Origin of the sequence: Candidatus Frankia alpina (assembly GCF_902806485.1) — a bacterium.
Taxonomy (GTDB): domain Bacteria; phylum Actinomycetota; class Actinomycetes; order Frankiales; family Frankiaceae; genus Frankia; species Frankia alpina.
This window is the reverse complement of sequence record NZ_CADCWT010000008.1, coordinates 1-54290: the sequence shown is the minus strand read 5'-3', so window position 1 is coordinate 54290 and position 54290 is coordinate 1. Positions and strand designations below refer to the sequence as shown.

42 protein-coding genes and 2 pseudogenes are annotated in these 54290 nt (G+C 72.7%); 39 read left to right on the top strand and 5 right to left on the bottom strand.

All coding sequences use genetic code 11. From position 1 onward, the window contains the following. Window positions 1-23: 23 nt before the first annotated feature. Both G6R25_RS02485 and G6R25_RS02480 read right to left on the bottom strand, forming a co-directional pair. The gene (locus tag G6R25_RS02485; RefSeq protein ID WP_205446802.1) at window positions 24-563 is read right to left on the bottom strand and encodes a DUF4439 domain-containing protein; all 540 of its coding nucleotides are present in this window, start codon (window positions 561-563) and stop codon (window positions 24-26) included. Further along, window positions 560-1168 carry a hypothetical protein gene (locus G6R25_RS02480; RefSeq protein ID WP_235947179.1) on the bottom strand — a complete coding sequence of 203 codons (609 nt, stop codon included), beginning with the start codon at window positions 1166-1168 and terminating at the stop codon, window positions 560-562. The genes G6R25_RS02485 and G6R25_RS02480 overlap by 4 nt, the downstream gene beginning before the upstream one ends. Before the next feature lie 417 nt (window positions 1169-1585). Here G6R25_RS02480 and rimP point away from each other — a divergent pair, with 417 nt between their 5' ends. The 36 genes and pseudogenes from rimP to G6R25_RS02300 all read left to right on the top strand — a co-directional run bounded on the left by rimP (window position 1586) and on the right by G6R25_RS02300 (window position 45383). Beyond that, window positions 1586-2383, top strand: a complete 798-nt coding sequence (rimP, locus tag G6R25_RS02475) for a ribosome maturation factor RimP (RefSeq protein WP_419469295.1) — start codon at window positions 1586-1588, stop codon at window positions 2381-2383. Next, complete coding sequence (gene nusA / locus G6R25_RS02470) at window positions 2380-3477, top strand: transcription termination factor NusA (RefSeq protein ID WP_163551493.1); 1098 nt, start codon at window positions 2380-2382, stop codon at window positions 3475-3477. Before rimP ends, nusA begins: the two co-directional genes overlap by 4 nt. Window positions 3478-3481: 4 nt before the next feature. After that, complete coding sequence (locus G6R25_RS02465) at window positions 3482-3814, top strand: YlxR family protein (protein WP_336500380.1); 333 nt, start codon at window positions 3482-3484, stop codon at window positions 3812-3814. A 221-nt stretch (window positions 3815-4035) separates the two neighbouring features. Then, window positions 4036-7035 carry a translation initiation factor IF-2 gene (gene infB / locus G6R25_RS02460; protein WP_163551491.1) on the top strand — a complete coding sequence of 1000 codons (3000 nt, stop codon included), beginning with the start codon at window positions 4036-4038 and terminating at the stop codon, window positions 7033-7035. Window positions 7036-7121: 86 nt separating this feature from the next. Then, window positions 7122-7454 (top strand): annotated as a pseudogene (locus G6R25_RS02455) (DUF503 domain-containing protein). Between the two features lie 156 nt (window positions 7455-7610). Continuing rightward, a complete protein-coding gene (gene rbfA / locus G6R25_RS02450) occupies window positions 7611-8207 on the top strand; it encodes a 30S ribosome-binding factor RbfA (RefSeq protein WP_163551490.1) in 597 nt (198 codons plus the stop codon). A gap of 36 nt (window positions 8208-8243) precedes the next feature. Further along, a complete protein-coding gene (locus tag G6R25_RS02445) occupies window positions 8244-9170 on the top strand; it encodes a DHH family phosphoesterase (RefSeq protein WP_235947175.1) in 927 nt (308 codons plus the stop codon). Between the two features lie 206 nt (window positions 9171-9376). Next, window positions 9377-10300: a tRNA pseudouridine(55) synthase TruB gene (gene truB, locus G6R25_RS02440; RefSeq protein ID WP_163551506.1), complete on the top strand. Its 924-nt coding sequence runs from the start codon at window positions 9377-9379 to the stop codon at window positions 10298-10300. A gap of 67 nt (window positions 10301-10367) precedes the next feature. Further along, the gene (locus G6R25_RS02435; protein WP_163551489.1) at window positions 10368-11297 is read left to right on the top strand and encodes a bifunctional riboflavin kinase/FAD synthetase; all 930 of its coding nucleotides are present in this window, start codon (window positions 10368-10370) and stop codon (window positions 11295-11297) included. Between the two features lie 219 nt (window positions 11298-11516). Beyond that, complete coding sequence (gene rpsO, locus G6R25_RS02430) at window positions 11517-11786, top strand: 30S ribosomal protein S15 (RefSeq protein WP_136447918.1); 270 nt, start codon at window positions 11517-11519, stop codon at window positions 11784-11786. A gap of 278 nt (window positions 11787-12064) precedes the next feature. Further along, window positions 12065-14254 (top strand): polyribonucleotide nucleotidyltransferase, encoded by a 2190-nt coding sequence (locus tag G6R25_RS02425; protein WP_163551488.1) that lies wholly within the window; start codon window positions 12065-12067, stop codon window positions 14252-14254. Between the two features lie 9 nt (window positions 14255-14263). Continuing rightward, on the top strand, window positions 14264-15691 hold the full coding sequence (locus G6R25_RS02420; protein ID WP_163551487.1) for a M16 family metallopeptidase: 1428 nt from the start codon (window positions 14264-14266) through the stop codon (window positions 15689-15691). A gap of 102 nt (window positions 15692-15793) precedes the next feature. Further along, the gene (gene dapB / locus G6R25_RS02415) at window positions 15794-16546 is read left to right on the top strand and encodes a 4-hydroxy-tetrahydrodipicolinate reductase (RefSeq protein WP_205446800.1); all 753 of its coding nucleotides are present in this window, start codon (window positions 15794-15796) and stop codon (window positions 16544-16546) included. 50 nt (window positions 16547-16596) lie between these two features. Continuing rightward, a complete protein-coding gene (locus tag G6R25_RS02410) occupies window positions 16597-18468 on the top strand; it encodes an Hsp70 family protein (protein WP_163551486.1) in 1872 nt (623 codons plus the stop codon). Between the two features lie 13 nt (window positions 18469-18481). Continuing rightward, entirely contained in the window at window positions 18482-19687 is a 1206-nt protein-coding gene (locus tag G6R25_RS29395) for a hypothetical protein (protein WP_336500374.1), read from the top strand. Continuing rightward, on the top strand, window positions 19570-20580 hold the full coding sequence (locus G6R25_RS29390; protein ID WP_336500372.1) for a hypothetical protein: 1011 nt from the start codon (window positions 19570-19572) through the stop codon (window positions 20578-20580). Before G6R25_RS29395 ends, G6R25_RS29390 begins: the two co-directional genes overlap by 118 nt. Beyond that, window positions 20577-21062, top strand: coding sequence for a hypothetical protein (locus G6R25_RS02400; RefSeq protein WP_163551485.1), 486 nt, complete (start codon window positions 20577-20579; stop codon window positions 21060-21062). Before G6R25_RS29390 ends, G6R25_RS02400 begins: the two co-directional genes overlap by 4 nt. A gap of 577 nt (window positions 21063-21639) precedes the next feature. Beyond that, window positions 21640-22590 carry a UDP-glucuronic acid decarboxylase family protein gene (locus tag G6R25_RS02395; RefSeq protein WP_163551484.1) on the top strand — a complete coding sequence of 317 codons (951 nt, stop codon included), beginning with the start codon at window positions 21640-21642 and terminating at the stop codon, window positions 22588-22590. A gap of 360 nt (window positions 22591-22950) precedes the next feature. Beyond that, on the top strand, window positions 22951-24018 hold the full coding sequence (gene galE / locus G6R25_RS02390) for a UDP-glucose 4-epimerase GalE (protein WP_205446798.1): 1068 nt from the start codon (window positions 22951-22953) through the stop codon (window positions 24016-24018). Beyond that, complete coding sequence (locus G6R25_RS02385) at window positions 23996-25543, top strand: UDP-glucose dehydrogenase family protein (protein ID WP_163551483.1); 1548 nt, start codon at window positions 23996-23998, stop codon at window positions 25541-25543. Before galE ends, G6R25_RS02385 begins: the two co-directional genes overlap by 23 nt. Window positions 25544-25674: 131 nt before the next feature. Further along, window positions 25675-26997 carry a histidine--tRNA ligase gene (gene hisS / locus G6R25_RS02380; protein ID WP_163551482.1) on the top strand — a complete coding sequence of 441 codons (1323 nt, stop codon included), beginning with the start codon at window positions 25675-25677 and terminating at the stop codon, window positions 26995-26997. A 619-nt stretch (window positions 26998-27616) separates the two neighbouring features. Further along, window positions 27617-28351 carry an FAD-dependent thymidylate synthase gene (gene thyX, locus G6R25_RS02375; protein WP_136447680.1) on the top strand — a complete coding sequence of 245 codons (735 nt, stop codon included), beginning with the start codon at window positions 27617-27619 and terminating at the stop codon, window positions 28349-28351. Window positions 28352-28460: 109 nt separating this feature from the next. Beyond that, window positions 28461-29600: an acetate/propionate family kinase gene (locus G6R25_RS02370; protein ID WP_163551481.1), complete on the top strand. Its 1140-nt coding sequence runs from the start codon at window positions 28461-28463 to the stop codon at window positions 29598-29600. An 862-nt stretch (window positions 29601-30462) separates the two neighbouring features. After that, on the top strand, window positions 30463-31458 hold the full coding sequence (gene dapA / locus G6R25_RS02365; RefSeq protein ID WP_163551501.1) for a 4-hydroxy-tetrahydrodipicolinate synthase: 996 nt from the start codon (window positions 30463-30465) through the stop codon (window positions 31456-31458). Then, window positions 31455-33140, top strand: a complete 1686-nt coding sequence (locus tag G6R25_RS02360; RefSeq protein WP_163551480.1) for a ribonuclease J — start codon at window positions 31455-31457, stop codon at window positions 33138-33140. The genes dapA and G6R25_RS02360 overlap by 4 nt, the downstream gene beginning before the upstream one ends. Before the next feature lie 360 nt (window positions 33141-33500). Continuing rightward, window positions 33501-36194: an FtsK/SpoIIIE family DNA translocase gene (locus G6R25_RS02355; protein ID WP_235947172.1), complete on the top strand. Its 2694-nt coding sequence runs from the start codon at window positions 33501-33503 to the stop codon at window positions 36192-36194. Window positions 36195-36299: 105 nt separating this feature from the next. Further along, window positions 36300-37184 (top strand): helix-turn-helix domain-containing protein, encoded by an 885-nt coding sequence (locus G6R25_RS02350; protein ID WP_136447563.1) that lies wholly within the window; start codon window positions 36300-36302, stop codon window positions 37182-37184. A gap of 88 nt (window positions 37185-37272) precedes the next feature. Next, a complete protein-coding gene (locus G6R25_RS02345) occupies window positions 37273-38889 on the top strand; it encodes a MiaB/RimO family radical SAM methylthiotransferase (protein ID WP_163551479.1) in 1617 nt (538 codons plus the stop codon). Next, window positions 38886-39560 carry a CDP-alcohol phosphatidyltransferase family protein gene (locus tag G6R25_RS02340; protein WP_419469294.1) on the top strand — a complete coding sequence of 225 codons (675 nt, stop codon included), beginning with the start codon at window positions 38886-38888 and terminating at the stop codon, window positions 39558-39560. The genes G6R25_RS02345 and G6R25_RS02340 overlap by 4 nt, the downstream gene beginning before the upstream one ends. Continuing rightward, a complete protein-coding gene (locus tag G6R25_RS02335) occupies window positions 39550-40863 on the top strand; it encodes a competence/damage-inducible protein A (RefSeq protein ID WP_163551478.1) in 1314 nt (437 codons plus the stop codon). The genes G6R25_RS02340 and G6R25_RS02335 overlap by 11 nt, the downstream gene beginning before the upstream one ends. A 108-nt stretch (window positions 40864-40971) precedes the next feature. Continuing rightward, complete coding sequence (locus G6R25_RS02330; protein WP_163551477.1) at window positions 40972-41283, top strand: helix-turn-helix domain-containing protein; 312 nt, start codon at window positions 40972-40974, stop codon at window positions 41281-41283. A gap of 190 nt (window positions 41284-41473) precedes the next feature. Beyond that, complete coding sequence (locus G6R25_RS02325; protein WP_163551476.1) at window positions 41474-41941, top strand: Dps family protein; 468 nt, start codon at window positions 41474-41476, stop codon at window positions 41939-41941. 175 nt (window positions 41942-42116) lie between these two features. Beyond that, on the top strand, window positions 42117-42311 hold the full coding sequence (locus G6R25_RS02320; protein WP_136447558.1) for a hypothetical protein: 195 nt from the start codon (window positions 42117-42119) through the stop codon (window positions 42309-42311). A gap of 70 nt (window positions 42312-42381) precedes the next feature. After that, complete coding sequence (locus G6R25_RS02315; RefSeq protein WP_163551475.1) at window positions 42382-43314, top strand: PspA/IM30 family protein; 933 nt, start codon at window positions 42382-42384, stop codon at window positions 43312-43314. A gap of 228 nt (window positions 43315-43542) precedes the next feature. Continuing rightward, window positions 43543-44298: a phage shock envelope stress response protein PspM gene (gene pspM, locus G6R25_RS25960; protein ID WP_163551474.1), complete on the top strand. Its 756-nt coding sequence runs from the start codon at window positions 43543-43545 to the stop codon at window positions 44296-44298. A gap of 587 nt (window positions 44299-44885) precedes the next feature. Continuing rightward, window positions 44886-45383: an RNA polymerase sigma factor gene (locus G6R25_RS02300; protein ID WP_235947168.1), complete on the top strand. Its 498-nt coding sequence runs from the start codon at window positions 44886-44888 to the stop codon at window positions 45381-45383. Window positions 45384-45996: 613 nt separating this feature from the next. Here G6R25_RS02300 and G6R25_RS29385 read toward each other — a convergent pair. From G6R25_RS29385 to G6R25_RS02285, 3 genes and pseudogenes are all read right to left on the bottom strand, one after another. Next, a complete protein-coding gene (locus G6R25_RS29385; protein ID WP_336500365.1) occupies window positions 45997-46284 on the bottom strand; it encodes a hypothetical protein in 288 nt (95 codons plus the stop codon). Next, window positions 46247-47209, bottom strand: coding sequence for an MFS transporter (locus tag G6R25_RS02290; RefSeq protein WP_336500364.1), 963 nt, complete (start codon window positions 47207-47209; stop codon window positions 46247-46249). The genes G6R25_RS29385 and G6R25_RS02290 overlap by 38 nt, the downstream gene beginning before the upstream one ends. After that, a pseudogene (locus G6R25_RS02285) lies at window positions 47206-51960 on the bottom strand (ATP-dependent helicase). Before G6R25_RS02285 ends, G6R25_RS02290 begins: the two are co-directional and overlap by 4 nt. Window positions 51961-52121: 161 nt before the next feature. Here G6R25_RS02285 and G6R25_RS02280 point away from each other — a divergent pair. The 3 genes from G6R25_RS02280 to recX all read left to right on the top strand — a co-directional run bounded on the left by G6R25_RS02280 (window position 52122) and on the right by recX (window position 54143). Continuing rightward, window positions 52122-52316 carry a DUF3046 domain-containing protein gene (locus tag G6R25_RS02280; protein WP_163551497.1) on the top strand — a complete coding sequence of 65 codons (195 nt, stop codon included), beginning with the start codon at window positions 52122-52124 and terminating at the stop codon, window positions 52314-52316. 168 nt (window positions 52317-52484) lie between these two features. Then, window positions 52485-53525 (top strand): recombinase RecA, encoded by a 1041-nt coding sequence (recA, locus tag G6R25_RS02275; protein WP_163551472.1) that lies wholly within the window; start codon window positions 52485-52487, stop codon window positions 53523-53525. Between the two features lie 3 nt (window positions 53526-53528). After that, window positions 53529-54143 carry a recombination regulator RecX gene (gene recX / locus G6R25_RS02270; protein ID WP_163551471.1) on the top strand — a complete coding sequence of 205 codons (615 nt, stop codon included), beginning with the start codon at window positions 53529-53531 and terminating at the stop codon, window positions 54141-54143. The last annotated feature ends 147 nt before the right edge of the window (window positions 54144-54290 follow it).

Here is a 54290-nt window from a genome sequence, read left to right as displayed (position 1 = left end):
GCACGGGCGGGCGCTCGCGGCGCTCACGACGCTCCCGGCAGCGCACGGGTGGCCGTCGCGGGCGGCAGGCCGGCCGCGAGACGCGCCCGCTGGGCACGTACGGCCGCCCCGCTCAGGGCGTCGATGGCGAGCTCCCGAGCGTCGGCGCCGAGGACGGCGGTGGCGTCATGGGCTGCCGCGGCGCAGGCGTCCTCGATCTGGGCCAGCAGGGCCAGCGAGGCGGCGACGCTGACCGGCGTCGCGGGGATCCGGTAGGCGGGCAGCGCCGGAGGGGCCTGACCGCCCCGGGCGCCGATCACGGCGACGAGATCGTCGCGCAGCGCCTGATGGGCGACCCAGCTCAGCCGGGCCAGCTCGCGGGCGCCGGCGGCCGCGGGGCCCAGCGGCGCGAGCACCCCGCCCGCGGCCGCGGCAGCGTAGATCGCGGCGTGGGTGGCCGTGAGCATCGTGTTCAGGGCGTCGACGACGGCCGCCTGACCGGGAGCCGACGGGTTCTGCCGGGCCGCCCGAGTCTCGGCGGGGGCGGCCGCGACGACCCGTCGGCCCCGCCTGCCCGGGGTCACCCGACGCTCCCGGCGGTCGCGGCCGGCCGGCCGGAGTTGACCTGCGTGAGGTAGAGGTCGAGCAGTTCCACCTGCGCGACACCGGCGGCGTGCAGGCTGGCCAGCGACGGCGCGAGCAGGCCGCTTACGCGCAGGCTGTCCGTGCGCGCCGCGGCCGACGCTCTGCTCTCGGTGGCACGTAGCGATGCCAGCGTCGCCGCACGGGCCGTGGGCGACTCGTCGACCCCGCCGGCTGTGGCCGCCACTCCGGCCGGCGCGGACGCCGTCGGGTTCGATCCGGCCGTCCCGGCCGGCGGGCTGGTCGCCACCGCGGCTGGGACCTGTGCTCCCAGCGCCGACATGGCGACCTCGTGATGGGCACGCAGCGGGTCGAACAGGAAGCGCAGGGACGGATGCCGTCCCGCCGCGGTCCGGTACGCGGCAGCTAGCGCCGTGGCGCGGACGACCGCGTCCCGGGCCGCGGCCGTGTCGCCCGCTGGGAGCCCGCCGCTCGTCTCGGTCGGGGGCGAGACTGTCGTGGCGCAGCCGGCCACCCCGATCGTGTCGGCGAGAGCAAGCCCGCCGATCCCCAGCAGGATCCGTCGCCGCGAGACGGGTGTGCGCAACGCCGGGTCCACGGTCCCGAGCTTCGCACATCCCGTGGACCGGGCCGACCGCCGTCCGGACCCTGCGCGGATGATCGGTGCGCGGGCCGCGGCCAACGGGCGCTGCGGCGGACGTAGGCTATGGATCTCATCTCGTCCGCCACCGCTGTGGTCCGGTGGGCTCGTGGGCGGTGGTCCGTCGGCGGGAGTTGCCGTGCGTCGTCGTCGTTCAACCCGCAGGTAAGTCCGTAATGTCCGGCCGAACCTGGGTATCGCCTCCGGTAGCCGGTAGCCGGTAGCCGGTAGCCGGTAGCCGGTAGTCGGTAGTCGGTAGCCGGTAGCCGGTAGCCGGTAGCCGGTAGCCGGTAGCCGCCGGTGTGACGGCCTGTGGCGGTGGGTGGGCGGCAGTGGGCGGTGAGACGATCGGGGCAGGCGCGAATGTGGGAAGGGACGGACCAGGTGTCAGGGGCGGGGGAGTCCGGTCACGGACGGGGCCGAGGCTCATCCGGGGCGACTCGGCGGGCGGGTACTGTCCGGCCGGCGTTGCGCGACCGGTTGACGTCCGGCCTGGCCGGGGTCGGTCTCGATCTCGAGGACGTGACGGTGAGCCGGGCCGGTTCCCGCAGCCTGGTTCGGGTCGCGGTGGACCGCGACGGCGGTATCGACCTGGACGCGGTGGCGGAGGCCGCCAGAGTGGTCTCGGATCTGCTCGACGCGGCGGAGGCGGCTGGTGAGGGGCCCACCGCAGGCCCGTACGTCCTGGAGGTCACCTCCCCGGGGGTCGACCGGCCGCTGACCGTTGCGCGGCACTGGCGCCGAGCCGTCGGGAGGCTCGTAACCGTGCGTGACAGTGCCGGGGACGTCCTGTCCGGCCGGATGCTGTCCGCCGACGAGGACGGGGCCGATCTGGCCGTCGCCACGGGTCCGGCCCGGCGCGGGCGGCCGCAGCGGCGCCGTGTTGCGCGGGTCACCTATGCGCAGGTCGAGCGAGCGACGGTGGAGGTCGAGTTCTCGACCGAGGGGAATGATGATCTTTCCGATGAGTCGCTGTCGCAACCGTCGGCTGGTGCGCCGCAATCCCCGGTTTCCGACGTGAGCGCCGATGCGCCGCGGGCGCATGCCGCCCGTGACGGCGCGGTGCAGGACGATCTCCCGGCGTCGCCGGGGCCGGTATCCAACGACGAGGGCCGCCAGGTCGACGCCCAGGGCGCGGCCGGTGAGGAGATGACCCGGTGAAGCTCGACGTGGCCGCGTTGCGCGGTATCGAGCGGGAGAAGGACATCGCCTTCGACACCCTGGTGCAGGCGATGGAAACGGCTCTGCTGACGGCGTATCACCACACCGCGGGATCGGCCCCCGATGCCCGGGTGGTCATCGACCGGACGACGGGGGAGGTGTCCGTTCTCGCCCGCGAGCAGGGTCCCGACGGGACCAGTCGGGAGTATGACGACACGCCGGCCGACTTTGGCCGAATTGCGACCATGACGGCGAAGCAAGTGATCATGCAGCGGCTGCGCGAGGCGCAGCAGGAGGTTACCTACGGGCAGTATGCCGATCGTGAGCACGAGGTCGTCTCCGGCGTGGTGCAGCATCACGAGCAGCGGGCCGGTTCCAAGGTGGTGCTGGTCGATCTGGGCACGATCGAGGGTGTCCTGCCGCCAGCCGAGCAGGTCCCCGGCGAGCGGCTCGAGCATGGCGACCGGATCAAGTGCTATGTGGTGCACGTCGCCCGTGGGCCGCACGGCCCCACCGTGACCCTGTCGCGAACCCACCCCGAGCTGCTCAAGGGCCTGTTCCGGCTGGAGGTGCCCGAGGTCGCCGACGGCACCGTGGAGCTCGCCGCGATCGCCCGTGAGGCGGGCCACCGCAGCAAGATCGCCGTCCGCTCGAAGGTGGCCGGGGTCAACCCCAAGGGCGCCTGCATCGGGCCGATGGGCAGCCGGGTGCGCGCCGTCATGGCGGAGTTGCACGGCGAGAAGATCGATATCGTCGACTGGTCGGCGGACCCGGCGTCCTTCGTCGGCAGCGCCCTGTCGCCGGCCCGGGTGGCCCGGGTCGAAGTGACGGATCTGGCGAGCCGGTCGGCGCGGGTCGTCGTCCCCGACTACCAGCTGTCGCTGGCGATCGGCCGGGAGGGGCAGAACGCGAGGCTGGCGGCGCGGCTGACCGGATGGCGCATCGACATCCACTCCGACACGGAGGATCGGGCCGGCGAGCCGCCGGCCACCGCCGAGCCGCCGCCCGCGGGAGTGCCGCGGGGGTCCGGGCCATCCGGGGGCCCGCGCCGCTCTCCCGCCGCGGGTGGTCACTCCCGGGGTCGGGCGGGATAGACTCATGATGGCGTGTCGTGTGGAGCCCGTCCGTACCTGTATCGGATGTCGAAGCCGCGCGCCGAGTTCCGACCTACTGCGTATCGTCGTGGACAGCGGCGAGCTCCTGCCGGATGCTCGTCGCCGCATGCGTGGTCGGGGTGCGTACGTGCATCCGGATCACACCTGTCTCGATCTCGCGGAGCGGCGAAAGGCGTTCCCGCGGGCCCTGCGGGTATCGGGTCCGCTCGAGTTGGGGCAGGTCAGGCGCTACCTGGAGCGGCTCCGTCCCACGGCGGCCGGACGTTCGCGGGATTGGACCGCCGCGACGGTTCCGGATGGGACGGAAGTCGGGTAAAGGTAAAGAGGTAACGGGTGGTCCGCGGCAGCGGAGCGCCCGGGGCAGACGGGACGGACGCCGCCACCTACGGCGCCCGGTCCGGGAGGCGGCGCCACATGACGTCGACAGGGAAGCAGGTCGAGACAGCGATGATCGCTCAATGAGCACCCGGCCATGATCACGACCGGCAGGTAACGAGGTCACGCGGGCACGGACCGCGGGCCGATCGAAGGAGCACCGTGGCAGGAAAGGCCCGCGTACACGAGCTCGCCAAGGAGCTTGGTGTCGACAGCAAGACCGTGCTCGCCAAGCTGAAGGACCTGGGCGAGTTCGTGAAGTCCGCTTCGTCCACCGTCGAAGCCCCCGTCGTCCGCAAGCTGAAGGAAGCCTTCCCCACCGAGGGCGGGTCCGCCTCGGGCGGGCGTCCCGGTGGTCGGCCGGTGCCCGGCAACGGCGCCCGTCCGGCCCCGCCGCGCCCCGGCCTCGCGCCCCGGCCTGGCCCCCGGCCAGTCCCGGGTCGTCCCGGCGCTGCCGGCCGTCCCGGTCCGGCCGCGCCGCAGGCGCCAAGCGCGCCGGCAGCTCAGCCGCGGCCCGCCGCGGCGAGCGCGGCTGCGCCGCCGTCCGCCCCGCCGGAGTCGACCCCATCGGTGTCGTCCGCGCCGGCGTCGTCCCCGACAGCTCAGTCGGGCCTCCGGCCCGGTCCGCGCACCGCTGGCCCCGCGGCCCCCGGTCGCGGGCGTCCCGGCGCATCGGTGCCGCCGGCCGGCGGCAGCGCTCCCAGCGGTCCGGCCGCCGGTGGCCCGCGCCCCGGTCCGCGCCCCGGCCCCCGGCCGTCCGCGCCCGGCAACAACCCGTACACGACGCCGTCCGCCGGGCCTCGCCAGTCGGCCGGTCAGTCCGGTTCGGGTCCGGCCTCCCCGCCGCGACCGGGTGCGCCTCGCCCGGGTCCCCGCCCCGGTGGCCCGCGTCCCGGTGCCCCCGGCGCCGGCGGTCCTCGGTCCGCGCCGGGCGGGATGCCGCCTCGCCCGGGCTCGCGTCCTGGCTCCGGCTCTGGCGGGATGCCGCCGCGGCCGGGCGGTAGCGGCGGGCCGCGGCCCAACGCGAACATGTTCCAGCCCCGTCCCGCAGGCGGTGCGCCGGGTCGTCCCGGTGGCGGCGGCCCGCGTCCCGGCGGTTTCGCCGGTCGCGGCGGTGCTCCCGGCCGTCCCGGCGGCGGTGGTGGCGGCGCTGGTGCCGGTGCGCCGGGTCGTCCCGGTGGTGGTGGTGGCGGTCGTCCCGCGGCGGGTGGTCGCGGACGTGGCGGAACCACGGCGGGCGCGTTCGGCCCGGGTGGCCGCGGTCGTCCCGGCCGTCAGCGCAAGTCCAAGCGGGCGAAGCGGCAGGAGTGGGAGAGCGGCCTGGAGGCGCCGCGGATGGGCGCGATGGTCCCCCGTGGCAACGGGCAGGCCATCCGTCTACCGCGGGGCGCCTCGCTGGCCGACTTCGCGGACAAGATCGACGCGAACCCCGGCGCGCTGGTCCAGGTCGTCTTCACCCAGCTCGGTGAGATGGTGACCGCGACGCAGTCCTGCACCGACGAGACGCTGCAGTTGCTCGGCGTGACTCTCGGTTACGAAGTGCAGATCGTCAGCCCGGAGGACGAGGACAAGGAGCTGCTGGAAAGCTTCGACCTTTCCTTCGGCGGCGCGTACGGCGACGATGTCGAGCTCAGCATCCGGCCGCCGGTCGTGACCGTCATGGGCCACGTCGACCACGGTAAGACGAAGCTGCTCGACGCCATCCGCTTCACCGACGTGGTCGGCGGCGAGGCCGGCGGCATCACCCAGCACATCGGTGCCTACCAGGTGCGGGCCGTGGTCGACGGCGACGAGCGGCCGATCACCTTCATCGACACCCCGGGTCACGAGACCTTCACCGCCATGCGTGCCCGTGGTGCCCAGGTCACCGACATCGTGGTCCTCGTGGTCGCGGCCGACGACGGGGTGAAGCCCCAGACCATCGAGGCGCTCAACCACGCCCAGGCGGCCGGGGTGCCGGTCGTCGTGGCCGTCAACAAGGTCGACAAGGAGGGCGCCGACCCGGCGAAGGTGCGGGGTCAGCTCACCGAGTACGGCCTGCTCGCCGAGGAGTACGGCGGCGAGACGATGTTCGTCGACGTCTCCGCTCGGAACAAGACGAACATCGACGGGCTGCTCGAGGCCATCATCCTGACGGCCGACGCGTCGCTGGACCTGCGGGCCCCGACGGGCACCGAGGCCCAGGGCGTCGCGATCGAAGGCCGGCTCGACCGCGGCCGTGGCCCAGTGGCGACCGTGCTGGTTCAGCGCGGCACGCTGCGGGTCGGCGACTCGGTGGTCGCCGGTGAGGCGTTCGGCCGGGTCCGCGCGATGCTCGACGAGCACGGTGACCAGGTGACCGAGGCGGGCCCGGCCCGTCCGGTGCAGGTGCTCGGTTTCACCAGCGTCCCCGACGCTGGTGACAACTTCCTGGTGGTCCCCGAGGACCGGGTGGCTCGCCAGATCGCCGAGCGCCGGCAGGCCCGCGAGCGCAACGCCGAGCTCGCCCTCAGCCGTGGCCGTCCGACGCTGGAGACCATCCTCGAGCGGATGAAGGAGGGCGAGAAGACCCAGCTCAACCTCATCCTCAAGGGCGACGTCTCCGGTTCGGTCGAGGCTCTCGAAGACGCCCTGCTCAAGATCGATGTCGGCGACGAGGTCGGTTTGCGGATCATCGACCGTGGGGTCGGTGCGATCACCGAGACCAACGTCATGCTGGCGTCGGCGTCGGACGCGGTCATCATCGGCTTCAACGTCCGCCCGCAGGGCAAGGCGACGGAGCTGGCTGACCGCGAGGGCGTCGAGGTCCGGTACTACTCGGTGATCTACCAGGCCATCGAGGACATCGAGAATGCTCTCAAGGGCATGCTCAAGCCGGTCTACGAGGAGGCGCAGCTCGGTACCGCCGAGGTGCGAGAGGTCTTCCGGGTGCCGCGGATCGGAAATGTCGCGGGTTCGCTGGTCCGCTCCGGCATCATCCGCCGCAACACCAAGGCCCGCCTCATCCGCGATGGTGTGGTCGTGGCGGACAACCTCACGGTCGAGTCCCTCAAGCGGTTCAAGGACGACGCCACCGAGGTTCGTGAGGGCTACGAGTGCGGTATCGGTCTTGGGTCGTTCAACGACATCAAGGTCGACGACGTCATCGAGACCTTCGAACAGCGGGAGGTTCCCCGCGCCTGAGGCACACCGCCGGTGGGTGCCGGCCGGTCGGGCGCATGCGCGTCCGGTCGGCATCCACCGCTCGTGCCGCAACGCGGGTAGCGATCATGTGGATCGGAACTCTCAGCCTTGACCTGCTGCTCGGGGACGTGCATTCGCTGAAGGAGAAGCGTTCGGTGGTCCGGCCGATCGTGGCCGAACTGCGCCGACGCTTCGCGCTCAGCGTCGCCGAGACGGGGCATCTCGAGCTGCACCGCCGAGCCGAGATCGGGATGGCGGTCGCCGCCGCCGACCGTGCGCACTGCGTCGAGGTTCTGCGCGCCTGTGAGTAGCTGGTGGCGGGACGACCCGAGGTCGAGATTCTCGCCGCGCGCGAGCGCTGCCTGGCCGAGGACGACGCCGACGCGCAGTTCCGCCAGCCTGCCGACAACACCGACTGAGCCGATCACCGCGGGGGTGGCCAGCCCACCGGCGCCGCGGCGATCGGGCAGCCAGCAGGCGGCGGGGAGCCGCGCGGTCGATAACCGTGGCGTCTGCGGGCGGGGGCGATCGCGGCGGCAACGACGCCGAGGTAACACGGAGCGAGGAGGTCTACGGTGGCTGATCCGGCCCGGGCACGGAAGCTGGCCGTGCGTATTCGTGAGGTGGTCGCGTCCGCGCTGGAACGCGGTGTGAAGGATCCCCGCCTTGGCATGGTGACGGTCACCGACGTGCGGGTGACACCAGACCTGGTCGACGCGACCGTGTTCTACACCGTGTACGGCGACGAGGCCGAGCGCCGCGCGTCGGCCGAGGCGCTCGAGTCCGCCCGTGGGCTGCTGCGCAGCCAGGTCGGCCGTGCCACCGGCGTGAAGGTCACACCGACCCTCACCTTCATCCACGACCGGCTGCCCGACGATGCCAAGCACCTGGAGGCGCTGATCAGCGCCGCCCGGGAGCGGGACGCCAAGCTCGCCGAGGTCCGCCGCGACGCCCGCCCCGCGGGCGACGAAGATCCCTATCGCCGTCCACGGACCGTCGAGGAAGACCTGGACGAGGACCTCGGCGACGACATCGACGGGGTCGGCGGGATCGACAAGGTCGATGCGGGTGACGCCTCCGGTCGAGACTCCGGTGCGCGGGATGTCGGCGCGGTCGGCGGACACCGGGCGTATCCGGCCTCACCCGGCGGCGATCCGACCACCGGACGCTGAGAGTGGTGGGCCGCGGACACGGCGATGGGACGGGCGATGAGCGACGCGAGGGATCTCGTGGCGGGCGATCGGGCGGCCGTGGTGGCCGCCCTTACGGCGGCCCTCGACGCCGGCGACGACATCCTGCTCGTCGCGCACGTCAATCCGGACGGGGACAGCCTCGGTTCGGCCTTGGCCCTTGCGCTGGCGCTGCGGACTCTCGGGTGCCGACTGCGGGTTTCGTTCGACGCCGAGCCCTTCGCCGTTCTCCGGACGCTGCACTTCCTCGCCGGCCAGGAGCTGCTCGTCGACCCGGTGACGATCACAACCCGGCCGGGTCTCGTGGTCTGTCTGGACACGGCCAGCCGGTCCCGGCTCGCCCGGATCACCAGCGGCAGCATGGTGGTCGTCGTCGACCACCATGCCTCCAACACCCGTTTCAGCGACCTGAACCTCGTCGACAGCGAGGCCGCCTCGACCAGCGCGATGGTTGTCGACCTGATCGACGCGCTGGGCGTGGCGCTGGACGCGGACCTGGCCGCGGCGATCTACACCGGCCTGGTCACCGATACCGGCTCGTTCCGGTTCGCGGCGACGACGCCTGCGGTGCATCGCCTTGCCGCGCGCCTGCTGGCCACCGGCATCCGGCACGATCTGATCAGCCGTGCGCTGTGGGACACCCACCGGTTCGGCTACCTGAAGCTGCTCGGCGAGGTGCTGGGTTGTGCCCGCCTGGAACCGGAGCACGACCTGGCCTGGACCTGGTGCGCCCAGGCCGACCTGCGTAACGCGGGCCTCGACTACGACGAGATCGAGGGCTTCATCGACACCTTGCGCACGGCGTCGGAGGCCGAGGTCGCCCTGATCTGCAAGCAGGAGGGCGACGTCTGGAAGGTCTCCGTGCGGTCCAGGGGAGCGTCGACGTCGGTGCGCTGTGCGCCGGCTTCGGGGGTGGCGGCCACCGCCTGGCCGCCGGCTTCGTGACGAGCGCGCAGCTGGCGGAGCTCATGGAGGCGGTGCGGGCGGCACTGGTTCGGGCGCCGCGGCTGCCCGACCCCGTGGGCGGCGCCCTGACCGGGCCCGACGCCGCCGCCGGGCGTACCCCCGCCCCGGCTCCCGCCCTCGCTCCGGGCCAGGGCCAGGACCAGGGCCGGGGTCGGGGCCGACCGGGGCCCGGCGGTGAGCGTCCGATGAGCCCGCGGGGAGCACGCCCGGCGGGCGGGCCGCAGGTCGACGGTCTCGTGGTCGTCGACAAGCCGGCCGGGCTCACCTCGCACGACGTCGTCGCCCGCGCCCGGCGCATCCTGGGGCAACGCCGGGTCGGCCACGCCGGCACCCTCGACCCGATGGCGACCGGTGTGCTGCTGCTCGGCCTCGGCCGGGGCACGAGGCTGCTGGGTCACCTCGCGCTCACCGACAAGGTGTACGACGCGACGATCCGGCTCGGCCGCTCTACGACGACGGACGACGCCGAGGGCGAGCCGCTCGAGGACTGGCCCGTCGACGTCGATCCCGAGCGGCTCGCGCGGGCGATGGCGGCCCTGACCGGGCGCATCGACCAGGTGCCGTCGAGCGTCAGCGCGGTCAAGGTCGACGGGGTGCGTGCCTACGCCCGGGTGCGGGCCGGTGAGCAGGTCGAGCTCGCCGCCCGCCGGGTCACGGTGCACCGCTTCGACCTGCTCGCCCGCCGGTCCGACGGCGCTGCGGCGGACCCGGCGGGCTCCGATCTGGATGTGCGGGTCGGCTGCTCCAGCGGAACCTACATCCGTGCGATCGCCCGCGACCTCGGGGCCGCGTTGGGCTGCGGGGGGCATCTCACGGCGCTGCGGCGCACCGTGGTGGGGCCGTTCGGGCTCGCCCGGGCGGTGAGTCTCGACACGTTCGCCGAGCTGGGCGCGGGGGCGGTCATCCCGTTGGCGGAGGCCGTCGCGGCCGGTTTCGCGCGCCGGGACGTGGCGGGGGACGCGGCGGTCGACGTGCGCCACGGCCGCCGGTTGGCGCCGGTAGGACGGCCGGGCACCTACGGCGTGTTCGGGCCGGATGGGTCCGTGCTGGCGCTGGTCGAGGAGAGCGCCGAAGTGGTCCGCTCGCTGGTCGTGTTCGCCCCGGCTTGACCGCGCGCGAGAATCGCCGACGGGCCGCGCTCGACCGTGCCGCGCGAGAATGTCCTAGGCTTCCCCCGTGCAAACGTGGCGAGGGGCGGAGAACACGCCGGCCGGGTGGCGCGGCGGGGTCGTCACGATCGGCTTCTTCGACGGGGTGCACCTCGGACACCGGCAGATCATTGGGCAGGCGGTGCGCCGCGCCCACGACCGCAGCGAGCGGGTCGTCGTCCTGACCTTCGATCCGCATCCGGGTGAGGTGCTCCGTCCCGGCAGCCATCCGGCCCTGCTGACGACGTTGCGCCACAAGGCCGAGCTGCTGGAGGCGATCGGCGTCGACGCGCTCTGCGTGCAGCCGTTCACCCTGGACTTCAGCCGGCTGTCACCGGCCGAGTTCGTGCACGGGATGCTGGTCGAGCAGCTGGGCGCCAGTGTGGTCGTGGTGGGAGAGAACTTCACCTACGGTCACCGGGCCGCCGGCACGCTGGCCACCCTGGCGGCGGACGGGACCCGGCAGGGCTTCGAGGTCGACGGGGTCCGCCTGGTCCGCTCGGGGGAGCAGGTGTTGTCCTCGACCGAGATCCGCCGCCGCGTCGCCGAGGGTGACGTGGAGTCGGCCGCCGTGGCCCTGGCCCGTCCACACCGGGTCGAGGGCGTGGTCGTGCACGGCGACGCCCGTGGCTGCACGATCGGCTACCCGACGGCCAACGTCGAGGTGACGTCGTGGGCGGCGGTGCCCGCCGACGGGGTGTACGCGGGCTTCGCCTGCTGGGACGGCCGCCGCCAGCCGGCCGCGATCTCGATCGGCACGAATCCGACGTTCGCCGGCCGGGAGCGGCGGGTGGAGGCGTTTCTGCTGGACTTCGATGGGGATCTTTACGGCGAGTACCTGGCCTACGAGTTCACCCGCCGCCTGCGCCCGACGCTGCGCTTCGAGTCGGTGGACGAGCTGGTCACCCAGATGGCGGCCGACGTCGAGGCGACCAGGACGGTCACCCTGCCCGTCTGAGGTGCGCCCGCGACCCCTGGCACGGCGGTGCCACCGGTACGGCCCCGCCAGCGCGGGGCCACCGGTCTCCGAGCGGTTCCCCTCGGGTTGATAGGCTTCGGGTCCAGGCGGGTGCGGCGCGTCCGGACAGTGCGGCGATAAGGCTGTGGTCCGGAGGTCGGTTCGGGTGAGGAAGACCCCGGGCGCGCGCCGTCCCGAAGCAGAAGGAGAGGGTGGAGCGTGCCGCTCGCGAGCGACGTCAAGCAGAAGATCATGTCCGATTACGCCACCGTTGAGCGGGACACCGGCTCGCCCGAGGTGCAGGTCGCGATGCTGACCCGTCGGATCAGCGATCTGACCGAGCACCTCAAGGTGCACAAGCACGACCATCACAGCCGTCGGGGCCTGCTCCTGCTCGTCGGGCGCCGCCGCCGGCTGCTGAACTACCTCTCGAAAACGGATATCGGTCGATACCGGGCCCTGATCGAGCGACTCGGGCTACGGCGATAGCGCGAAGAGGGAGCGGCCCTTCGGGACGCTCCCTCTGACGCATCGGGGGTAGATACCAGATGCGTCGCCCGTCGGCGGAGGTCTCCGTCGGTGGATCGGAGGATCTGACCGGGTCCGTGGTGGCGAGAGCCGCCGGTCCTCGGCCGTGGTCGCCGGGAGTGGGCATGTCCTCCCCGGGGGGCTTCGACTGAGCGCCGGCATCCTCAAGGACGCGGACCCGGTCGCAGAACAAGATCGGCTGCGTGGACCCGGCCGAAGAAGAGGATGGAGTGGTTCGAGTGGACGACTCGACACATGCGGCCGAGGCGGTCATTGCGACCCCGGCCGGAAACCGTACGGTGCGTTTCGAGACCGGCCGGCTGGCCCGGCAGGCCGCCGGTTCCGCCGTCGCCTACCTGGGCGACACGATGGTTCTCTCGGCGACGACGGTCAGCAAGCAGCCCAAGGAACAGCTCGACTTCTTCCCGCTGACGGTGGACGTCGAGGAGCGGATGTACGCCGCCGGGCGGATCCCCGGTTCGTTCTTCCGCCGTGAGGGCCGGCCAAGCGAGGACGCGATCCTCACCTGCCGGCTCATCGACCGGCCGCTGCGCCCCTCGTTCGCCAAGGGGCTGCGCAACGAGATCCAGGTCGTGGCCACGGTGCTGGCCCTCGACCCGGACACGCTCTACGACGTGGTCGCGATCAACGCCGCCAGTGCGTCGACGACCCTGTCCGGGCTGCCCTTCACCGGGCCGATCGGCGCGACCCGGGTCGGCTACGTCGATGGCGAGTGGATTGCCTTCCCGACGCATTCGGAGCTGGCCCGCGCTACCTTCGACATGGTCGTGGCCGGCCGCGTCGTCGAGGACGGCTCCGACGTCGCGATCATGATGGTCGAGGCGGAGGCCACCCCGGGCACGGTGGAGCTGATCGCAGGGGGCGCGCCCGCGCCGACCGAGGAGGTCGTCGCCGCCGGCCTGGAGGCCGCCAAGCCGGCCATCCGCGAGCTGTGTCGGGCGCAGAGCGAGCTCGCCTCGCTGGCCGGCAAGGCGGCGACGCGGGAGTTCCCGGTCTTCATCGACCACCACGACGACGTGCTCGAGGCGCTGTCCGCCGCGGTCGGCGACGAGCTGTCCGCCGCGCTGCGCATCGCCGGCAAGGCCGAGCGGGAGAACGAGCTCGACCGGGTCCGCCAGCTGGCGGTCGAGAAGGTCGCCGCCCAGTTCGAGGGGCGAGAGAAGGAGATCGGCGCCGCCTACCGGGCGCTGACGAAGAAGCTCGTCCGCTCCCGCATCGTCACCGAGGGCGTGCGGATCGACGGCCGGTCGACGACCGAGATCCGGGCGCTGTCCGCCGAGGTCGACTACATCCCGCGGGTGCACGGCTCGGCGCTGTTCGAGCGGGGCGAGACGCAGATCCTCGGCGTCACCACGCTGGCGATGCTGCGCATGGAGCAGACGGTCGACACGCTCAACCCCGATCGCACCAAGCGGTACATGCACAATTACAACTTCCCGCCCTACTCCACCGGTGAGACCGGGCGTGTCGGCTCGCCGAAGCGCCGCGAGATCGGCCACGGCGCGCTGGCCGAGCGGGCGCTGCTGCCGGTGCTGCCCAGCCGCGAGGACTTCCCCTACGCGATCCGCCAGGTCTCCGAGGCGCTGAGCTCCAACGGCTCCACGTCGATGGGCTCGGTCTGCGCGAGCACGCTGTCCCTGCTCAACGCCGGCGTGCCGCTGAAGGCCCCGGTTGCCGGCATCGCGATGGGGCTCGTCCACGCCGACGACGCCTACGTCACGCTGACCGACATCCTCGGTGCCGAGGATGTCTACGGCGACATGGACTTCAAGGTCGCCGGCACCCGCGATTTCGTCACCGCCTTGCAGCTCGACACCAAGCTCGACGGCATCCCCGCCTCGGTGCTTGCCTCGGCCCTGCAGCAGGCGCGCGGTGCGCGCCTCGCGATCCTCGACGTCATGGCCGAGGCGATCGGCAGCCCGGACGAGATGTCCGCGCACGCCCCGCGGGTCATTTCGGTGAAGATTCCGGTTGACAAGATCGGCGAGATCATCGGGCCCAAGGGCAAGATGATCAACCAGATCCAGGCGGACAGCGGCGCCGAGATCACGGTCGAGGACGACGGCACGATCTACATCGGCGCGGTGGACGGCCCCTCGGCGGAGTCCGCCCGGTCGGCGATCAACGCGATCGCCAACCCGCAGATGCCCGAGGTCGGCGAGCGGTACCTCGGTACCATCGTCAAGATCACCAACTTCGGGGCCTTCGTCTCACTCACGCCGGGCCGGGACGGCCTGCTGCACGTGTCCAAGCTCAAGACGCTCTCGGGCGGCAAGCGGGTGGAGAAGGTCGAGGACGTGCTGACCGTGGGACAGAAGCTCCAGGTGGAGATCACCGAGATCGACGCCCGTGGCAAGATCAGCCTGTCCCCGAGCGCCGAGGCCGCGGACGCGGCGGCGACCTCCTGACGGCGCGACGTGACCGACACCCCCACGCCTGACCTGACCCGCTCCTCTGGCTCGGCCGGCTCTGGCTCGGCCGGCTCCAGCGATGCCACGGGTCGAAGTGCCGCGGGCGCAGGTGAGCGAGTGACCCGCCTGCTCGCGGGCGGGTCCGTCAGCGAGTCGTTGCTGGGCGGCACGGTGCTGCGCACGGTGCTGCCCGGCGGGCTGCGCGTCATCACCGAGCGTGTCCCCGGAGTCCGTTCGGCCGCGATCGGCGTCTGGGTGGGCGTCGGCTCGCGCGACGAGACCCCGGTGACCGCCGGCTGCTCCCACTACCTCGAACACCTGCTGTTCAAGGGCACCCCGAGCCGGGATGCCCTGACGATCAGCGCGTCGGTCGAGGCGGTCGGCGGTGACCTCAACGCGTTCACGGGCAAGGAGTACACCTGCTACTACGCGCGGGTGCTCGACTCCGACCTCGCGATGGCCGTCAGCGTCGTCGCCGACATGGTCACCAACTCGCTGGTGACCGCCGACGACGTCGAGGCCGAGCGTGGCGTGATCCTCGAGGAGATCGCCATGCACGAGGACGATCCGGGCGACGTCGTCCACGACGTCTTCGCCGAGGCGATGCTTGGCGCGTCGGCGCTCGGCCGGCCGGTACTCGGCACGATCGAGTCGATCGAGGGGCTGGGTCGCGAGACCATCGCCGACTACTACCGCTCCCGGTACGTCCCGCCGGCGATGGTCGTCTCGATCGCCGGAAACCTGGAGCATGATCGCGTGCTCGCGCTCGTCGCGGGGGCCTTCGGCGATCACCTGACGTCGGCCGCGGAGCCGTCGGGGGTACGAGCCGGCAGCTACGACTACCCGCCGGCGCCCGGCATCGTCGTTTCCGAGCGGCCCACCGAACAGGCGAACCTCGTGCTGGGTACCGTCGGGGTGTCCCGGCATGATCCACGCCGCTTCGCGCTCGGGGTGCTCTCGACGGCGCTGGGCGGCGGGATGAGCTCCCGGCTGTTCCAGGAGATCCGCGAGAAGCGGGGCCTGGCCTACTCGGTGTACTCGTTTGCGTCGCACTTCGCCGACGCCGGCCTGTTCGGCGTTTACGCCGGCTGCGCTCCCAAGCGCGCTGACGAGGTCCTGGAGATCGCTCGGGACGAGGTGCGATCCATCGCCGAGCGCGGGATCAGCGCCGAGGAGCTCGACCGCGCGCGCGGGCAGAGCCACGGCTCCCTCGTCCTCGGCCTGGAGGACACCGGCTCGCGGATGAGCCGTCTGGGCAAGAGCGAGCTCGTTCACGGCGAGCTACTGTCCGTCGACGAGATCATCGCCCGGGTGAACGCGGTCACGCTGGACGACGTCACCGGGATCGCCGCGGCGCTCGTCGAGCAGCCCTGGGCCCTCGGCGTCATCGGGCCGTTCGACGATCATGACTTCGGCGCGGCCGTCGCCCGCTGAGCCTTCGGCCGCGGGCGCCAGGCGCGGGCCCGCGGCCGGCCGGCGGCGTTCAGTCACCGCGACGCCAGCCGGCGTTCGGTGCCCGCCACGGAGGGAACAGGCATGAACGAGCAGCTCACGGTGGGGGTTCTCGGCGCGGGTGGCCGCATGGGGTCGACGGTGTGCGCCGCCGTCGAGTCCGCTCCGGACCTCGCGCTCGTCGCCGCGCTCGACGCCGGCGACGACCGGGCCGCGCTCGCCGCGGCCGAGGTGGTCGTCGATTTCACCACGCCGGACGCGGTGCTCGACAACGTCCGCTGGTGTGTCGAGGCAGGCCGGCATGTCGTCGTCGGCACGACCGGCTTCGACGACGGGCGGCTGGCGACGGTGCGCGGCTGGCTTGGTGACGCGCCGAAGGCCGGGGTGCTGATCGCCCCGAACTTCGGGGTTGCCGCCGTGCTCATGATGATGTTCGCCGCGCGCGCCGCCCGCTTCTTCGACTCCGTCGAAATCGTCGAGCTGCACCATCCCAACAAGGTCGACGCGCCGAGCGGCACCGCCCGGCGCACCGCCGAACTCGTCGCCGAGGCCCGCGAGGCCGCCGGGCTCGCGCCGGGCGGCCCGGACGCGACGGCCACGGCGCTCGACGGCGCCCGCGGCGCCCGGGTCGCGGGTGTGCCCGTGCACTCCGTACGCCTCGCGGGTCTCGTCGCCCACCAGGAGGTCCTGCTCGGCGGGGCGGGGGAGACCCTGACCCTGCGTCACGACTCCTACGACCGCACCTCCTTCATGCCGGGCGTGCTGCTCGCCGTGCGGCGCATCGCCGACCGTCCCGGCCTGACCGTCGGCCTGGAGCACCTGCTCGACCTGGACTAATCGCCGGATGTCCGCGGGATCGCTCGGCCGTGAAAGATAGGTTTTCGGGTGTGGTCGGACACGTTGACCGCCGGCCGCCGGCGGGTACCCGAAGCGTCTTCGGAATCGATCTGGGCACGACGTTCAGCTGCCTGGCCCGCGTCTCGGGCGCCGGGGAGCCGCAGATCGTGCCGTTGTCCGACGGCGCGTTGACGTTGCCGAGCGTCGTGCTGTTCGTCGGCGCGGACGACTACCTCACCGGGCAGACCGCCCGTGAGCTCGCCCGGGCCCGGCCCGACGACGTCTGCTCGCTGGTCAAGCGGCGGATGGGCGACGGCGACTGGCGATTCATCACCCAGGGCGCGGCCTGGTCCGCACCGGCTGTCAGCGGCCTGATCCTCAAGGCCCTGGTCGCCGACACCGCGCTGGCCACCGGCAAGCGGGTCGAGGACGTCGTGATCACCGTTCCGGCCTACTTCGGGGACACCGAACGCCGGGCGACGGTCCTGGCCGGCGAGTACGCGGGGCTCAACGTCGTCGACGTCATCAACGAGCCGACCGCGGCGGCATTGTCCTACGGGTTCGCCCGCTTCGAGATCGGTACCCGGCGCACCCTCGGCGGCCCGGGTGCCGCGGCCGAGGAGGTCGCCCTCGTCTACGACCTGGGCGGCGGCACCTTCGACGTCACAGTCGTGGAGCTCGCGGACCGCCGGGTCTCCGTCGTCGCCGTCGACGGCGACCATCAGCTCGGCGGCGCCGACTGGGACGAAAAGATCGTGTTGTATCTGTGCGACCGGTTCCTCGCCGAGCATCCGGGCGCCCCGGACCCCCTCGACGAGGGGGAGGGCTCCCAGGCGCTGCTGCTTGCTGCCGAACGGGCGCGGCGGGACCTCACCGACGCGGCCACCACGACCGTCGTCGTCGAGCACGCCGGCCGCCGCACCGAGGTGCTGTTTACCCGCGACGAGCTGGAACGGCTCACCGCCGGGCTACTCGACCGGACCATCGCCCTGACCCGGGCCGCCCGCGACGCGGCGCTGGCCCGCGGGGTCCGCGGGATCGACCGGATCCTGCTCGTCGGCGGCGCCTCGCGGATGCCCGCCGTGACTCGCCGCCTCGCCGCCGAGTTCGGGGTGCCCGCAGAGCTGTCCGATCCGGATCTTGCGGTTGCCCGGGGGGCCGCCATCTATGGCGAGAAGAAGGCGCTGGAACGGCTGGTGCTCGCCGATCTGGTGACCCGCGGCCAGCTCGTCGACGGCGCCGGGGTGGACGCCGCCGCCCCGGCCGATCTGGACGCCGCCTGCCGGCGGCTCGCCGACGCGCTCGGCCTGCCCACCCAACGGGTGCGCCGGACCGTCGAGGTGCAGGTCGTCAACGTCGTTTCCCGGGGCTTCGGAGTGCTGGCGCTCAGCCGCCTCGGCGAGCAGGGCGCGGTGTTTCTGGTGCACCGCAACGACCGGCTTCCGATCGCGGTCCGGCGTTCCTTCGGGACTGTGCGCGACGACCAGGACGCCGTCACCGTGTACGTGGTCGAGCAGGCCGGCGGGGTGGAGTCGACCCGGGTCGAGGACAATAAGGTGATAGCCGAGGCCGAGATCACCGGCATCCCGCCCGGTTTCCCCGCCGGATCGCAGATCCAGATCCTCTTCCGGATGGGCTTCGACGGCATCCTGGAGGTCACGGCCACCCACGAGGGCCTCGCCGACCAGCCCCTGACGGTACGGGTCGAGACATCGGCGGCGCTGAGCCAGGCCGATGTGGCCCGCGAGCGGGAGCAGATCGCCCGGGCGCGCCGGGAACATGGTGGCCTCCCGCGCGTTGACGGCCGGCCGGATCCGCAGACGGATGCGCCGACGGATCCGGGTGGTGGGTCCGGTGGCCCGGCCGGCGGGTTGGGCGGGCCGACAGGCGGGCTGGGCGGCCTGCCGGGTGGCTGGGGCTGACGGGAGGACGACGATGCGGGCCTTCGACTCCGACGACTACCGTCGCCGGGTGCTCGCCGTGGTGCACCGCCGCGGCGGTGCCGAGCACAGCGACCCGTTCGAGATCTACGACATCCCGCTGGCGGAGGTGGACACGCTCGACGATGCGGCGGTCCGCGCCCGCATCGCCGAGGTCTGGGCTTTCTGGCAGCGCAGCCGGGACCATCCCCGCTACCGTGGGGTGATCATCGGCCTGCTCGACCTGCACACCGAGCTGTCCACAGCGCTCGCCGACCGCACCACGCGCCTCACCCTGCGCGATCGAGTCGCTGCCGTCCGCGCCGCCCGCGACGACGAGCGGTTCGCCGCGTTGGACGCCGCCGTCACCCGCCTCGTGGCCCGGTTCGGCGGCATCCCGGCCGACCGGGTCGCCGGCCTGCGGACCTGGGCGGCGACCCAGGGCATCGACGAATCCGCGTTCGCCATGCGGACCCGCCGTCATCGGATCGTCCCCGTGAGCCCGGCCGGCGGGTCGGGCGACCGGCCGCGGCCCGAACCGATTCCCGCCGAGGTGCTCCGCCAGATCCGGGCCGACCTCGACGAGCTGGGCCGGATCACCGCGTCCGCCACGCCACGTAGCCTGTTCGACCTGCTGGGCGTGTCGCCCGGCGCCCCGCGCGAGCAGATCCGGCGACTGCGCGACGAGGCGCTGATGCGCAACCGCGCCCGCCGACCGGACCGCCGCCGCGCCCTGCTCGACGATCTGCTGGCCGCCGTCGGCGCGCTGCTGGCCGAGGGCGACCCGGACGCCTACCTCGACGCGCTTGCCGCCGCGACGAGCGAGCGGCTGCGGCCGCGGGTGGCGGCGGCGGTCCTCGTCGAGGACGCGCTGCTTGCGGCCGAGGCGGCCGAACTCGTCGCCGAGGCGGAGGCGGATGGCCTCACCCGCAGCGGGCGCGCGCCGTTGTCGGCGCCCTCGCCCGAGAACAAGGGGTTACCGCGCCGTCGCTGCCGCCCCCGGCGGGCGGCAGGCCGCCGGTCCGGGCGGACGACTGGCGGCCGGCGGTGTCCCGGGCCCGTGCAGCGCTGCGGGCCGGCCGGCCGGTGGAGGCCGGCGAGCACGTGGCCACCGCCCGGGAGCTCGCCGGCGAGACCCTGCCGCCCATCCGGGCGGTGGACGACGAGGTGCAGACCGCGCTGCGGGCAGCGGGCGACGGCTGGGCGGCCCTCGCCCCGCTGATTGCGGCCGGCCGGTACCGGGCGGTGCTGCCCGCGGCCCGGCGGCTCGCCGAGACCGCCGCCGACGTGCCCGGCCCGGGCAACCAGCTCGCCGGGGAGCTGCTGTCCCTTGCCGTGGCCCGCTGCACCACCGCCGACGAGCTCGTCGCCCGAGCCCGCACGGCCGGTGCCGTCGACCGCGAGCGCCTGCTCGACGAGGCCCTCGCGCTGGTCACCGACCACGCCGAGGCCTCGACGCTGCTCGCGCGAGGCCGGCCCGGCCCCGCCCCGACTCCGCCGGCGGCGGTGCGAGCTCACCGGGACGGCCGTTCGATCCTGGTGAGCTGGGGGCCGTCGACGACCGCCGGCGAGGTGCGCTACCGGGTCACCCGCTTTGCCGACGGCGTCGGCCGGGCGGTCGGCGTGACCGCGGGCAACAGCCTGGAGGACGGTGGCGCACCGCCCGGCGGGGCGATTCCCCGTTACGAGGTCGCCGCCGGCGTCGACGGCGCCTGGTCGACGCCGGCCGGGACGACCGAGGCCGGCCCGGGAACCGGCGGCCCGGTTGCGCTGACCGGTGCGCCCGCCGGCACTGCCGCCGACGCCCTTCCCCCGCCGGTCGGGCTACGGTGGGTCGATGAACGGCTGCGATGGACCTGGCCGGCTGGCTGCACGGAGATGATGGTGGTCTGCCGGCCGGACGGACCGCCGACGGCCGTCGGCGATCCCCGCGCGCAGGCCCGCAAGGTGACCAACACTCGATACGAGATCGACGGCGGCGTCCTCCTCCCGTCGGGCCGCCCCCTGCACGTCGCGTTGTTCTGCTGCGTACGCCAGGCGGGGCGACTGGCCGTGGCGACCTTGGCCGGGGCCCGGCTCCGGCTTGAGCCGGGCGGCGACGGAGCGGGCGGGTGAGGGCCCGGGCGACGGTTGCCATCCTGGTCACTGCCTGCTTGTTCTATCTCGGTCTGATCGGCTGGCACGGCGTCGTCCTGCTCGGCGATGATCACTGGGCCGCCCGCGGGCTCGGCGTCGGGGTGCTGCTGCTGCCTGTGGTCGGGCTCGTCGTCATCGCGCGCGAGCTGCGGTTCGGCCGCGAGAGCGGCCGGCTTGCCGGCCTGCTGGCGACCGGCGGGATGGCTGGGTCTGGCGAGGTGGCTGGGTCTGGCGGGGCGGGGGAAGCCGGCGAGCCGGTCCTGGTCCACCGGCCCTCGGGGCGCATCGACCGGGCCTCGGCCGACGCGGTGTTCGCGCTTCGGCGGGCCGAGGTGGAGGCGGACCCCGCCGACTGGCGGCGCTGGTACCGGCTTGCCGTCTCCTACGGCGATGCCGGCGACTCCCGGCGTGGACGTGCCGCGATGCGGCATGCCATCGCCCTCGAGCGCGACCCGCGCTGACCGGCGGCCCCGGCCCGAGCCCGAGAAATCGGCGTTGAAGTGGCCGTGGGATTACCGGCTGGCTCAGTTTGCGATGCTCGGAGCGTCCACCGAGTCGGACGGCGGCTGTTTGCCTACCGAATGCGAACGGCTCGGTCGGGAGTATTGACTGCTCATGCGGCGCGATCAGGCACGACTCCCGACCGCGGATTTCCTGGTGGCGGGCTGACGCCGGGGGAGGGGTGCGGTACTAACGGGTCGACGCCCTGTGTACCATGTTTGAAGGCCGTTGTAGACAGCTGTCTGGACTACTGGGGGGTAGTGCTGTGGTGGTGTCATGCGGCCTTTCAAGGCCGGTCTGGCGGTGGTAGTGCTGATCACCCCGACGGACCAGCGACCACAGCGATCCCTCGATTCCGGATGATCTGAGGTCCGGGTGCCCGGCCTCTTCACCTGCCCGTGCGGCGCTGACCGAACCACTGCGTCGCACTCTCGTCTGGCTCTCGGGATGTGGTCCGTCCGCGTCGCCGCCCGTCCCATCGGCGGTCGGTGGCCACTCTCCAGGGTCCTCGATGTTTCAGATCCGGGAGCACTCGACGTGCGTGCGATAGTGACCGGCGGCGCCGGTTTTCTCGGCAGTCACCTCTGTGAGCGGCTGCTCGGCGACGGCTACGAGGTCATCTGCTTCGACAACTTCCTCACCGGCCGGCCGGAGAACGTGGAGCACCTGCTCGCCGATCCTCGTTTCCGTCTGATCAACCGGAACGTGAACGATTTCATCTATGTTTCCGGCCCGGTTGACGTCGTGCTGCATTTCGCCTCACCGGCATCGCCGCTCGATTACTACGAGCTGCCGATCGAGACGCTGAAGGTCGGCTCGCTGGGTACGTTCCACGCTTTGGGCCTCGCTCGGGAGAAAGGCGCCCGATTCCTGCTCGCCTCCACCTCGGAGACTTACGGGGACCCGCAGGTCAATCCGCAGCCGGAGGACTACTGGGGTAACGTGAACCCGGTCGGCCCGCGCAGCGTCTACGACGAGGCGAAGCGATTCGCCGAGGCCGTGACCATGGCCTACCACCGCAAGCATGGCGTCGACACGGCGATTGTGCGGATCTTCAACACCTACGGCCCCCGGATGCGGCTGGATGACGGGCGTGCCGTCCCCGCCTTCGTCTCCCAGGCGCTGCGCGGGGAGCCCATCACCGTCGCCGGTGACGGCTTCCAGACCCGATCCATCTGCTATGTCGACGACCTGATCGACGGGATCGTCCGGCTGCTGCACTCGGACCTGCCCGGCCCGGTGAACATTGGCAACCCGCACGAGATGTCGATTCTCGACACGGCGAGGCTCGTGCGCGACCTGTGCGGGTCGACGGCGCCGATCACCTTCGTCCCGCGGCCCCAGGACGATCCCTCCGTGCGCCAGCCGGACATCACCATCGCCCGCACCCGGCTCGGCTGGGAGCCGAAGACCAGCCTGGACGACGGCCTGACCCGCACGATCTCCTGGTTCGCCGGCCAGCTCACCGAGAGCCGCCAGGTCGCCTGAGCACGCGGTGTACTCCGTCGGTGTCCGGGCGGACACCCGTCCGGCTTCGGCCCCGGTGTTTCGTGGGTGACACTCCCGCAACCGCTTGCCCACGTGGTGGTCCATCAATGGCGTGGGTCGGGTGGAGAACCGGCCCGGCCGGCCCGAGAGCTCGAATGCCCGGCGGCGCCCGGTTGACCCCGAAAGCGGGGGCGGTGACCGTCTGATCCGGGGCGATATTCTCCTGTTCCGGTCGTCTGTGGCCTCCTGCGCTGTGGTGCTCCGTGAGCTGTCTTTCGCGAACATGGGTCGTCCGAGTTGACGAAACAGCCGGGTTGCCCGAAGAGTCGAGCTGACGAAGAGGAATTGGATGGTCGAGGTATGACGTCGACGGACCGGACCGGGATCATCCTGGTGACCGGGGCCGCCGGATTCATCGGCTCCCACACCTGCGTCGAGCTCCTGGCGGCGGGGCACCGGGTGGTGGGTGTGGACAACTTCATCAACAGCTCGCCGCGAGTCCTGGAACGGTTGCGTAGGGTCGCCGGCCAGGACCTCGAGTTCGTCCGGCTCGACGTGCGCGACCGGGTGGCTCTGGGCGAGGTGTTCCGCCGCTGGCCGATCGACGCCGTGATCCACTTTGCCGCACGCAAGGCGGTGGGCGAGTCGGTCGAGATGCCGCTGGAGTACTACGACACCAACGTCAACGCCACCCTCGGCCTCGTCAGCGTCATGGCGGAGCACAGCGTGCACCGCCTGGTCTTCTCGTCGTCCTGCTCCATCTACGGCGTGGTCGACACGGTTCCGATCACCGAGGACACCCCGGCTCGGCCGACCAACCCCTACTCGCGCACCAAGTGGATGTGCGAGCAGATCCTCGCCGACGTCTGTGCCCGCGACCCGGCCTGGCACGTCATCTCGCTGCGGTATTTCAACCCCGCCGGGGCGCACGAGTCCGGCCTGCTCGGCGAGGACCCCCGCGGCGTGCCGAACAACGTCATGCCATACCTCGCCCAGGTGGCGGTCGGCCGGCGTGCCGAGCTGGCCGTCTTTGGCGACGACTACCCCACGCCCGACGGCACCGGGGTGCGCGACTACATCCATGTGGTCGACCTGGCCGAGGGCCATGGTCAGGCCGTGGACCACCTCACCGATCAGGCGGGACACCGGGTCATCAATCTGGGAACCGGCGCCGGGACGTCCGTGCGAGAGTTGCACGCGGCTTTCTCCGCCGCCTGCGGCCAGGATCTTCCCTGCCGCGTCGTGGCGCGGCGGCCCGGCGACGTCGCCGCGCTCGTCGCCGACGCCGCGTTCGCCCGCGAGGCGCTCGGCTGGACCGCGCGGCGCAGCGTCGCGGACATGTGTCGGGACGCCTGGCAGTTCCAGCGCCTCAATCCAGAAGGGTACGACGATGGAGAGGAGCCTGATGAGCACGTCGGACAGCGATGAGGACGCGGAGGCTCCGGCCAGCGGGCCTCGACCCCGGCTGACGGTCATCGGAACCGGCTATCTCGGCGCCACGCACGCGGTCTGTATGGCCGAACTGGGCTTCGAGGTACTGGCCGTCGACGTCGACCACTCGAAGATCTTCCGGCTCTCCGCGGGCGAGATTCCGTTCTTCGAGCCGGATCTCGCCGATCTGCTGCGAACGAACCTCGCCACCGGCCGGCTGCGCTTCACGACCTCCTTCGAGGAGATCGCCGAATTCGGTGACGTGCACTTCGTGTGCGTCGGCACACCGCAGCGTCCCGATGGCTATGGGGCGGACCTCAGCCATCTCAACGCGGCCATCGAGCGGCTGGCGCCCCTGCTGACCAGGCCGTGCCTGGTGGTCGGCAAGTCGACCGTCCCGGCCGGCACGGCTGCCGGGATCGCCCGGACCCTCGCCCGGCTCGCCCTGGCGAACCAGAGCGTGGACAGCGCCGTGACGAATGCTGGGACCGGTGCCGAGATCGTCCCCGACCTTGCCGGCGTGCAGCTCGCCTGGAACCCGGAGTTCCTGCGGGAAGGCTTCGCCGTGGCCGACACCCTGCATCCCGACCGGCTCGTGTTCGGGGTTGCCTCACCGGCCGCCGAGGGGGCGCTGCGGGCGGCCTTCGCCCCGGTGATCGCCCAGGGCGTGCCGGTGATCGTGACCGACTACGCAACCGCGGAGCTGGTCAAGACCGCGGCGAACTCCTTCCTCGCCACGAAGATCTCCTTCATCAACGCGATGGCCGAGGTGTGCGAGGCCGTCGACGCCGACGTGCTCACCCTGGCCGAGGCGCTGTCCCACGACGTCCGCATCGGCGGCAACTTCCTTCGCCCCGGCGTCGGGTTCGGCGGCGGCTGTCTGCCCAAGGACATCCGCGCCTTTCAGGCCCGGGCCGACGAGCTCGGCGTCGGCGTCGCACTGCGGTTCCTGCGCGAGATCGACGAGATCAACAACCGGCGCCGGGACCGGGTCGTCGACCTGGTCGCCGCGGCGCTCGACGGCACGCTGTCGCATCGGCGGCTGCTTCTGCTCGGCGCCGCCTTCAAACCGAACTCGGACGACGTGCGCGACTCGCCGGCGCTCGCGGTCGCGGATCTGCTGGCCCGCACCGGCGCCGACGTGACGGTCGTCGACCCGGTCGCGACCCCCAACGCGCGGCGCGCCCTGCCCGGCGTCGCCTACAGCGAGACCGTCGAGGACGTGGCCGCGGACGCCGACGCCGTCGTGCTGCTCACCGAGTGGCGCCAGTTCGCCGAGCTCGACCCGACCCAACTGGGCCGGCTTGTCCGCCGCAAATTGATCATTGATGGTCGGCACGCCCTCGACGGCGACCGCTGGCGCCAGGCCGGCTGGGTCTACCTGGCCCCCGGCCGGCCGACGGGGGTCATCCCCAGCCCCGTGCCGGAGCAGCGGCCGCGCTTCGGGCTACCCGCCGGGGCCGACTCGGACGGTGCCGCCGCCCGCGACGTGGAGATCGAGGCACCGGTGGGGCTCCGGTGATCGGCGAGGTAGGGTGCAACGCATGCATCGTCTCGTTCGACATCGGTGAGCCCGGTCCCGGCGTCGCGGTCGGCCGCGCCCGGGACGGCAGGTGCCCGTCCGTTCGAGATCGATGAGGAGACTTCCCGGCGATGAGTGACGTGCCGATCGTCCGCCCCCTGCCCGTCAGCGGTTTCCCGGAGTGGCTGCCCGAGGTCCGGATCGTCGAGCAGCGCTGGCTCGACACGATCCGGGCGACCTTCGAGCGTTACGGGTTCAGCTCGGTGGAGACCCCGTCGGTCGAGGCCCTGGACGTGCTCACCGCGAAGGGGGAGACCTCCCAGGAGGTCTACACGCTGCGGCGCCTGCAGGCTGACGCCGACGACGACAGTGCCCGTCTTGGCCTGCACTTCGACCTGACCGTGCCGTTCGCCCGGTACGTCGCCGCGCACTTCAACGAGCTCGTCTTCCCGTTCAAGCGCTACCAGATGCAGCGGGTGTGGCGCGGTGAGCGGCCCCAGGAGGGCCGCTTCCGCGAGTTCACCCAGTGCGACATCGACGTCATCAACGTCGACCGGGTGCCCCTGCACTTCGACGCCGAGCTGCCCCGGATCGTCCACGAGGTGCTGGGTACCCTGGGCGTCCCGCCCTGGACCCTCAACATCAACAACCGCAAGGTGCTGCAGGGCTTCTACGAGGGGCTGGGCATCGGCGATCCGCTCGCGGTCATCCGGATCGCCGACAAGATGGACAAGATCGGTCCCGACGGCGTCGCGAACCTGCTCGGCGCCCAGGCCGGACTCGACGCGGACCAGGTGCGGGCCTGCCTCGATCTTGCCGCGATCCGGGCGACGGGCTCCGGGGTCGTCGACGAGGTGCGCCGCCTGGGCGTGAAGTCGGATCTGCTCGCCGAGGGCCTCGACGAGCTCGCCGAGGTCCTCGGCGACCTCGCCGACCTGCCCACGGGCAGCGTCGTCGCGGACCTGTCGATCGCCCGCGGTCTCGACTACTACACCGGCACCGTCTACGAGGCGAAGTTCGTCGACTGGCCCGACTTCGGCAGCATCTGCTCCGGCGGTCGGTACGAGAACCTGGCCGGCTCGTTCATCCGCCGAAGCCTGCCCGGGGTCGGCATCTCCATCGGCCTGACCCGCATCTTCGCCAAGCTCCTCGCCGAGGGCCTGCTGCCGACCGGTCCGGGGAGCCCGGCCGACGTGCTCGTGGTCGTCCCCGCCGCCGAGCGCCGGGCGGCGGCGCTGGCCACCGCGACGGCGCTGCGCGCCCGCGGGCTGAAGGTCGAGACCTACCACCAGCCGGACAAGCTGGCCAAGCAGGTCCGGTACGCCGCCCGCAAGGGCATCGGCTTCGTCTGGTTTCCCCCCTTCGACGAGGGCCGGGAGCACGAGGTGAAGAACATGGCGACCGGTGACCAGACCGCCGCCGACCCCGCCGCCTGGCACCCGACCTCGTCCTGACGGGAAAGAAGCGGATTCCGGATGCGCGCGGCGGGTGGGGACCGCCGCGCCATCGCGGGGAGGGCTGCCCGCCGCGACGTGGCTGGGCGGCCGGGGATTGACGGGGGCGGAGACCCCCGACCACGCCAGGCCACGCCGCGCGAGCGGGCACTGCGACTCCTCGCCGTTGGGGACTGGCGAGGCGCCCATAACCGGTGTACCACGCCTGCGCAGGCCTCCAATCCCCGTGCGCCGATCGCGTGACCGGACGGGTAAGTGGGTGCCGACACCGGCCGCGTTGGGCGATTGCTGGCCCGCTCTACTGATTGCGGCACGGCTCGACCGATTGTGGCGAAGCTGGCCGGCCTGCTCCGGCTGACTGCGGACTGCCCCCCTGGTCCGTGCCTGCCCGGCCGGGCGTAGGTTCGCGAGGTCCGGCGTACGCCGAGGGCATCGCAGCGTCTACCGTGGTCGAAGTCCGCGCCGGGGCAAGGGTCGCCCCGGGAGGCCGCGGTGGGCGATGGAGGTGGCAGTGTCCGAGCCGGCGTCCGAACCGAATTCCGGGACGGCGTCCCAGGCGGTATCCGACGCGGCGTCGCCGGGGTCCGCGGTGGCGCCCGCCGGCCGGGCGACCGCCCGGATGCGGGTCCAGGTGATCGCGAAGACCGAGTTCCTCCCGCCGGCGGACGTGCCGTGGAGCACCGATGCGGACGGCGGCCAGGCGTTGGCGGAGTTTGCCGGCCGGGCCTGCTACCAGAGCTGGAGCAAGCCCAACCCGGCGACCGCGACCAACGCCGGCTACCTGCGTCACATCCTCGACGTGGGGCATCTGTCGGTGCTCGAACACGGCACCGTCTCGCTCTACCTCACCGGCGTGTCCCGCAGCCTCACCCACGAGCTGGTCCGCCACCGGCATTTCTCCTACAGCCAGCTGTCCCAGCGGTATGTCCCCGAGCGCGACGCGGCGATCGTCGAGCCCGAGGTCGTGGCCGGCGACCCGGAGCTGCACGCGCTGTTCGAACAGGCCGCAGCGGCGTCCCTGGAGGCATACGGCCGGCTGCTGGAGGGGCTGGAGAAGCGGTTCGCCGACATCTCCGCCCCCACCTCACGGCGCAAGCAGGCCCGGCAGGCCGCCCGCTCGGTTCTGTTGAACGCGACCGAGACCCGCATCGTCGTCACCGGGAACTACCGGGCGTGGCGGCATTTCATCGCGATGCGCGCCAGTGAGCACGCTGATGTGGAGATTCGGGGTCTCGCTGTCACGATTCTGCGCGAACTGCAGGCGGTGGCGCCCAACGTCTTCTCGGATTTCCGCATCTCCACCCTCGACGACGGCACGGAAGTCGCGTCCAGTCCGTTGGTCGGGGAGGGCTGAGACAGCCGGGGCCAGGTCGGCGGGAGGAGGACCGGCGGATGACCAGCGTCGTCGACGCAGTGCTGGAGGACGACCCGCAGATCCGCGACTGGACCGGGCCCTACTGACGGTGACCGGCTCGACGGCGAACGTCCTGGTGGTCAACGCCGGGTCGGCCAGCCTCAAGCTGCGGCTGGTCGATGCGCGCGACGTCCTGCTGGCCGCCCGGGATCTCGCCGCGCCCGCCGGCCGCGCCGACCCGGCCGAGCTCGCCGCGGCGCTGGGCGAGCTCGCCGGCGCCGGGAACGGCGAGCCGGCTGCGGTCGGCCACCGCATCGTGCACGGCGGCACCGAGTTCACCCGGCCGGTGCTCGTCGACGCGGAGGTGGCCGGCCGGCTGCGCGCGCTCACCGCGCTCACCGCGCTCGCCCCGCTGCACCAACCGGCGGCGCTCGACGCGCTCGACGCGGTGCGGGCGGCCCTTCCCGAGGCTGCTCAGGTCGCCTGCTTCGACACGGCGTTCCACAGCCGGCTGCCGGCGGCGGCGGCGACCTACGCCCTGCCGGCGGGGTGGCGGGAAAGGTACGGCATCCGCCGTTACGGCTTCCACGGGCTCTCGCACGCCCATGCCGCGCGCCGCGCGGCGCGCCTCACCGGCGCTCGGCGCATCGTGACCTGCCACCTGGGCTCGGGCGCGTCGCTTGCCGCCGTCCTGGACGGGGTCGGCGTCGACACGACGATGGGCTTCACCCCGCTGGAGGGCCTGGTGATGGGCACTCGTTCGGGCAGCGTCGACCCGGGCGCCCTGCTGTGGCTGCAGACCGAAGCCGGCCTGAGCGCGGCGGAGCTCACCGATGCGCTGTTCCGCTCGGCCGGGCTGCTCGGGCTCGCCGGCACCGCGGATCTGCGTGTGGTCGCCACCGGCGCCGCCGGTGGCGACCCGGCCTGCGCACTCGCGCTGGACGTTTACCTGCACCGGCTGCGGGCGCAGATCGCCGCGATGACCGCGGCGCTCGGCGGGCTGGACGCCCTGGTGTTCACCGGCGGGGTCGGGGAGGGCTCGGCGGCGGTCCGCGCCGGTGCCGCGGCGGGACTCGGGTACCTGGGGGTGGCCGTCGACCCGGCACATAACTGCGCGCCCGCCGACGGGACGGTCGACCGCGAGATCGGCGTGGCGGGGGCCGCGGTGCGCACGCTCGTCCTCGCCGCCCGGGAGGATCTGGAAATCGTTCGGGGGGTCCGGAGCGTCCTCGCCGGTGGCACTGGGTGAGCGGCGTCGGGTGAGGCGGTAATCTCCTGATTTGTGCAGCCGAGGGGAGCCGTCGAGGGCGGAGGCTGGCGCTGATGGCGTCCGCCCCCTCAGCAGCTCCGAGACGCTGCTGCTCGCATCCTTCGCCGCGGCGACCGATCCGCCCGCGTGGCCTGCGGAAGACGCCGTGACCGTCCCTGATCGGCTTGGTGGCGGTACGCTGGAAGCTCTGTAGCGGCGAACGGGACGGTGGCGGATGCCGAAGAACTACGGCCCGGGTGTGGCACTCGGCACGCTCCGTTCCGGTGGATTGCGATCGCTGGTGCGCCTGGGCCGCCGGGACCTGTGGTTGCGGCTGGACCACAACATGCTGGGCGTGGGCGGCCGCGGGAGCGCGTCAGGGCTGGGATTGCCTGGTCGGGCGTCCGGGGGGTCCGTTCGCGCGCACTAGTCTTTCTCGCCTCTGTTCACCGCTCTTCGTCCGTTTGCCGGATGGTGGCCTGTGCGGCCGTGTCGGGCCTGGCGTCGGCGACCGCCGGCGGCGCGGAGCTTTCGACTGTTTGTCACCGCGGCCGACGGCGACGGCGGTGGATCGAGCCGGATGATCGTCCGGGTCGTCGGCCTGCTGTCGGACCGGACCGGACCGGATGAGGTCGTGGTCGTGGCGCTCGGCGGTGGCAGCGGCCCGGTCCGACGCGGCGGTTCCCGTCCCGGTGCGGCGGTGATGTCCGATCCGGGCGGATCTGCCCTGCGCGGGCCGCGTTGGCCTGGCCGGCGCGGCGGGTCGGGCGGACGATGGGCTCGCGCTGGGTGCCCCGCGGCGCCGGGTAGAAGCATGGGTGGTTTGTTCGGTGGTCGGCGCTCCGCGTCGGCCGGAGAGATGATGTCGGAGGTGTGCTCTAGCGTGACCGGTATGTCAGTGTTGCCGCCGGCGCCGTTCGGGCGCATGATCACGGCGATGATCACGCCGTTCCTGGCGAACGGCGCTCTCGACGAAGCGGGTGCCGCGCAGCTCGCGGTCCGGCTGGTGGACGCGGGCAACGAGGCGCTCGTCATCAACGGCACCACCGGGGAGTCGCCGACCACGACCGATGCGGAGAAAGCCCGCCTGGTGCGCGTGGTCGTCGAGGCCGTGGTCGGGCGTGCCCGCGTCGTCGCCGGTGTCGGGACCAACGACACCGCCCACACGGTGGAGCTTGCCCGGGCGGCCGAGGCCGCGGGCGCTCAGGGGCTGCTCGTCGTCGCGCCGTATTACAGCAAGCCGCCGCAGGCCGGGCTCGCGCTGCACTTCACCACCGTCGCCGACGCGACCGGGCTGCCTCTTATGATCTATGACATTCCCGGCCGGACGGGGGTGCCGGTGGCGACCGACACCCTGATGCGGCTGGCTGAACACCCGCGTATCGTCGCGGTCAAGGACGCCAAGGACGACCTGGCCGCCTCCTCCTGGGTGATGGCGCGGACGAATCTGGCGTATTACTCCGGCACGGACGCGCTCACCCTGCCGCTTCTGTCCATCGGGGCCTGTGGGGTCGTCAGCGTTGTTTCGCACGTGGCCACCCCGGCGATCCGTGCCATGATCGAGGCCATTGGGGCCGGTGAGGTGGGTCGGGCGATCGCGCTGCATCAGGGCTTGCTGCCCGCGTATGAGGGAATCTTCCGAACCCAGGGGGTGATCTTGGCAAAGGCCGCGCTGCGGCTTGCCGGGCTGCCGGCTGGTCCGGTCCGACCGCCGCTGGTCGACGCCACCCCCGCCGAGGTCGCGCGGCTACGTGTCGACCTCGCCGAGGCGACGCTGGATGTCGGCGGCCCGCGCGGAACCGGCGCGCGCCAGGCGCCGGCCGGGCTCGCCGTCGTGGCGGCGGGTGAGGTCTCATGAGCCGCCCGCACCCCGACTACGGCCCCCCGCCGCCGCTGCGCGCGGACGGGCTGCGCATCATCCCGCTCGGCGGGGTCGGCGAGATCGGCCGCAACATGACCGTCTTCGAACACGCCGGCCGGCTGTTGATCGTCGACTGCGGCGTGTTGTTCCCGGAGGACTTCCAACCCGGGGTCGACCTGATCCTGCCGGACTTCACCGCCATCCGGGACCGGCTGGGCGACATCGACGCGCTGATCCTCACCCACGCGCACGAGGACCACATCGGCGCGGTCCCGTACCTGCTGCGAGAGCGGCGCGACATCCCGATCATCGGCACCCGCCTCACCCTGGCGTTGCTGAGCGCGAAGCTCGCCGAGCACCGGATCAAGGCGGTCACGCAGGAGATCCGCGAGGAGGAGCGACACACCTACGGGCCGTTCGAGTGCGAGTTCTTCGCGGTCAACCACTCGATTCCGGACGCGGTGGCCGTCGCCATCCGTACCGACGCCGGCCTCGTTCTGCACACCGGCGACTTCAAGATGGACCAGCTTCCGCTCGACGGCCGGCTCACCGATCTCGGCGGCTTCGCCCGGCTCGGTCGCGAGGGCGTGGACCTGCTGCTGTCCGACTCGACCAACGCCGAGGTGCCCGGATTCGTCAGCTCGGAGCGGGAGATCGCCCCGGTGATTGACGGGATCTTCCGGGACGCGACCCGCCGGATCATCGTCGCTTGTTTCGCCAGCCACGTGCACCGGGTGCAACAGGTGCTCGACGCCGCCGAGACGCATGGCCGCTCGGTCTGCTTCGTCGGCCGCTCGATGGTGCGCAACATGGGCGTGGCGCGGGACCTCGGCCTGCTGCGGGTGCCGCCGGGTCTGATCATCGACGCCCGGGACGTGGACTCGCTGCCCGACCGCAACATCTGCCTGATCTCCACCGGGTCGCAGGGCGAGCCGCTGTCGGCGCTGTCCCGGATGGCCAACCGTGACCACCAGATCCGCATTCAGGCCGGGGACACCGTCGTGCTGGCGTCCAGCCTCATCCCCGGCAACGAGAACGCGGTCTTCCGGGTCATCAACGGCCTGACCCGCTATGGCGCGAAGGTCGTCCACAAGGGTGTCGCCAAGGTGCACACCTCCGGCCACGCCCCGGCGGGCGAGCTGCTCTACGTCCTCAACGCCACCCGTCCGTCCAACGTCATGCCGGTGCACGGCGAGTGGCGCCATCTGCGGGCGCACGCGAAGCTCGCCGAGGCCACGGGCGTGCCCGTCGACCATGTGGTTCTCGCCGAGGACGGCATGGTCATCGACCTGCTCGACGGTCGGGCGCGCATCACCGGCGCGGTGCCCTGCGGTTTCGTCTACGTCGACGGCGCCGCGGTCGGCGACGTCGGTGAGCCGAGCCTGAAGGACCGCCGGATCCTCGGTGAGGAGGGCTTCATCACGATCACCGTCGTGGTGGATGCCGCCGCGGGCAAGGTCATCATCGGCCCCGACCTGTCCGCCCGCGGCTTCACCGACTCGCCCGCCACCTTCGACTCGGTGGCCCGGCTGGTCAGCGACGGGCTGGCGGACGCGATGCGCGGCGGGATGAACGACACCGCGGCCCTGCAGCAGCTCGTGCGGCGTACGGTCGGCCGCTGGGTCAACGAGCACTACCGTCGCCGTCCGATGATCATTCCGGTGGTCCTGGAGGTTTGACCTGCCGGGGTGGCCCATCCTCGCCCGCCCGTGCGGGTGAGTGTGCCCAGTACGGCGCGCCCGGTTCGTCGGGGTTGCAGGGACTCGGCCGCGTCCCTGTGTACTGTTTCGACAGTGGCCACACGTACCAGTGACGCGCGTACGCGTGTGCAGACGGAGACGGCCACGTCCCGGCCAGGGGGCGATGGGCGTCAGACAGCGGCGCGCGGTGGCGCGGGCGGCAAGAGCCGCCCGGCCCCGAGCGGTAAAGCCCGCACGGCCGCGGGCGGCCGCGCGGCGCGAGCCGGGGGATCCACCCGGTCCGCGCCCGCTGGCCGGGCGAAAGCGCCGGACCGGCAGCGCCGGCCACCACTGAGCCTGATGGTCGGCCAGGCCGTCGTCCGGGCCGTCTACCAGGTGTGGATGACCGCGGCGACGCTGCTTGGCACCATGCTGCGCCGCACCGGGCGGGGCGCCCGCGACCTGCGCATCGATCCCGCCCACCGGCGCGACGGGCTGGGTCTTGCGGCCTTCGGTGGGGCGATCCTGGCCGCCGTCGCGGTCTGGTTCTCCGCGGGCGGGCCGGTCGGCTCCTTCGCCGCCGCCGCCCTGGAGCTGTTAGTCGGCGCCGGGGCGTGGGCGCTTCCGTTGTTCGGCCTGGGGGCTGCCTGGCGGCTCGTGCGCGCGCCCAGCGACCCCGACAGCCGCGGCCGGGTGGTGATCGGCTGGGCCGCGTTCGGTGTCGGCCTGCTCGGCGTCGTGCACATCGCTCGCGGGTTGCCCGACTTCTCCGACGGCGTCGGCCGGGTCCGGGGGGCCGGCGGCCTCGTCGGCCTGCTCGGCGGCCTGCCACTCGCGAGTGCCGTGACGCCCTTTGTCGCCGTCCCGCTGCTGCTGCTGATCGCGGCATTCGGCGTGCTGGTGATCACCGCGACGCCGATCCGGCAGGTGCTCGAGCGGCTCGCCGAGCTCGTCGACCGGCTCACCGCCGGTGTGCGCGATCCCGCGGCGCGAGCGCGTCTCGACGACGGCTACGACTCCGACTACGGCGATCTTGGCGATCTCGGCGATCCGGCGCTCGCTGACGACCTGCTCGACGCGGACGCCGCCGGGGGCACCAGGCCGGCGCGGGGCCGCCGCCGGGGCCGGGCGGGCACCGAGCTCCCCGGCCCGGCGGGCCCCGACGGCGCTGGCCCCGACGGCGCTGGCCTGGCCGGTCCGGGCACGCGCGAGGTGTTCGACATCGAGGCCGAGCAGGGCGGCGGCCGGTCCCGGCGTCGATCCCGGCGCGGCGTCGCCGCGGATGCCGAGGCGGTCGACGGCGAGTCCGCGGCCGGCGACCTCACCCTCGACCTGTTCGGCGAGCTCGCCGGCCCCGAGGCCGACACCGGTTACGCCGGCGGGTCCGACGACGAAGACCCGGTGGCCGGCCCGGCCGGGGCGGGCCCCGCCTTGGCGGCGCGCTCGGCCGCAGGGGCTGCTGCGCGGCGCGGGCGGACGCGGGCGGCGAAGGTGACCGCCGGCGCCGCCGACACGGCGAGCGGCGTGCCCGGGGCGGGGTCCCCGAGCGCCTCGGACGAGATCCAGCATCTGGTCCCGCCGATCGACGGCGACTACGCCCTGCCGTCGCCGACACTGCTGCGTTCCGGCACTCCACCGAAGGTCCGTTCCGCCGCGACCGACGGTGTGATCGCCTCGCTCACCGACGTCTTCGCGCAGTTCAAGGTCGATGCGCGGGTCACCGGTTTTACCCGCGGTCCGACGGTGACCCGCTATGAGGTCGAGCTCGGCGCCGCGGTGAAGGTCGAGCGGATCACCCAGCTCGCGAAGAACATCGCCTACGCGGTCAAGAGCGCGGACGTCCGGATCATCAGCCCGATCCCGGGCAAGAGCGCGGTCGGCGTTGAGATCCCCAACACCGACCGCGAGCTGGTGTCGCTCGGCGACGTGCTGCGCAGCGGTGAGGCGCTGGCGAACTCCCATCCGCTGGTCGTCGGCCTCGGCAAGGACATCGAGGGCGGCTATGTGCTCGCGAACCTGGCGAAGATGCCACACATCCTCATCGCCGGGGCGACCGGCGCCGGCAAGTCGACGTGCATCAACACGCTGATCACCTCGGTGCTGGCGCGCGCGACGCCGGACCAGGTGCGCATGGTGCTCGTCGACCCCAAGCGGGTCGAGCTGACGAACTACCAGGGCATCCCGCACCTGATCACGCCGATCATCACGAATCCGAAGAAGGCGGCCGACGCGCTGCAGTGGGTCGTCAAGGAGATGGAGAACCGCTACGAAGACCTCGCCGCCTGCGGGGTGCGCCACGTCGACGACTTCAACCGCAAGGTCCGCAACGGGGAGATCGTCGCCCCGCCCGGTTCCGAGCGGGTGTACAAGCCGTACCCGTACATCCTGACCATCGTCGACGAGCTCGCCGACCTGATGATGGTCGCCCCGCGCGACGTCGAGGACGCCATCTGCCGGATCACGGCGATGGCCCGTGCGGTCGGCATCCACCTCGTGCTGGCGACCCAGCGCCCGTCGGTGGACGTGGTGACCGGTCTGATCAAGGCGAACGTGCCGTCCCGGCTCGCGTTCGCGACCGCGTCGCTTACGGACAGCCGCACGATCCTCGACCAGGCCGGTGCCGAGAAGCTGGTCGGTCTGGGCGATGCGCTGTTTCTTCCCATGGGCGCGGGCAAACCGATCCGTATCCAGGGCGCCTTCGTCTCCGAGGACGAGATCGCCGCGATCGTCGACCACACCAAGGAGCAGGCGCCACCGGCCTTCCGCGAGGATGTGTTCGACGGCGGCGGTGAGGCGAAGAAGGACATCGACGAGGAGATCGGCGACGATCTGCAGCTGTTCCTGCAGGCCGTCGAGCTCGTGGTGAGCACCCAGTTCGGCTCCACGTCCATGCTGCAGCGCAAGCTGCGCGTCGGGTTCGCCAAGGCGGGTCGGCTGATGGACCTGATGGAGAGCCGGGGCATCGTCGGGGCCAGCGAGGGCTCCAAGGCACGTGACGTGCTCGTCATGCCCGACGAACTCGAAGGCCTGCTCACGACCCTGCGCAACGGCTAGGAAGTGCCGGTGATCGGGTCTGCGCTTTTGAGGCGGGGTGACGGACCGTAAACTGAGGCCGGTGCCTCCACGGTAGGCAGACATTCACGCTTGCGGAGGTCGCTCATGCAATCCGTGGACGATCCGCAGCCGGCCAGCGCCGGCTCGCTGCTCGCCGCGGCCCGTCGCGAGCGCAACCTGACGATCGGCGAGGTCAGCGAGCGCACGCGGGTGCGGGCGAGCCTGATCGACCAGATCGAGCGGGACGACTACTCCCGCTGCGGCGGCACGGTCTACGCCCGCGGCCACCTGCGCAGCATCGCCGCCAGCCTCGGCCTCGACCCCGGTCCCGTCCTCGCCGCCTACGACGCCTCGCATGAGCCGCTGACCGGGCCCGTGCTCGGTGTCCCGCCCGGTGAGTTCGACCCCCTGCGAGGCGGAACCCGGCGTCGGCGCGGTGGGTTCCGCTGGGGCGCCGCGATGATCGCGTCGCTGGCCGCGGTGTGCCTGATCGCGGTCATCGCGCTGCTGGTGCCCGGCTCCGGGTCGTCCGGGTCATCCGGATCCACCCGCCAGGGTGACGCCGCGGCGCACCCGGCGACCGAGCCGGCGCCGACCGCGGCGCCGAGCACGACGCCCGTCGCCGCTCCCACCACCTCCCCGCCGGCGGGGGTGAACGTGGTGGTGGCGGCGCGCGACGCGCAGAGCTGGCTGGAGGTGCGTGACGACGCCCGGCACGTACTGCTGGCGCAGCTGCTGCGCTCCGGCGACAGCCGCACCGTCACGGCGCCGGGGGCGTTGAACATCCGGATGGGCAACGCGGGCGCGGTCGACGTGTCCTGCAACGGCAGGAACCTCGGGCCCTCCGGCGGTCCCGGCCAGGTGGTGACGATCCGGGTTAGCCTGGTCGCCTCCGGCGAGTGCAAGGTCGGTCAGACCGGCCGCAGCCCGCTTGCCGCGGCGCCGCCGCCGTCCGCGCTCGGTGCCGCGCCCATCGCGTCGGTGGACTGACGGTCTGCGGGGTGTCTCCCACCGGGGCGTGTCGGCCATGTCGGGCTGGTGCGGCGCCGGGCGCCGCTGCCCCGGTAGCCTGACCTGTGTGTCCACACAGGTCCCGCGCCGGGTAGCTCTGATCACGCTCGGTTGTTCCCGCAACGAGGTGGACTCGGAGGAGCTCGCCGGCCGGCTCGCCGCGCAGGGTTGGGAGCTGGTCGCAGAGGCCGCCGACGCCGACGCCGTGCTGGTCAACACCTGCGGTTTCGTCGACGCGGCGAAGAAGGACTCGATCGACGCCCTGCTCGCCGCGAACGACCTGCGCGCCGGCGACGGGGAGGCGGCTGGCGCGGGCCCGCGGGCGGTGGTGGCCGTCGGTTGCCTGGCGGAGCGCTACGGCAACGAACTGGCGGCGAGCCTGCCCGAGGCCGATGCGGTGCTGGGCTTCGACGCCTATCCGAGCATCGGCGCGCATCTCGACACGGTCCTCGGCGGCGCCGCCGTGCCCGCGCACACCCCGCGGGACCGGCGGACCCTGCTGCCGATCACCCCGGTCGAGCGGAGCGCCTCGGTGAACATCGACGTGCACGTCCCCGGGCACGCAGGCGCCGGCAGGCCGGCGGACGGCGCTGCGGACGGGGGTGGGGCGCGTGCCCCGGGCCGCCGCCGACTGACGGCGGGACCGGTCGCGGCGCTGAAGATTTCCAGCGGATGCGACCGGAGGTGCGCGTTCTGCGCGATCCCGTCGTTCCGCGGCTCGCACGTCTCCCGTCCCGTCGACGACATCCTCGCCGAGGCCGAGTGGCTCGCCGGCGAAGGCGCACGTGAGCTGGTGCTGGTCAGCGAGAATTCGACCTCCTACGGCAAGGACCTCGGTGACCTGCGGGCGCTGGAGAAGCTGCTGCCGCAGCTCGCCACCGTGCCGGGCATCGTGCGGGTGCGCACCGTTTACCTACAGCCGGCGGAGCTGCGGCCCTCGCTGCTCGAGGTGCTGCTGACCACGCCGGGCCTCGCCCCCTACCTCGACCTGTCCTTCCAGCACGCGAGCCCGGCGGTGCTGCGCCGGATGCGGCGGTTCGGCGGCTCCGAGCACTTCCTCGACCTGCTGGACCGCGGTCGCCATCTGCTTCCCGGCCTCGGCGCCCGGTCGAACGTGATCGTCGGCTTCCCCGGGGAGACCGAGGCGGACGTCGACAATCTGGCCGAGTTCCTCGAGGCCGCCGAGCTCGACGCGGTCGGCGTGTTCGGCTATTCGGATGAGGAGGGCACCGAGGCGGTCGCGCTGCCGGACAAGATCGCCGAGGAGGAGATCGAGCGACGCCGGGTGCAGATCACCGATCTCGTCGAACAGCTCACCGCCGCCCGGGCGCAGGAGCGCATCGGCAGCCGGGTGCAGGTTCTCGTCGAGGAGGTCACCGGCGGGCTCGCCGCCGGGTGCGCGGGCCACCAGCAGCCCGACGCGGACGGCTCGTGCGTGGTGCGGCTGCCCGGCCCGGTCGCGGCGGGCGAGTCGTCCGACCGGCCCGGCGCGGTCGGTGTGCCCGGAGTCGAGGTGGGGGACCTGATCGAGGCCCGGGTCGTCGCGACCGAGGGGGTCGATCTGGTCGCCGAGTTCACCGCGGTGCTCGACCGCGCCCGCCCCCAGGCCGGGCGGCCCTCGTCGCCGCCCGCCGAGGACCGGGCGTCGGTCCTGGTGGGCCGGCGCGGCGCGGAAGGGACGTGACGGCCCCCGGTGCCGGCGCCCCGGGCGGTGCCGGCGGGCCGGAGGCGCTCCCCAGCGTGTCCGTGCTCAACGTCGCCAACCTGCTGACGATCATCCGGCTGATCCTGGTGCCGGTCTTCGTGGTCCTGCTGTTCGCCGGCCCGGACAACGACGGATGGCGGTATGCGGCCTTCGTCGCCTACGCCGTCGCCGCGGTCACCGATCAGGTCGACGGGTCCATCGCCCGGCACTGGCACCTCGTCACCGACTTCGGCATCCTCGTCGACCCGATCGCCGACAAGGCGCTGACCGGCGCCGCACTGATCTCGCTGTCCGTTCTCGGGGAGCTGCCGTGGCCGGTGACGGTGGTGGTCCTGCTGCGCGAGGTCGGGGTGACCCTGCTGCGGTTGTGGGTGATCCGGTTCGGGGTGATCGCGGCCAGTCGCGGGGGCAAGGCCAAGACGCTGCTGCTGAACGTGGCGATCGGGCTCTACGTGCTGCCGCTGGCGGGGGCCGCGGCGACCAGCCGGGCGGTGATCCTCGCCGCCGGGGTGGTGGTCGCCGTCGTCACCGGCGTCGACTACGTGTACCGGGCGCTCGCGCTGCGGCGTCGGGCCGTACGTGACACGGCCGGCGAACCCGCGGCCGGGCCCGCCATCACCAACGAGGAGGGGCTGACAGATGCGCGCTGAGCTGGTGGCGGTGGGGGACGAACTCCTCTACGGCGACATCGTGAACGGCAACGCCGCGTGGCTCGGCCGCCAGCTTGCCGACGTCGGGGTGACGGTCGCGACGTCCACGGTGGTCGGCGACGACGTCGAGGTGATCGCCACGGCGATCCGGGTGGCGCTGGACCGCACCGACGCCGTCATCATGACCGGCGGTCTCGGGCCGACCCAGGACGACCTGACCCGCGAGGGCATCGCCGCCGCGGCCGGCGTCGAGCTGCGCCGCGACGACGTCCTGGAGGCCGGGCTGCGCCGGCGGTTCCAGGCGATGGGCCGGCTCGACGGGCGCGACGTCCCGATGATGAACTATCGGCAGGCGGACCTGCCCAGGGGGGCGCAGCCGCTGCCCAACGGGCCGGGCACCGCCCCAGGCCTGCGGATGGAGATCGGCGCAGGCGTCGTGTACGCCATGCCGGGTGTGCCCTTCGAGATGAACGACATGTTCACCGCCAGTGTTCTGCCCGACATCCTGCGCCGCGCGGGCCAGCCGGCCGTGGTCGTGCACCGGGTGCTGCGCACGGCGGGGATGTGGGAGTCGGCGGTCGCCGAGGCGCTCGCGGGCGAGGCCGACCGGCTGGCGCCGATCGGCAATCCGCGGATCGCGTTCCTGGCCAGCGGCGGTCAGACTCGGGTTCGCATCACCGCCCAGGCGCGCGACCGGGCCGCGGCCGAGACGCTGATCGCCCCGGTGGAGGCGGCGGCGCGGGCGGCGCTCGGCGCCGGGGTGTACGGCGGCGACGAGGACTCCCTGGAGAGCGTGGTGCTGGGGCTGCTGCGGGCCCGGTCGGCCACGCTCGCCGTCGCCGAGTCCATCACCGGTGGGCTGCTCGCCGGCCGGCTGACCGACGTACCCGGGGCGAGCGCGGCGTTTCGCGGCGGCGTGGTGTCCTACGCGACCGACGTGAAGGCTTCGGTGCTCGGCGTCGACGAAGGCCTGCTCGTCGCCGAGGGGGCGGTGTCGGCGAATACCGCCGCGGCGATGGCGGCCGGGGTGCGTGCCCGCCTCGGCGCCGACTATGGGCTGGCCACCACGGGTGTCGCCGGTCCGGCGGAGCTGGAGGGTAAGCCGGCGGGTACGGTCCACCTGGGCCTCGCCGGCCCGGACGGCACGACTACCCGTTCGCTTCGTCTCCCCGGGGACCGGACACGGGTGCGTGCCTTCGCCGCGGTGACCGCGCTGGACTTGCTGCGGCGTATCCTGGCGGGACTACCCAACAGCAAGATCGTAACCTTCGGTGATGACGCCACCGGCGGATCGCGGGAGTAATCGCCGGACCCGAGGTGCTTACACAGTTACAGTCCCATCAACGAGGGCCCGATGGCCGCGGTGGTGGGTATACGGTGAACGCATCCCGCGGACGAAGGAGGAGGCTCGATGGTCCTGCTCCGACGCATGATCGGCGAGGCGTTGCGCCGCCGCCGCCAAGATCAACACCGCACGCTTCGGGAGGTGTCCTCGGCGGCCAGGGTGTCGCTGGGCTACCTCTCCGAGGTCGAGCGTGGGCAGAAGGAAGCCAGCTCCGAGCTGCTCGCAGCCATCTGCGAGGCGCTGGGAGTTCGGCTCGCGGATCTGCTGCGCGAGGTGAGTGAGGACCTCGAGCTCGCCGAGTTGGCGGTGGGCGCGGGTGTCGGCGGGGCCACGGTCGTGGTACCGGCCCGCCCGACGGTTGTGAATCGGGCGGCCTGAGCTCTCCCGGCCTGCCTGCTCGACGGCGCGTGTCGGCCTCGTCCACTCCAGGTCTAATCGCGCCCGCGTGCGTCGTGCCTGCGTGCGCGCTGCTGGGCGGCGGCCGGGCCGGGGCCGGAAGCTCCGCATACGGATCCCCATCCGGGGGCACGCCAGGGAACGCAAGCAGCTCCGACCCGAGAGGACGAGCATGAGTGCGATCCGTAGCCCACTGTCCGACGAGGCCCGGTCCGTCACCGGCGAAGCGTTGCAGGGGGCGTTGGTCGATCTGATCGATCTGTCCCTGTACGCGAAGCAGCTGCACTGGAACGTCATCGGCCGGACCTTCCGCAGCGTGCACCGCCAGCTCGACGAGATCGTGGAGCTGGCCCGCCGCTTCGCGGACGCTGTCGCCGAGCGGGCCGTGGCCATCGGGGTCAACCCGGACGGCCAGGCGTCGACGGTCGCCCGCGGCACTCACCTGCACGGCGTGGAGGTCGGCTACCTCGCCGACGAGAAGGTGATCCGGCTGATGACCGATGTGCTCGCCGGGGTCGTCACCCGGATGCGCACCCGGATGGACATCACCGAGCAGCCTGACCCGGTCACTCAGGACTTGATCATCGGCGTTGTACGTGAGCTGGAGGAACAGCACTGGATGTTCCAGGCGATGGTCTGAGCCAGGTCCGCCGCCGGGGCCGCCACCGGAGCCATCGGCCCGAACGGGTGACTCCGGTGGCGGCGGGCGGGTCGGTCTGTCACTCTCCCCGGGTAGTTTGCACGGCGCAGCTTGAGTCGGTCGTCGTCCTCCCGGGAGTGGCTCCCGGGCCTGGCCCACAGGGAGAGAAGATCACGTGAGCACCGCCTCGCGACCCGAGGAGGATGACGCAGTCCCGGCGCACCTGCCGATCCAGGTCTGCAAGGCGTGTAACGGCCTGGGCGAACAGCTGGTCGTCTTCGCCACGGCGCGCGGCGGCTTCGTGCCGGCGTGCCGCTCGTGCCTGGTCTGTGAGGGACGGGGTCGCACGGCACTGCGCCCGCCCGTCTGACGGATGGCCGACGCCGATTGGTGTCCCCGCCGGGTCACCACCGAGCCTTTGGTCGTGCGACGATCGTGGTATGGCGAATGTCGTCCGCAAGATTGCCCGGTATCTGTCTGCGTCTGCGAACCGCAAGTTCGACGAGCGGGCCGACCCGCGGGTGCAGATAGACCAGGCCATCGAGGAGGCGCGCCGCCAGCACGAGGCGCTCGTGCAGCAGGCCGCCCTCGTCGTGGGAAACCAGCGTCAGCTTGAGATGCGGCTGGCCCGCCAGGCCGAGGTAGTCGGCGGCCTGACCGAGTCGGCCCGCTCCTCGCTACTGCTGGCCGACAACGCGCGGGCCTCGGGCGACCCGGTCTCCGCGGCCCGCTACGAGGAGACCGCGCAGGCGTTCGCCAGCCAGCTCGTCTCCGCGGAGACGTCCCTTGAGGACCTGAAGAACCTGCACCGTCAGGCGGCGGTCTCCGCGGCCCAGGCCCGCACGGCCGTTGAGGACAACACGACGCGGATGCAGCGCCACCTCGCCGAGCGGGCCCGGCTGCTGACCCAGATCGAGCACGCCGCCATGCAGGAGCGGATGACCCAGGCGATGGAGGGCATGTCGTCGCTGGCTCCGGTCACGGACACCCCGTCGCTCGCCGAGATCCGCGACAAGGTCGAGCACCGCTACGCGGTGGCGCTCGGGCGTCACGAGCTCGCCTCGCAGGGGATGGAGGAGCGGATGGTCGAGGTCCGCCGAGCGACCATGGACGCCCGGGCCCTGTCCCGGCTGGCCGAGCTGCGCGGGGATCTCGGCGGCGGGGGCGGTCCCGGCACCGCGTTGGGCAGTGGGGCGGCGTCGGCGGCGCTCGGCACCGGGGCCGACCCGCAGCGGCAGTCGCTGACCAAGGGATCGCCCGACGGCTCGCAGCACCGGGCGCTCGAGGCCGGCGGCCGGGGCGCACCGCCGCCCGCCGCGGGTGGGCAGGGTGCCGACGACCCCGCGGCCGCCCCCGGTGGGCCGGCGGCGTGAGCCGAGCGGGGAGCCCACTGTGACGGACCGGTCGAAGCACGACGGTCAGGCTTCCCCTACCGGCCCTACCGGCCCTACCGGCCCTACCGGCCCTACCGGCCCTACCGGCCCTACCGGCCCTACCGGCCCTACCGGCCCTACCGGCCCTACCGGCCCTACCGGCCCTACCGGCCCTACCGGCTGGAGTTGGGGTCGCTTTCACACCCGCTGCTCGACGGACGCTCCGGCGTGGCTCGGGCGGCCGCGGACGCCGCGGCTGCGGTCGTGCCCGCCCTGCCGGCCTGGGTCGGGGCCGACGTCGAGCGTCGGTCGCTGCTGCGCGCCGAGCGGCGGGCCGGGCGCGGGTTGCGCTGGGCCCGGCGGCGGGAGACGGCCACCGCGTCGATCTGGACCGGGGTCGCCGCGCTGACGCCTGTCGCCGCCGTGGCGTACGACTCCTGGGGCTGGCTCGTGGCCGGCGGGGCGGCGCTCGCCCGGGCGGCCCTCGCCGGGCGGGAACTGGGGCTGCTGCGGCGGGTCGATGGCGGTCTGCCCCTGCCCCGCAACCCGGCGCCGAGCCCGTGGGAGCTGCGCCGGTCCGCGGCCGCCGAGCCGCTGCGCCGCGGGGAGGCTGCGCTCGCGGCGCTCGCGGCGATGACCCGCTCCCTCAACCCGGGCCCGGCCCGAACGCTCCTGCAGACCACTGCGGCCGGCGCGGCGGACCTGGTCGACGGACTGCGCCTCGGCGCGGCGAGAGTCGTCGCATGCGAGGCGGCCGCCCGGGCGATCTCCCACCCCGGGCGGCGGGCCGAACTCACGCGGACCACCGAGGCGCTGGTCGCGACGATGACGACGTCGGTTGCCGTCTTCGACGACCTGCTCGCTGCGGCGGGGGAGGCGGTCGGTAGCGTGTCGTCGTCGGCACCCGGTCTGATCAGACTGCGCGAGGACACCGAGATGCTGCGCGGGTACGCGGCGTCCCTCCGGGACCTCGCGGGTTCCTAGCCGCCGGGCTCGCCACCGCGCTGTTGTGCGCGCGGCGGGACACCCATGCTCGGGCCGGTACGAACTGCGCGGCTTCGACCACGTGTCGGCTATTCGACTGGGTGGCACCTTCGGGTCGTAGATCGCCACGTTTACAGCCGGTTCACTGAATACGGTCTGTAGCGGATGGCAATTAGGCATACGGCCCGTTGGGCTGGAGAACGCCATTCTCTTGGGTTTCCCGGCGTTTTGCCACTGTTTGGTGGTGTTACTCCGGCGTAGGAGGATCAGTTCCGGGTCCATGGTGCGTACGGTGCGTACATGTTGGGCGTCCGCGCCGCGTGCACGGAGCAGCCAGGACTGGCTTGCCCAGGAGTGGATGTGTAATGTCCGGCTTGTCCAAAGTCCGCTGGTTGGCACCTAGCGGCACAGAAGACCAAGGCGCATCGCGGTTCTGCCGGTGCTGGCGTGCACCGGGTCGGCCGTGGTCGCGCTGGGGGGTGGCGCGGTCCGAGCAAGTCAGAGGTGGACTAACCGTGACATGCCCTGCCGGGGAGTTCCCCCCGGTCGAATCCGCACCTGCAGTGGCAACCGCAACCGCAACGTCCGTGGCCGAGCTGGACCGGCCCTACAGCGAGCAGCGTTGGTCGCTGATGCTGCCCCACCGGGAGCGGCTGATTCATATCGCCCGTCGTCGGCTGCCGAGCAAGGCTGACGCGGAGGACTGTGTGCACGAGGCGTTCATCCGTGCGGCGGGCTTCCGGGACCTCGACGCGAGCCGAGTCGGTCAGTTCCTGACGACGACCGTGCTGCGCCTGTGCGTCGACCACCACCGGGCTCGGCAGCGAGCGGAGCGGGCGGTCGTCCGCGGGTACCTGCAGCCGTGGGAACCGGCGCCGGACGACGCCGTCTGCGACCGAGCGGAGGCCCGCTGGCTGCTGGCCCGAGCCGGTACGCTGCGCGGCCGCGAGCGTCAGGTGATCATGGCGCGGGCGGCCGGGATGAGCACTCGCGAGGCGGCGGCGGACCTGGAAATCAGCCTCAAGGCGGCCGAGGGTGCCTTCACCCGTGGCCGGGCGCGGCTGATCAGCTTTTCCCGGAACTGACGGTCTCGTCAGGATCGGGCGTGTACTACGCACCTCAGGCACCACCTTCCCCGGCAGCAGGCCGGCGGACGCGGCCGGAGCGCGCCTCGGCGCCTCGGTCCGTACGTCCGCGATGGGCGACGGTTCCCGCAGGAGCCGCCGGTCCGGCCTGGCATCGGGGCACCAGGTGGTGCGCCGGCTCTCGTCGCCGACCCGGCCGGGCATCCGGCCCTGGTCGGCTGTGAGGATCCGGCTTCCGCACCGCCGGCAGGGCCGCCCGGCCCGGCCATAGACCCAGTGCTCCTCCCCGGGTCGCAGTGACCCGGTCGTCACCTGATGCCCACCGTGGGCGCCGGCTTTGATCATCGCTTGGGCTCGTCGGACGAGTCCCGGCAGATCAGGTACGTCGCCCACGGGCGTCCAGGGTGGCACCCCGGTGACAAAACACGCCTCGGTACGCCAGATGTTGCCGCGGCCGGCGATGATCCGCTGGTCGAGCAGCGCGGCACCGATCTGCCGCTGCGGCGTTGCCCGCAGCTGCGCCACCACGGCGTCCAGATCCCAGTCCGAGCCGAGCACATCCGGCCCGCATCCGTGGCCGGTCTCTCGCTGGCCGTCGTTGTACTGGCCGTCGTCACGGCCGTGGCGCGTCGCCCGAGCGGGGCGAGCGCCCCGGCGGCAGCCGCCGGATGGCCACCAGCGCGTCGAGCAGCCCGAGGCCGACGGTGAGGCCGAACGCGACCGCGAGACCGGTGTCCGGTGCACCGGTCGTCGCCTGACTCGCAGCGACGGCCACGCCGCTCACCCCGGCCCCGAACGCGGTGCCGAGGTTGTCGCTGAGTGCCACCGCGGTGCTGGCCACCCCCTGCCGATCGGTCGGCGTCTTACCGAGGACCAGCGTGACGATGGTCGAATAGGACATCCCCATCCCCATCCCCATCCCGGGCGACTCCCCAGGAGGCGATCGGGACGGCCAGCGGCACGCTCGCGGGCAGCAACACGGTGGTGAACCCACCCGTGCCGAGGGCGACCAGCACGAGGCCCGTCCCGATGATCTCGCGGTACGGCCGGCGCCCGACGAGCCGGGCCTGCGTCCAGGAGCCCGCTGTCCAGCACAGCGTCGCACTCGACACCGCGAGACCCGCCGTCGTGATCGACGCGTGGCGCACCGCGGTGATCGACAGCGGAACGAAGGTGTCAGCTCCGAAGAACGCCCAGGTGAGCAGGCCCCGGACGGCCACGGCGGCGGGGATGCCGGGACGCAGGCGCAGGGTGCCGGCCGGCAGCAGCCGGCGCAGCGGTCCGAGGCCGCACGCGATCCCCGCGGCTATCAGCGGCAGGCCCAGCGGCGAGCGGTTCGTCAGCCCGGCCAGGACGAGGCCCGCACCGGCACTGATCCGCACGGCCGGGGCAATCGGGATGGGGACGAGCCCGCCACCTGGCCGTCCAGGCAGCGCGCGCAGCGCCCGCAGCGGGATCGCCCCGCCGCCGAGGCCCTGCAACCCCCGGCCGACGACGAGCACGCCCATCGTCGGCGCCACGGCGGCGAGCAGCAGCCCGGCGGCGAACGGGCGGGCCGGGCCGTCCCGATCGGCGCCGGCGCCGGCCAGCACGATGCCGACCGTCGTGCCGAGGAAGAACGCGCTGGTGGCCCAGCCGTACAGGCCGAGGCCGTCGAGATCGGCGGCCACGTTCGGCAGCACCGTGACGACGGTGAGGGCCTCGAATGCGACCAGCGTGATGATCGTGACGAGACCGGCGGTCAGTGCTCGGATCTGCCGGTCCCACACCGACCGCACCGCCGGCCCGTGCCTGCCCTCCTCCAGTGCCCCGATCTGGTCGGTCAAGCCCGCAGCCGTAGGCCGCGGGGCGTCGGATGGAAGCCGGCGCGTTCGAGGGCGGTGCCGAGCCCGCTCACGGCGATCGGCTCTCCGTCGGCCTTCTCCACGGTCAGCCGGCCGAGTGACCCGTCCACGACCGCACGGGCCAGCGCGCCCACGGCGATCCCGGTCAGGTGTTCCTCCGCCGTCCACGACAGCAGGGACCGCCCGCCTCGCTCCACGTAGAGGACGGGCTCGCCGTCGACGAGGACGACCAGCGCACCCGCCTTGCGGCCGGGCCGGTGCCCGGCGGCCGCATCCGCCCCGGCCCCCGGCCGGTCCGGCCACGCCAGCGCGGCACCGAAGGGGTTGGCCGGATCTGTGGCGGCGAGGACCACGGCCGCGGGCCCCCCGCCGACCCGGCCCACCGCGGATCCGCGCCGGCCGGGAGCCGCCTGCGCCCACGGCGTCTCGCCGTCCGCCGGGATGCCCGGGTCGGATCTACTCGGTTGCGGTGCCCAGGAGGGGGCCTGGGCTGCGTCGCGTTGCGCCGTGGCGATCGCTCGTAGCCGGTCGACCGCGCCGGGCACGGCGAACTGGGCGGCGCCCAGCGACTCGACGAAGTAGCCGCGTCGGGCCCGGCCCACGTCCTCGAACGCGCTGAGCACCCGGTAGACCGCGGCGAAACCGCCGGCCGGACGCTCGCCGGTCACCGCCCCTCGGGTGACGATGCCGTGCCGGTCAAGCAGGGCCTCCGCGAGCGCGTGGCCGCGGCGGGTCGGGTCCTCGTCGCGCTCGGGTAGCAGCGACCACCGGCCGGCCGCGGCAGCGCCGGCCGACCGTACCGGGAGGGCCGCGGCCGCGGGGCTCGCCGCCTGGCCGCCGGTCCGGCGGTCCCACCGGTGGCGCCCAACAGGACGCGTAGCGGCGCGAGGGTGTCGTTGGTGATCAGGCCCGCCCAGACGAGATCCCACAGGGCCGCGGTGAGGGCGGTGTCATCGAGCGAGCCGACTCGATCCGACAGCGCCCGGAAGAACAACGCCGCGCCGTCCGCGAGGGCGTCGAGGATCGCTTCGTGCGGCTGCCCGGCGGCGGCGTCGAGGTCGGCCGCGGGCAGCAGCAGGGCGGCGGCGTCGGCGGTGACCAGCGTCAGCCAGCCGTCGCCGGCGGGCAGGCCGCCGGCGCCCGCCCAGTGGATCTCGCCGGCGGAGCACAGCTCGTCCAGCATCGCGGGGGAGTAGTCGGTGACCCGGGCCGGCAGGACGAGTTGCTCCCAGGCACTCGCCGGGATCAGCGCGCCCTGCAGTTGTTCGACGGCCCGCAGCACGCCGTCGACCCCGTGGCTCCGGCCGCTGGTCACCCCCTGCCAGGCGGGCAGGAACGCGCCGAGTGCCCGCGTCGGTACGGGGCCTCGACCTCTCGGCGCACCGCGGCGAGGCTGCGCCGGCGCAGCGCGCGCAGCACCCCGGCGTCGCACCACTGCAGGCCCGTGCGCTCGGGGTGCAGCTCGCCGCGCACCATCCGGCCCTCGGCGGTCAGGGTCTCGAGCACCCCGACGACGACCGCCGGGCCGAGACCGAGGCGACGGGCCGGCTCCTTGGCGTCGAACGGCCCATGGGTGCGGGCGTACCGGGAGATCAGATCGCCCAGCGGGTCGCGCACCGGCTGGGTGAACGCCTCGGGCACCCCCCACCGGCAGGGGGACCCCGAGGGCGTCGCGCAGCCGCCCCGCGTCCTCGATCGGTACCCAGCGTTCCTCCCCGGCGATGCGGACCCGCAAGATCCGGCGATCTCGCTCGAGCTCGGCGAGCCAGACCGAGGTGACGCCTCGGGCGAGGGCCTCCCCGGTGGTCAGGTCGCCGACGATGCGCAGCAGGTCGGCGACGCCCTCGGCATCGCGGGCGTGCCGCTGCGGGGCGAGCCGGGTGAGCTCGGCGGTCACCTGGGCCAGCGCGGCGGGATCGATCAGCTCCCGCAGGTCGGCCTCGCCGAGCAGCTCGGCGAGCAGCGAGCTGTCCAGCGACAGCACCTGGGCGCGGCGCTCGGCCAGCGGTACGTCGCCGTTGTACAGGAACGCGGCGACGTAGCCGAACAGCAGCGACGAGGCGAACGGCGAGGGGGAGGGCGTCTCCACCTCGACCACCCGCAGCGACCTGGCGGCCACCTCGCGCATGAGCCCGACCAGCGCCGGGGTGTCGAACACGTCCTGCAGGCATTCCCGCATCGTCTCCAGCACGATCGGGAAATCGCTGAACGTGGCGGCGACGGTGAGCAGTTGGGCGCTGCGCTGGTGCTGCTGCCACAGCGGGGTCCGCCGGCCAGGGGTGCGCCGCGGCAGCAGCAGAGCCCGCCCGGCGCATTCCCGGAAGCGGCTGGGGAACAGGGCGCTGCCGCCGATCTCCGCTCGTACGATCGCATCGATCTCGTCCGGCTCGAACAGCGCGAGGTCCGCTCCCGGCACCTCCGCCGCGTCCGGGATCCGGGCGACGATGCCGTCGTCGGTGTGCATGATCTGCACCTCGGTGCCGTATCGCTCCCGCAGCCGCGCCCCGAGCGCGAGCGCCCAGGGCGCGTTGACCGGTGCGCCGAACGGCGAGTGCACCGCGAGGCGCCAGTCGCCGAGCTCGTCACGGAACCGCTCGACGACGATCGTGCGGTCGTCCCCCAGGTGCCCGACGGCAGCCCGTTGCTCGTCGAGGTAGCGCAGCAGGTTGGCGGTGGCCCAGTCCGAGCCCGGCGGCCCGCACCCGCTCGGCCGCAGCCGGCGTGGTCAGCCGGCCGACCTCGCGCAGGAAGGCACCCAGCACGCGACCGAGCTCGGCGGGGCGGCCCGGGGCGTCGCCGTGCCAGAAGGGCAGCCGGCCGGGGCGGCCCGGCGCCGGGGTGACCAGCACCCGGTCCGCGGTGATCTCCTCGATGCGCCAGCTGGACGAGCCGAGCAGCACCACGTCGGAGACCCGGGACTCGTAGACCATCTCCTCGTCGAGCTCCCCGACCCGGCTGGCCTTCTCCCCGACGAGGAACACGTCGAACATCCCCCGGTCGGGGATCGTCCCGCCGCTGGTCACCGCGAGCCGCTGCGCGCCGGGTCGACCGCGCAGGATGCCGGTGGCCCGGTCCCAGGTGATGCGGGGACGCAGCTCGGCGAAGGCGTCGGAGGGATAGCGCCCGGCGAGCATGTCGAGCACGGCCTCCAGCACCGAGGCCGGCAGGGATGCGAAGGAGGCGGCGCGGCGGACCAGGACGCCGAGGTCGTCGACGGACCAGTCGTCCATCGCCGTCATCGCCACGATCTGCTGGGCGAGCACGTCCAACGGGTTGCGCGGAGCGTGCACCTCCTCGATCGTCCCCGTCCGCATCCGCTCGGCGACAACGGCGCTTTCAAGCAGGTCTCCGCGATGTTGCGGCAGGACCACGCCGAGGCTCGTGGCGTCGACCTGGTGGCCGGCGCGGCCGACGCGCTGCATGCCGGCGGCGACGCTTGGCGGCGAACCGATCTGGATCACGAGGTCGACCGCGCCCATGTCGATGCCCAGTTCCAGGCTGGAGGTCGCCACGACCGCAGGCAGCCGCCCAGCCTTGAGATCATCCTCGATGAGCAGCCGCTGCTCGCGGCTGACACTGCCGTGGTGGGCCCGCGCGACCTCCGGTCACGCGGCGGTGCCGCCGCCCTGGCCGGCCGCGCCCAGCAACGCGGCCGGTGCCGTGCGCGCCGGGGATCCGCCGCCCTGCGGACCGGCGGAGACCGGGCTCGGCTCCGATACCGCGGCGCTGGCGCCGGCTCCGGAGCCGGCCAGCCGGTCGGCGTAGAGCTCGTTCAACCGGGCACATAACCGCTCCGCGAGCCGCCGTGAGTTGGCGAACACGATCGTCGACGAGTGCGCCAGCACCAGGTCGAGCACGCGTTCCTCGACCGCCGGCCAGATCGATGCACGCGGCGGCGCGGCGGCCGCGGACCCGTCCGGCGGAGCCTCGGTGAGCGGATCGCCCAGCCGGGTCATGTCCTCCACGGGGACCACGACCGCGATCTCGAGGGTCTTCGTCGTCGGCGGCCGGACCACCGTCACAGGGGCCGCCCCACTGAGGAAGCGTGCGACTTCCTCGACCGGACGCACCGTGGCCGACAGGCCGATCCGCTGCGCCGGCGTCTCCAGCAGCGCGTCGAGGCGCTCCAGGCTGAGCGCCAGGTGGGCGCCGCGCTTGCTGCCGGCCACGGCGTGCACCTCGTCGACGATCACCGTGCGGACTCCCCGCAGCGCCTCGCGGGCCGCGCTGGTCAGCATGAGGAACAGCGACTCCGGCGTGGTGATCAGGATGTCGGGCGGGTGGGTCCCGAGGCCGCGTCGCTGGGCGGCCGGGGTATCGCCCGAACGGACTCCCACGATGATCTCGGGCTGGGGCAGACCGAGGCGCCGCGCGGCGCCCCGGATTCCCGCCAGCGGAGCGCGCAGGTTGCGCTCCACGTCGATGCCGAGCGCCTTGAGTGGGCTGATGTAGAGCACCCGGCGCGGGCGCGTTGGCTCGGGCGGCGGCTGCGAGCCGGCCAGGGTGTCCAGGGACCACAGGAACGCGGCGAGCGTCTTTCCGGAGCCCGTCGGGGCGACGACCAGCGCATTTCCGCCCCCGCGGATCGCCTCCCACGCGCCGCGCTGGGCGGGCGTCGCAGCGGCGAAGGCCGCGCCGAACCAGCTGCGCGTCGGCGCGGAGAACGGCGCGAGCGGATCCGGCTGGTCGGTGGGGCTGCGGCTGGACACGTCGTCCAGTCTGCGACGCGGCACCGACAGATTCCGGCGGTCGCAGTCCGCTGGGCCCGTTTAGCTTGTCCATTTTGCCGCGCTCACGACCCATACGCGTCGATCCGGTCGAGGTCGCGGAGGTGCGGATCGGTGGATGCGGCGGCCATTGACCGGGTCCGCTCCGGGCGGTGCACACTGGTGAGGTGCGGCTGACCGAGTTCTGGGCGAAAATGGACACACGGTTCGGTTCGGCCTACGCGGAGTCGTTTGCCCGCGCTCATGTGCTCGCCGGGCTCGGGGGCGCGACGATCGAGGCGGCCCTGTCCCGCGGTGACGACGCCAAGACCGTCTGGCGGGCCGTGTGCGACGAGTCCGAGGTGCCCGTCCGGGAGCGTTGAGCGCGCCGATTCGGCGTGTCGCCGAGATATCGAACGCCTGTTCGGCTACAGTTATCCCCATGCGGCCACTTATCCACAGATCACCCCCGGCCCTCGAAACTGTCGGACCCACGGCCTAGCGTCACCCCCGTGGCCAAGAATCGACGACCTCAGCATGGAGTGACTCCAATGGCGGCAGGACTTGACCGTGGGAAGGCGTTGGATAACGCCTTGGCGCAGATCGACAAGGCGTTCGGCAAGGGATCGGTCATGCGATTGGGGGACGACACCCGGCCGCCGATCCAGGTCATCCCCACCGGCTCGATCGCGCTGGACGTCGCGCTCGGCATCGGCGGGCTCCCGAGGGGCCGGGTCATCGAGATCTACGGCCCGGAGTCGTCCGGGAAGACGACCGTCGCCCTGCATGCGGTGGCCAACGCGCAGGCCGCCGGCGGCATCGCGGCGTTCATCGACGCCGAGCACGCCCTTGATCCAGAGTACGCGGGGAAGCTCGGTGTCGACGTCGACAACCTGCTGGTCTCCCAGCCGGACACCGGTGAGCAGGCACTCGAGATCGCGGACATGCTCGTGCGGTCCGGCGCGCTGGACATCATCGTCATCGACTCGGTGGCGGCGCTGGTGCCGCGGGCCGAGATCGAGGGTGAGATGGGAGACAGCCACGTCGGCCTCCAGGCCCGCCTGATGTCGCAGGCCCTGCGCAAGATGACGGGCGCGCTGGCGAACTCCGGCACGACCGCGATTTTCATCAACCAGCTGCGCGAGAAGATCGGCGTCATGTTCGGTTCACCGGAGACCACGACCGGTGGAAAAGCCCTGAAATTCTATGCGTCGGTGCGCCTCGACGTCCGCCGCATCGAGACGCTCAAGGACGGCGCGGAGGCCGTGGGTAACCGTACCCGGGTCAAGGTGGTGAAGAACAAGGTTGCCCCGCCGTTCCGGACCGCCGAATTCGACATCGTCTATGGCGGCGGGATCAGTCGCGAGGGTTCCCTCATCGACATGGGCGTCGAACACGGCATCATCCGCAAGTCCGGTGCCTGGTACACCTACGACGGTGACCAGCTCGGCCAGGGCAAGGAGAACGCCCGGTCGTTCCTGCGAGACAATCCCGACCTGGCCAACGAGATCGAGAAGAAGATCAAGGAAAAGCTCGGCATCCTGCCCAGCGTCGAATCCGACGTTGTGGCACCGGTCCCCATCGACCTCTAACCGATGGTGGGAGCCGGTCGGCGCGACGCCGAACGCCGTCCGGCCACCGGCACCGGCACCGACGCCTTGGGCGATCCTGGTGCCGGTCGGCCGATGGATCCGGTTGTCGTCGCACGGGAGATCTGCCTGCGCCAGCTGGCGACGCGGGCGCGTAGCAGAGCCGAGTTGGCCACGACCTTGCGTCGCCGAGGCGTGGCCGACGACGTGGCCGCGACCGTCCTCGACCGGCTGGCCGCCGTCGGGCTCGTGGACGATGCCGCCTTCGCTGCCGCCTTCGTGTCCTCGGCGCGGTCTCAGCGTGGGTTGGGTCGGCAGGCGCTCGCCGCGGAACTGCGTCGGCGAGGGGTTCAACCAGCCATGGTCGAGGCGGCCACGGCCGTCGTCGCGGCACAGGACGAGGAGGCCACGGCCCGGGATCTTGTCCGGCGCCGCTTGCGATCGATGGACCGGCTGCCCGAACAGGCGCGGGCGCGAAGGCTGCTGGCCATGCTCATGCGTCGGGGCTACCCACCCGAGCTCGCGATCCGCGTCGTACGGGAGCAGGCCAGCGCCGATACCGACGACGGCGAGCCGCCGCCGGCGACGTGGGACGGCGGGGATCTCGACCCCTCCGGGTGAGCGATAGCGGGATTTTCGCCGGTTGTCAATGTGACGAATTTCTTGACCGGAGAATACGACCCGACTTTTTCTCCCAGAAAGGTGACAGGATCCGCTGCGGCGACGCGGTGACGATAGCTCGTTGTAACTGGTCAGGTCGTGTAGATC

Coding starts and splice junctions, on each gene's coding strand:
- G6R25_RS29385 (WP_336500365.1), bottom strand. CDS start 46,284: ATGTCCTATTCGACCATCGTCACGCTGGTCCTCGGTAAGACGCCGACC.
- G6R25_RS02355 (WP_235947172.1), top strand. CDS start 33,501: ATGGTCGGCCAGGCCGTCGTCCGGGCCGTCTACCAGGTGTGGATGACC.
- G6R25_RS02360 (WP_163551480.1), top strand. CDS start 31,455: ATGAGCCGCCCGCACCCCGACTACGGCCCCCCGCCGCCGCTGCGCGCG.
- thyX (WP_136447680.1), top strand. CDS start 27,617: ATGCGGGTCCAGGTGATCGCGAAGACCGAGTTCCTCCCGCCGGCGGAC.
- recA (WP_163551472.1), top strand. CDS start 52,485: ATGGCGGCAGGACTTGACCGTGGGAAGGCGTTGGATAACGCCTTGGCG.
- recX (WP_163551471.1), top strand. CDS start 53,529: ATGGTGGGAGCCGGTCGGCGCGACGCCGAACGCCGTCCGGCCACCGGC.
- rimP (WP_419469295.1), top strand. CDS start 1,586: ATGTGGGAAGGGACGGACCAGGTGTCAGGGGCGGGGGAGTCCGGTCAC.
- truB (WP_163551506.1), top strand. CDS start 9,377: ATGAGCCCGCGGGGAGCACGCCCGGCGGGCGGGCCGCAGGTCGACGGT.
- G6R25_RS02445 (WP_235947175.1), top strand. CDS start 8,244: ATGAGCGACGCGAGGGATCTCGTGGCGGGCGATCGGGCGGCCGTGGTG.
- galE (WP_205446798.1), top strand. CDS start 22,951: ATGACGTCGACGGACCGGACCGGGATCATCCTGGTGACCGGGGCCGCC.
- G6R25_RS02325 (WP_163551476.1), top strand. CDS start 41,474: ATGAGTGCGATCCGTAGCCCACTGTCCGACGAGGCCCGGTCCGTCACC.
- dapB (WP_205446800.1), top strand. CDS start 15,794: ATGAACGAGCAGCTCACGGTGGGGGTTCTCGGCGCGGGTGGCCGCATG.
- dapA (WP_163551501.1), top strand. CDS start 30,463: ATGTCGGAGGTGTGCTCTAGCGTGACCGGTATGTCAGTGTTGCCGCCG.
- G6R25_RS02315 (WP_163551475.1), top strand. CDS start 42,382: ATGGCGAATGTCGTCCGCAAGATTGCCCGGTATCTGTCTGCGTCTGCG.
- G6R25_RS02335 (WP_163551478.1), top strand. CDS start 39,550: ATGCGCGCTGAGCTGGTGGCGGTGGGGGACGAACTCCTCTACGGCGAC.
- G6R25_RS02465 (WP_336500380.1), top strand. CDS start 3,482: ATGATGGCGTGTCGTGTGGAGCCCGTCCGTACCTGTATCGGATGTCGA.
- G6R25_RS02385 (WP_163551483.1), top strand. CDS start 23,996: ATGAGCACGTCGGACAGCGATGAGGACGCGGAGGCTCCGGCCAGCGGG.
- G6R25_RS29395 (WP_336500374.1), top strand. CDS start 18,482: ATGCGGGCCTTCGACTCCGACGACTACCGTCGCCGGGTGCTCGCCGTG.
- hisS (WP_163551482.1), top strand. CDS start 25,675: ATGAGTGACGTGCCGATCGTCCGCCCCCTGCCCGTCAGCGGTTTCCCG.
- G6R25_RS02330 (WP_163551477.1), top strand. CDS start 40,972: ATGGTCCTGCTCCGACGCATGATCGGCGAGGCGTTGCGCCGCCGCCGC.
- G6R25_RS02350 (WP_136447563.1), top strand. CDS start 36,300: ATGCAATCCGTGGACGATCCGCAGCCGGCCAGCGCCGGCTCGCTGCTC.